This is a genomic window from Halomonas fontilapidosi (genome assembly GCF_014192285.1).
In the GTDB taxonomy this organism is placed as follows: Bacteria; Pseudomonadota; Gammaproteobacteria; order Pseudomonadales; family Halomonadaceae; genus Halomonas; species Halomonas fontilapidosi.
On record NZ_JACHXQ010000002.1, the window covers coordinates 34968 to 90913 of the forward strand.

A 55946-nucleotide genomic window follows, 5' to 3' on the forward strand; every position below is an offset into this window, starting at 1 on the left:
CACCAGGCTGATCGGGTAGTCGCCCTGGGCCGTGGCCAGACTGGTCGTGCCATCGCCGCTCAGTTCGAGACCATAGACGGTATCGTTGCTGGCCGCCGCGCCGTCGGCACCGAAGTCGGTGTCGAGGACAAGAACGGCACCCTCACTGGTGGAGGTGATCGGGAAGCCGTCCAGTGCTTCGGCCGTGGTCTCATCAACGCTGACGGCGGCTTCACCGAGACTTGCAGTCACAACCGGCCCATCATCGCTGAAGCCAATGCTGCCCCCCAGATCGATGGAAGCGCTGTCGCTGGCCGAGTCGCCGTCGCTGTCGGTGATGGTCGCGGTGCCGTTGAGCACGATCAGCCCGCCACCGATGTTTTGAATGTCGCTGGAGAAGTCGCTGCTGTCGGCCTGATCGTGATCGATGGCCTGGAACTGCACCAGGGTGATCGTACCATCCTCGGAAACACCGACCTGGAAAACGGTATTGTCCCCGCCCACGGCAGCGGTATCACTCTCGGTCGAGCCGGTGATCACGCCGCCGATATCATGCAGGAAGACCGCGTCACTGCTACTGGTCAGGCCGGAGTTGACCCCGTTGGTCACGCCCTCGGCCAGCGCCAGCCCGTATTCCCAGACGATCTCGCCAGGGCCATCCTCGCCGAAGCTGGTGCCTGCCGGGTCGATAGCGAACACCACGGTGAAGGACGTGGTGCTGCTGCTCGTCCCGTCATCTTCTCCCTCCGCGATCGTCTCGGCATCACTGGTCAACAGCGTGATCGCGCCACTGTCGGCGCTGATCGAAATGGTCGGAACGTCGTTCTCGTCTTCCGCAATGAGTTCGGGCTCGGCCTCGTCGAATTCGACGGTGTCAAGCGACGCGGTGGAGAACTCGTAGGCCAGCGGGTCAACGTCTTCATTGATGCGCGCCAGGCGCACGAAATCGTGCCCGCCGCCGTCACCGCCGGCGCCGCCAGCACCGGCTGCGGTGGCAGCGAGGTCTTCCAGCAGGTCGTCCTCCCCTTCATCGATGGCAGTCAGCAGGGCTTGGAGATCTTCATCCTGGGCGCTCGATTCCTCGCTCGCCACCGGCTGCTCGGCATCAAGGTCAGGGGTCATGACAATCGATTGCCCACCTTCGATCATGGTGGGGTCAAGACCATCATCGAAGTCGAGCTGCACGCGCGCATTGTCCGAGGTGATAAGCGTCTCACCCTCCTGCAGGGTATCCCCCACCCGCAGTTCACGAAGATTGCCGGCCTCGTCACGTGCCCAGGCCTGACCGCTGCTGATGGAGATGATGGTTGCGATGGTCATGAGATGACTCCCTGCCTACAAAGCGATTGCGATGCCGCCCACGGAAGAACGGTGCATACCATGAAACTAGGCCATGTCCCGAAGAAGCAGTATTGTACTGATGGGCAGGGATGGCCCTGCCCTTGACCTGAGTCAACTCAGCGCTTGATCAGCCGCGACGGCCCGTCAAACGACTTCACGCTGAGCGAGACGCAGGATCAGCTGCAGACGGTCGCGCACGCCGAGCTTGCGAAAAATGGCACCAAGATGCGCCTTGACGGTCCGCTCGGTGATCTCAAGACGGCGCGCTACCTCCTTGTTGCTCTGTCCTTCGGCTACGGCCAGTGCCACCGCCCTTTCGCGATCCGTCAATCCCGAGAGGGCCTCATCCTGTTGCTGAGCCCCGCCCCCCAGCGCCCGATAGGCCCCGCCCATCACCTGAGCCATCAGCTCGGTCGGCACCCAGATGCCTTGGTGGTGAGTCACGAGGTCTACCTGGGTCAGCAACTCGGCGGGTGACAGCGCATGGGCGTAGCCCCTAGCGCCGGCATTCAACGCTTGCAGAGCCTGCAGTGAGGTGGGCGCGTAGCTTAATACGTTGACGATGGCCCCACGGCCAGCGAGCAACGTGACCAGTCCCTGCCACTCCTCGATGTTACTCATGACCCACACGCTATCGCCGTGACCGGCCTGGGCCCGCGCCTGCTGGGGCGTCACCAGGCGCGCCTCAGCGAAGGCGGCACGCCAGCGCGGGATCTCGTCGCGTCCCTGACAGACGAAGAGCTGTGTCATCATCGTTCTCCCATGGAATTGTCCCAGGCCCGCAGAACAGGCTTGAGCAGGTACTGCATCACGGTGCGCTTGCCGGTCATGATGTCGACCTGGGCGGTCATGCCCGGAATCACGTCCATTTCCTTGTGTTTCTGTGCGTCTTCGACCGTGCGCACCCGCACCAGATAGAAGGTATTGCCCTCGTCATCGGTGATGGTGTCGGCGCTGATATGGTCGAGCTCGGCCTCGAGCCCGCCGTAGATGGCGAAATCGTAGGCGGTGAGCTTGATGGTGGCGGGCTGGCCGGGGCGCAGGAAGGCGATGTCCTGCGGGGCGATGCGCGCCTCCACCAGCAGCGCATCATCGGTGGGCACGATGTCGACCACCTCCTGGCCCGGCTGGACCACCCCGCCGAGGGTGGTGACGTTGAGGCGCTGAATCACGCCATCCACCGGTGAGCGGATCTCCGACATCCGCACGCGGTCCTGCAAGCCGGCGCTGGATTCGTCAAGCGCGGCCAGTTCGCCCAGGGTCTGCGAGAGCTCGGTACGCCACTCGTTGCGCGCTTCCAACTCGACCTCGCGCAGCTGGGCCTGGGCCTCCTCGATCGCCGACTGCAGACGCTCGACCTGGGCCGCCGCCTGGGCACGGTCACCGCTGGCCCGCGAAACCTCTCGACGGAGCCGCAGCACCTCGACTTCGGACACGGCCCCGGACTGTAGCAACGGCCGCGTGAGGTTGAGCTCCTGGCTGGCCATGTTGAGCTCCCTGGCGGCGGTATCGCGACGTGACTGAGCCTCCTCGAGCTCGGCGCGGCGCTGGGAGAGCCGTTCCTGCAGAATGCTCTTCTCCTCGGCCAGCTTCTCGAGCGCGTTCTGATAGAGTTCACGCTCCTGGTCGACGATCTCCGGAGCCTTGTCGACCAGTTCGTCCGACGGGGTAAAGGAAGAGCCGGTGGCCAGCGCCCGCAGTCGCTCGGCACGCGCCTGGAGGGACTGCGCCGTGGCGCGGTTCTCGCGAAAGTTGGCCAGGAAGCGGGTGGGGTCGATACGCATCAGCAGCTCGCCGGCCTCGACCCGTTCCCCCTCCTCTACCAGGATCTCCTGGACCACCCCGCCATCGAAGGACTGCACCCGCTGCAGCTGGCTGGAGGGAATCACCCGGCCCGTGCCGCGAGTCACCTCGTCGATGGGCGCAACGGTGGCCCATACCAGCAGGGCGATAACGGCCAGCACCACCACGTAAAGAAAGCCGCGGGCGCGAATCGGGTCCTGCTGCAGGCGGGCCCAGTCGGCGTCGCTGGCCCAGTCGCGACTCAGGTGTGCCGCACTGACCCGGCGCGCAAAGAGCCGGTCGATGAAGGGCCGGAAGGGCTTGCCACCCGTCTCCGAGAAACGCCCGATCGCCTCGAAGCCCTGCTGTTCGGCGGTCTTGTCCGCGCTTGCCATCAGTTGGCCCTCCCGATCTGGCCCTTGCGCAGGGCTTCCACCACCTTGTCGCGGGGACCGTCGGCGACCACCTTGCCGGCATCGATGACCAGGATGCGATCGACCAGCGAGAGCAACGACGTGCGGTGGGTGACGACGATCAGCGTCTTGCCCTGGCCATAGGCCTTGAGATTGGCCTTGAAGGCCTCTTCGCTGGCATGGTCCATGGAACTGGTGGGCTCGTCGAGCAGCAAAATTTGCGGGTCATGGACCAGCGCCCGGGCGATGGCCACGGCCTGGCGCTGGCCCCCGGAAAGCATCTGGCCGCGCTCGCCCACCGGCAGGTCGACGCCCTGGGGATGCGAGTTGACCAGGCTGTCCAGGCCGCTCAGCTTGATGGCACGCAACAGCGCCTCATCATCGACCCCGTCGCTGCCGCCCCCGGCCAGAATGTTCTCGCGCAGCGAGCCGAAGAACAGGCTGACGTCCTGGGGTACATAGCCGATATGACGACGCAGTTGCATGGGGTCGAACTGGCGGATGTCCACCTTGTCGACCATCACCGCGCCTGCCGTGGGCTGGTAGAGCCCCAGCACCAGCTTGTTGAGGGTGGTCTTGCCGCAGCCCACACGGCCCAGCAGCGCCACCCGCTCCCCGGGCTCGATCGTCACCGAGATGTCCTGCAGGGCGTCGCGCTCCGCCTCGGGATAGCGAAAGGAGAGCTTGTCGAAGCGTATCTCACCACGCACCACCGGGCGGTCGATGAAGGTCTTGCCGTCGGGGCGCTCCACCGGCCGCTCCATCACCTCATTAAGCGACTGCAGCGCGGTGGAGGACTGGTGGTACTGCGCCAGCAGTGCCGCGGCCTGGCTGATCGGCGCCATGGCCCGCGACGACAGCAGGTAGGCGGCGATCAGCCCGCCCTGGGTCAGGTTGCCTTCGATGATCTGGTAAACGCCGATGATGATCACGCACACGGCGACGCTGTGCTGTGCCCAGAGCGCGACACTCGAGACCGAGGAGCTAACCAGCCGCAGCTGGGCGGAGGTGCGCGAGAGAAAGGCTGACGCCTTCTCCCAGGTGGCCTGAATGCGGCTCTCGGCGCGCAGCGTCTTGACCGTCTCCAGGCTGGCGACCGATTCCACCAGGGTGGCGTTGCGCTGGGCCCCCACCCGCCAGGTAGTCTCGGAGAGCTCGTGGAGTTTGCCCTGGGCGGCCATGGCATAGAGCAGCACGAAGACGATGCCTACCAGCACCGGAATCACCAGCGGCGGGCCGATCAGCGCGATGATGCCCGCGAACATCAGCACGAAGGGCAGGTCGACGAGCGCCACCACCGTCGCCGAGCCGATGAAGGCACGCACCGACTCGAAGGACTGCAGCGTCGCCGAAAAGGATCCCGTCGAGGCCGGCCGTGCCTCCATGCGCAATCCCAGCACCCGCGCCATGATCGATGACGACAGCTTGACGTCGGCACGACTGGCCGCCAGATCGACGAAGGCGTTGCGCATCAGGCGCAGCACCAGGTCGAAGCACAGCACGATAAAGATGCCGGCCGACAGCACCCACAGCGTCTCGGTGGCGTGGTTGGGGACCACCCGATCGTAGACGTTGAGCACGAACAATGGCATCGCCACCGCAAAGAGGTTGATCACTACCGACCCGGCGATGACGTCGCGATAGAGCTTGCGATTCTCGCGGATCACGCCCCAGAACCAGTGACGGGAGCGTTGCTTGTTGACCTCGGGCCCGCGCTCATCGAAATGAAAGCGCGGGCGCACGTAAATGGCTTGGCCGCTGTAGCTCTCCTGCAGGCCATCCAGGCCCACCTCGGCTTCGGCATCGCCCAGTTCGGGAAAGATCACCCGAGCGCGACGCGCCTTGATATCTAGGGCCACCAGCACGCAAGCACGGCCCGGCTCAAGCAGCAACACGCAGGGAAAGAGCGCGGGGTTGAGCTGCACCAGGCGACTCTTGACGATTCGGGCCGTGAGACCGGCGCGAGACGCGGCGCGGCCGAAGACGCCGGGTGTCAGGCGCCCCTCTTCCAGGGGCAGCCCGGACGTCAGCGACTCGGCCGTGACGTCATGCCCATGCATCTGGGCGATGCTCTGCAGGCACTCGAGTAATTCATCATGGACCGCTGACCGGGAAGGGCCAGGGTCCAGCGCTTCTTTCTGCGACACAACCACCTCGAATATCAAGACGCCCCATCGCGGTCACGACGGGGCGAAGCATACCGGCAAAAAGCTAACTTGCCGGTGGCTGGCACTCGGTTCATCCGTTGACGATATAGCTGCCGCCGTACCCCATAGTCTCGAGCCGCTGGCGAAGGGTCTTGATCAGCGCCGGATCGTCGATGGGACCAAGCTGGACACGATGCAGCGTCCCGGCGGAGTGGAGGCGGGCCGGAATATCGAGCTCACTTCCCAGGCGCTTACCCAGGCCGCGGGCTCGCTGCTGGCTCTCCAGCGCCGCCACTTGCATGAAGCTGCCCTCCTGACGCGCCAGCGCTTCCGGTTCGGCGATGCGGATGTCCAACTCGCCATAGAAACCGGCGGGTGCTGCGGACCAGTCCGATGCCGCGTCACCTACGTTGTTCGCCAAGGTTGCGTCTTCTCCGTCGAAAGCGTGACCGCTCAAGTCCAGGTTTTCGCCAACACGCTCCAGGGTCACCTCGACACGACGGTTCTGGCGGCGCCCCTCCACCGTGGCATTGCTGGCCACCGGCTGACGCGAACCATAGCCGCGCGTCTCGATCAGTCCCGGTTCAACTCCCTGGCTCACCAGGTAACTGGCCACGCTATCGGCGCGTGCCTGAGAGAGCGGATCGTTGATGGCATCGGTGCCGGTGATATCGGCGTGACCGGCGATGAACACCCGAGCAAGGTTGTCCATGTCACGAATCGCGACCGCCAGACCATCGAGTTCGGCACGCGCCTCGGCGTTCAATACGGCGCTATTGATCTCGAACAGGGCATCGGCCGAGAGGGTCACGTCCGGCGCTCGTGTCGGCGCCTCGATGCCGCCGATAAAGTCGTTGAGTGTAAAGCCCTGTGGGCCTTGAGCCGGACAGATGGCATCTGGATCGATCTGGACCCCGTCGCTGCCCAGCTCGGCCAGGGTCGGCAGATCATCACGCCGTACCTCGAGGGTCTGCATCAGTTGCCCCATGGCAGCCAGGGTACGGGCATCCGCCAGCGCCACGTCATAGCGGGCATTGGCATAGGCACGGCTGGCCTCGAAATACTCGTTCTCGCTGTCCAGCAAGTCGAGTAGGGTGCGTTGTCCGATTTCAAACTGCTGCTCGTAAGCGCCGCGCACCCGGTCGATGGACTGGCGATGCTCATTCAGGTATTCCAACTGCTCGCGCAGCCGCTGGGTATCGTTATAGGCAATCTGGGTGGTCTGGCGAACGTCGACACAGGCCTTCTCGCGCAGGCTGACGGCCTGCTCGACGCGGTCGCTGGCGGCGCGGAAGGACGCCAGGTCACTGCCGCCACTGTAGAGGTTCATGCTGGCGACCAACTCGATGCTGTGGCGATCGCGGCGCTCGCCATCGGCGATCACATCGTAGCTGCCGTCACTGTTCTCGTAGGTGCCGGTGCGACCGCGCAAATCGAGTCGCGGCTGGAAGGCCGAGCGGGTACCACGCTGCTCGGCACGCGAGGCCTCGATGTTCTCGATGGCGGCATGGAAGTCGGGATTCCCCTGGAATGCCAGATCGAGCGCCCGGTTGACGTCTGCCGGCAGGCGTTCGTCCATCTCCGGCGCCGGCGCCAGGTTCTCCGCCGGGAGGTCGCCGACGATGCGCTGGTAGCGCGCCGTCACATCGTGCAGATTGGACGCTTCAGTCATCAGGTTCGACTCGGCCAGCGCCAGGCGACCGCTGATCTGCTCCAGATCGACGCGGCGACCTGCCCCGGAGATCACGCGCTCCTCGATCTGGTTAAAGACCCTCAGGTGCTCACGGTAGTTGTCCTGGGCCAGGCGCACCAACTCACGGTAGCGTTGCACGTCCAGGTAGGCGCGCGTTGCCTCCAGGGCCGTCTCCTCGCTGGCCCCCATCAACTCATAATAGCTCACCAGTTCGGCTCGGCTCAGGCGCTCGACCTCGCTGGCCGTGGCGAGACCGTCCCAGAGCATCTGGGTGATCGTCAGTTCCGCGTAGCGGGTATCGTAACTACCGCGGCTGTCGAGCTCTCTATCCTCAACGCCGATCCCGGCCGAGACGTCGACGCTCGGCAAATAGTTGCCTCGGGCCACTCCGATATCATTACCGGAAGCGCGGAAGCTGCTCCATGCGGCCTGTACCTCGGGGTTTGTCGAGATCGCCTGCTGAACCACCTGGCGCAGATCGGCGCTCCCCGGCGACGCCAGTCCCGCCGGCAACGACTGTGCCACGGCCGAAGCGAGTGGCAGAAGTGCCAAGGAGGACCCCAGAGCCAGAGTGCCGGCAAGGCGACGTACAAGGGGGCTGTTAGATGCGTCAGTCGTGCGTTTCATGGGTGTTCCCTTTCATGATGGCTATGGCCCGGTCTTCTAGATACCAGGCCTGACAGGAAATGAAATGACCGGTTTATTATTTTGTTGCGGGCCCATGGGTCGAGGTGTCATGCCATGGCGCTTCCTTTCCCGACTTCCTGTGACGACTCCCCTGAGGTCTCCATCAGGCTGGCTCAGGCCAAGCCGAACGTCTGATATGCCCCATGCGATTTCATGATGTGAGGCTTTGTAATCCAGCGTAACCGAACAGAAGAATTTGTCCACTCCTGAGGGACTAGGGCCAGGCAGGAGTTAGCAGATGCTTGATGCAGGACAAGGCCCACGCTACACCCCATATACCGTGCAATGCCCTGTGCAAGGACAGGCATGGCAGCCAACCACGCCCGCCGACAAACGTGGTATCGTCTGCTTGTCTCGAAATGGCATGGATCCAAGGAGAACGTCATGGCCTCATCGGAAATCCAAAAGACCCGCGTGATCAACGAACTGCGGGGCTTCATCAAGAAACTACTGCAGGATCCGAAGATCCTCGAGCAGGCGCTGGAGGTCACCCGCCGTCAACTCAACGAACCCGGTGAGGGTGACGTGATGGCGCGTATTGCCAACGAGATCTCCGACACCACCAGCGTGCATATTCCCGAGGACCCTGAGGAACACTCCGAGGCGGATCGACTCTTTCTCGAGTTGCTCAAGGAAGTGGTCAAGGAAGAGCAGGCGCTCTACTAACCACCAGGGCTTCCCTCTGGCTCTCCTCTACTCCCGGCGCAACGCCGGGAGATTACCTTTCAAAAGAAGCTGGGCGCTCCACCTTGCCTGTAACGCACCCCTGGCGCGTGCCTCACGGTACGGCAGCCATAGCCGGGCGTGCCTCCCAGCTTGCGCCTGGGGCCGCGGAGACCGTGTATTCACTTGGATGGATCTGGCGCGTCACCGGGGCAGCAAGCTATGGCTGAGATGCTACCAGCACGCCGCCTGAACCGGGCAAGACGAGCGGACGCGGAGATGCAGCCATGTGCGAAGATGGCTACAATCGTGGCCTGATTTTCAACGGGATACTCTGTGACGCCATGTCGAACACCGCCCGCGCCCCGCGCAAGATTCTGGTCACCAGCGCCCTGCCCTACGCCAACGGGGCCATCCACCTGGGCCACCTGCTGGAATACATCCAGACCGATATCTGGGTGCGCTTCCAGAAGAGCCGCGGGCATGAATGCCACTACGTGTGTGCCGACGACGCCCATGGAACGGCCATCATGCTGCGGGCAGAGCAGGAGGGCATCACGCCCGAGGCGCTGATTGAACGGGTCTCCCGCGACCACCAGACCGACTTCTCCCGCTTCGGGGTGGCGTTCGACAACTATCACTCGACCCACTCCCCGGAGAATCGCCACTTCAGCGAGCTGATCTATACCCGGCTGCGGGACAAGGGACATATCGCCAGCCGCGACATCGAACAGATGTTCGACCCGGTGAAGGGCCTGTTCCTGGCCGACCGCTTCATCAAGGGCACCTGCCCGAAATGCAAGGCCGAGGACCAGTACGGCGACAACTGCGAGGCCTGCGGCGCCACCTACACGCCGGCAGAGCTGATTGATCCGGTGTCGGCGATCTCCGGTGCCGCCCCCGAGGTGAGAAGTTCTACCCACTACTTCTTCAAGCTGCCGGACTTCGCCGACTTCCTGAAGGCATGGATCGACGATGACCATGTCCAGCCGCAGATCCGCAACAAGCTGATGGAGTGGTTCGAGTCGGGCTTCAACGAGTGGGACATCTCCCGCGACGCCCCCTACTTCGGCTTCGAGATTCCCGACGCGCCAGGCAAGTACTTCTATGTCTGGCTCGACGCGCCAATCGGCTACCTCGCCAGCTTCCAGAACCTCTGCGACCGCCAGGGCATCGACTTCGATGCCTACTGGGCACCCGACTCCGACGCCGAGGTCTACCACTTCATCGGCAAAGACATCGTCTATTTTCACGCCCTGTTCTGGCCGGCGATGCTGCACGGTGCCGATTTCCGGACGCCCACCGCCGTCAACTGCCACGGTTTCGTCACGGTCAACGGCGCCAAGATGTCCAAGTCGCGCGGCACCTTCATCAAGGCCGCGACCTATGCCGACCACCTCAACCCGGAGTACCTGCGCTACTACTTCGCCGCCAAGCTGACCTCGCGGGTCGACGACCTGGATCTCAACCTCGAGGACTTCGCGGCACGGGTCAACAGCGACCTGGTGGGCAAGGTGGTCAACATCGCCAGCCGCTGCGCCGGCTTCGTCAAGAAGCTCGGCAACGGCCGCCTGTCCGCCCACTGCAGCCAGCCGGAGATGGTGGCACGCTTTATCGCTGCCGGTGACGAGATCGCCGCGGACTTCGAGGTTCGCGAGTTCGGCCGGGCCATGCGCCGCGTGATGGAACTGGCCGATGAGGCCAACACCTACATCGCCGAGGCCGAGCCCTGGGTGCTGGCCAAGCAGCCGGGGCGCGAGCAGGAGGTGCTGGAGATCTGCTCGGTGGGGATCAACCTGTTCCGCCAGCTGATGGTCTACCTGGCGCCGGTGGTGCCGGCCATGGCCGAGCAGGCCCGTGTGTTCCTCGGGCTCGAGACCCTTGATTGGCACAGCCGCCACACGCTGCTGGTGGACCACGAGATCGCCAAGTTCAAGCCGCTGATGACCCGCGTGGAACGCGACAAGATTGATGCCATGATGGCGGCATCGAAGGAGGACCTGGTGGAAGAACAGAAACTCAAGGAGACGGCGAAGGGGCCGCTGGCCGAGGATCCCATCGGGGACGAGATCAGCTTCGAGGACTTTGCCAAGGTCGACCTGCGTATCGCCCGCATCGCCCGGGCAGAATATGTCGAGAAGGCCGACAAGCTGCTCAAGCTGACCCTTGACCTGGGCGGCGAGACTCGCACCGTGTTTGCCGGCATTCGCGCCGCCTATGCCCCGGAAGCTCTCGAGAATCGACTGACCGTGATGGCGGCCAACCTGGCACCGCGAAAGATGCGCTTCGGCGTGTCCGAGGGCATGGTGCTGGCCGCCGGCAACGACGACGGCATCTATCTCCTCAGCCCCGATTCCGGCGCCGAGCCGGGCCAGCGGGTGCGCTGAGGCGCCGCCGTGACGGAGATCGATGCCCGCTCTCGGGCCGCGCTGATCGAGGCCATCGATGCCGAGCTGCCCCAGACCCAGTGTGGCAAGTGCGGCCAGCCCGGCTGTCGCCCCTATGCCGAGGCCATCGTCGACGGCGAGGCCATCAATCGCTGCCCGCCCGGCGGCGACGCCACCGTGACTCGGCTAGCGGCGCTGACCCGGCGGGACGTGATTGCGCTCGAACAGCCCGCCCAATCCCCGCTGGTGGCCTGGATCCGCGAGGCCGAATGCATCGGCTGCACCAAGTGCATCCAGGCATGCCCGGTGGACGCCATCCTCGGCGCGTCCAAGCGCATGCATACGGTCATCGTGGATGAGTGCACCGGCTGCGAGCTGTGCGTGGCGCCCTGCCCCGTGGACTGCATCGACCTCTTGCCTCACCCCGCCTGGGAAGCCGCCGAGACCGATGAGGCACGCGACGCCTACCTGGCACGCCGCGCCGAACAGGGGCGCCGTCGTCATCGCGACCGCCAGCAGCGCCTGGCCAGGGAGTCGCGTGAAAAGCGCATGGAGCGCCAGAAGCGGCTGATTCGACAGCGCCAGCGGTCCGCGCCGGGCAGCACCGCAGGCCCCGCGCCGCAACGCCAGCGACAGATGGCCGTAAAGGCCGCCGAACAGGCCCTGCGCCGCGCCAGACAGCAGTTGGCCCACGCCGAGCGCCAGGGCGATGCCAATGCAATCGCGGCGGCCCAAGGGCAGGTCGATAGCGCCAGCCGGCTGCTCGATGACGCCCGGGCCGCGCTCCATCACGTCTCCTCTTCATGAGCCGAGCATGAACGCCCAGAAACGCCTCGAGATCTTCGCGCGGCTGCGCGCCCACAACCCCGAGCCGACCACCGAACTGAACTGGACGACGCCCTTCGAGCTGCTCACCGCGGTGCTGCTCTCGGCCCAGGCCACCGACGTGGGGGTAAACAAGGCCACCGAACGGCTGTTCAAGGTGGCCAACACGCCCCAGTCGATCCTCGATCTGGGGATCGACGGCGTGAAGGAGCACATCCGGACCATCGGCCTCTACAACACCAAGGCCGAGAATCTGATGAAGACCTGCCGAATTCTGGTCGAACAGCACGATGGCGAGGTGCCACGCACCCGCAAGGCCCTCGAGGCGCTGCCGGGCGTCGGCCGCAAGACCGCCAACGTGATCCTCAACACGGCCTTCGGTGAGCCCACTATCGCCGTGGATACCCATATCTTTCGCGTGGCCAATCGTACCGGGATCGCCAAGGGGAAAGACGTGGTGGAGGTAGAAAGAAAACTGCTGCGGCATGTGCCCCGAGAATTTCGCCAGGATGCCCATCACTGGCTGATTCTCCATGGGCGCTACACCTGCCTGGCCCGCAAGCCGCGCTGCGGCAGCTGCGTCATCGAGGACCTCTGCGAGTACCCGGAAAAGACCGAGCCATAACGGGCATCGAGCCCGGGATGTCGAAGCGTCAGGCACCTCGCGACCGACGATCTCTCCAGGTCACCGGCTGGCACAAGAGGCCGCCGACTGGTTCACTGGCAGGATGACCGCCAACGAGTCTCGCCCATGGAAGCGCTGAAATATCTCCTGCTGCCCCCCGTGATCAATGTGCTATTGATCCTCCTGGGCCTCATGCTTGGCGTGCGCGGCATGGCCGGTGGCCTGCTGGTGACTCTCGGGGTCGCCAGCCTGCTGGCCCTTTCCACGCCTCTGGCGAGCCATGCCCTGCGCCAGGGGCTCGAGCCTCCCCCCCTGGCTGGCCCCGCTCAACTGCGTGACGCCGAGGCCATCGTGATCCTTGGTGGCGGACGCGACACCGCTTCCCCGGAATTCGGCTGGGGCGATGCCCCTGCCAATGCCAGCTGGCGCCGGCTGGCCTATGGCACCCACCTGCATCGCGGGACTCAACTGCCGATCCTGGTCAGCGGCGGCCGCGTGCACGACGAGCACAGCGCCGAAGCAAGCCTGATGGCCGCGGCACTGCGCGAGGTATTTGACGTGCCGGTGCGCTGGCTGGAAGGTCGCAGCAGCAGCACCGCCGAGAATGCCCGCTACACCGCCGAGATGCTGGGAGGCGATGGCATCGACCATGTCGCGCTGGTCTCTCAGGCCTGGCACCTGCCAAGGGCCGTCGCGGAATTCGAACGCGCCGGCCTGTCCGTCACGCCAGCGCCAACCGAATTCGCCAGTGCTCCACCGCCTGGCCTTCCCTCAATGATCCCGCGTGCCTACCACCTCCACCAGAGCACCCGTGCCCTGCACGAGTGGCTGGGACGGGCCGAGCTGGCACTCCGCAACATACTGCTGCGCCGCGGTGAGTGAGCCAGCGTCGACGCGCCCTACGGCCAGGCGGCAACCAGGCTGGCGGCGTTATCTCATCCTCTTGACTCAAGGCTCGACATGTTGGACCTGCTGATACCCCTCGTCCTGACCACCGTTTTCGGTGCCCTGGTGGGCACGCTCTGCCGGCTGATGCGCTGGCCAGGCCGAGAGCGCCCGCTGCTCTTCCCGCTGGTGGGCCTGGTCGCCGGAATTACCGCCTTCTTCATCCATTGGCTTCTTAACAAGGTGACCGGCGCGCCCGCCTGGTGGTTGCCGCTGCTGGTGATCGCTCAGATCTGGCTATGGCTGGGGCCGCTTGGCCCCATGCACAAGCTCAAACGGCAGCAGAAATAAGAATCATCGCAATTCGGCTGAACACCATGGGAATATCGCGTAGGCCGGCTAAGCGGAAGGCGCATACAGCGCGGTGGAAGCCTCATTACACGCCCGGTGCGCTGGCGCTTAGCGGGCCTACTAGGTCGGGAGGCCAGCCAAACCAAAAAGTACCTCGCGTGTTTCAGCCAACGTCGCCTACGTCACCCCAACGAGAACTCACCGCCCTTCTCTACGGCGCGACGGTACGCCGGGCGCTCCCGGCAGGCGGACAGGAAGGCCTCCAGCCGGGGGTAGCCGGACAGCCCACCACCGTTTTCCAGGGCAAGCACCGGGAAGCTCATCTGAATATCGGCCGCGCTGAAGGCGTCGCCGGCAAACCAGCTAGCATGGCCGAGCTCGGCTTCCCAGTAGTCGCTCAACTGGCGGATCTGCGGCCCCAGAAACTGCTGCTCCACCCCCCGGGCGAAAAGCTTGCCGAGGGGGCGCACCGGTGCCGGCACCGGTGGCTTGCCAAGCGCGGAGAACACCAGCCGCATCACCAGCGGCGGCATGGCGGAGCCTTCGGCATGGTGTAGCCAGAAGCGGTAGCGCTCCCGTGCATCGCTGCCCGCCGCCGGCACCAGATGGCCGGGGGTATCGAAGCGTTCGACCAGATATTCGAGAATCGCCGCCGACTCGGCGACCACCCGGCCATCACGTGACGCATCGCTGATCACCGGTGACTTGCCCAGCGGGTGAACCTCGCGAAGCGAGTCGGGCGCCAGCATGGTGCGGGGGTCACGCCGATAGGTGATGATCTCGTAGTCGACACCGAGCTCCTCCAGCAGCCACAGGACCCGCTGGGAGCGGGAGTTCTCCAGGTGATGGACCTTGATCATGCCGTCCTCCTTCATGAGCCCCCGGGAATCAGAGGCAGTCCCGGCACCCTAGCACGCCAATGCCTCTGACCTCCTGCCAAGGTCGTCTTTGCCACCGCTCGACCGGCCACTAGACTGATCGGTAACCGTGCATAAAACGACAACACACTCATAGGAGGGCACCATGGCCAAGGTGCTGGTGGTGGATGACGAAGCCAACATCGTCCTGTCCCTGGAATTTCTGATGCAGCACGCCGGCTTCGAGGTCGACACCGCCGAGGATGGCGAGAGTGCCTTGTCAAGGATCGCCGAGTCTCCCCCGGACCTCATCCTGCTGGATATCAGCCTGCCCGGCATCAGCGGCTTTGATGTTCTCGAGCGGCTGCGGGCCGATCCCACCCATGCGCGGCTGCCGATCATCATGCTGACCGCCCACGGGCGCGAGGTAGAGCGTGAGAAGGGCATGGCGCTGGGTGCCGACGACTACATCACCAAGCCCTTCTCGACCCAGGCGCTGGTCGAGAAGGTCAAGACGCTGCTTGCCGAGGTGTCCTGATGGCCAAGCGTGGTTCTCGTCTGCCTCGCCGCCAGCGGCTGATCGGCCTGTGGCTATTGCTCAGCGGCGTCAGCATCTTCGGCGGCGCGCTGTTCGCCATGTGGCTGGACAGCCTCGTCGGGCTCGAGGGCATGGCGCGGCTGCTACTGTGGCTGGGCTGTTTCTCCGGAGGCGGCACCATCTTTCTGGTCGGCCTGCTGCTCGAACGTCAGCTGTTCACGCCGCTACGTCATCTCCAGGTTCAGCTGGCGCGGCTGGTGGCCAACCCGGATGCCCGCCAGGACTATCCACCGGAAGGCTGGCTGCGCGGGCTCGGCCCCGACCTGATGCGCGTCCGCGAAGCCTGGCGAGCCGACCGCGAGCGCCTGGCTACCGCCCACGCCGAAGGCGCGCGCAGTGCCGCCCGCATCCGACAGGAGCTCGAGACCCTGCTCCAGGTGCTCGACACCCCGCTGCTGCTCTGTGATCACCACCGCCGGGTGCTGCTCTTCAACCAGGCAGCCGAGACGCTGTTCGAGGGTCACCCCGGGCTGGGGCTCGGCAAGCGCCTCGATGCCCTGCTGCCGATCCGCAGTCTCGAGGACGCCCTGGGTCAGTTACCCGATGATGGGGCGCCGCGGGAAATCCTGGTGCCCTGCGACGAGCGCTGGCTGCATGTGGTGATGCGCCGCGTTCCCGAGAGCAACCACGAGGCCCTGCTGACCCTGACCGACACCACGGCGGCCTGGACCAGCGAGATGGGGGCACGGGCCGACATCGCCGAGATGCTGCCGGTACTGCGACGCCACAGCGCCAGCCTGACCAGTGCCGCCGATGCCCTGGTCGGGGTGCGCGACGACAGCGCGGCGGGCGAACTCGGTCAGCGTCTGGAGGCCGTCATCGACGAGGAGAGCCGAGCCCTGGCCGCCCAGCTAGAGCGCATGGGCCAGCTGATGGAGGACATGCACCGCGAGGGCGAGCGCCTGGTCCCGCTGTGGTCCAATGATCTCTGGTCGGCCCTCGAGGAACGTCAGGCCAGCCACTCGCTGCGCATCACGCCGATCGGCATGCCCGCCTGGTTGAAGGGCGACGCGCCGGCGTTGCTGGTGCTGCTCGACTCGCTGCTGGCAAGGCTGGCGGCGCATTCCGGCCAGCACGAACTGGAAGGCGAGGTCTGCTTGGGCAACCGTCGGGTCTACCTGGACCTCATCTGGCGCGGCTCCCCGCTGGGCGAGAAGGTGCTGGACGAATGGCGCGCCGAGCGCCTGGATGCCCTGCCGTTGGGCCCGCGTGTCGGCGATGTGCTGCGCCAGCACACCAGCGATGCCTGGAGCCTTGCCGACGAGGACGGCGAACATGCCCGGCTGCGCCTGCCACTGCCGGCCACCGACCGGGTCGGGGCACCGCATCCGCGTACGCCGCCGCGCCCCGAGTTCCATGACTTCGGCATCGCCGATATGCCCCCGCCGGATGCCGAGTTGGCGGCTCGGCCCTTGAAGACCCTGGAGGTGGTGGCCTTCGACACCGAGACCACCGGACTGGAACTGCGTCGCGGCGACACCGTGGTCAGTATCGGGGCCTGCCGCATTGTCAATACGCGACTGCTGGCCAGCGACATCTTCGACCTGAAGGTCGACCCGGAGCGGCCCATCCCGCCAGCCAGTACCGCCATCCACGGCATCACCGATGACGACGTGGCGGGCGCCCCGCCGCTCAATGTGGCCCTGCCACGCTTTCGCGACTACATCGGCGAGGCGGTAATCCTGGCCCACAATGCCGACTTCGACCTGCTGGCCATCCACCCCCCCGGCAGTGGCACCGCGTTCGACATGCCGGTGCTCGACACGCTGCTGCTCTCCCGGGCGCTCGACGACAGCCTCGATGGCCATGACCTGGACAGCCTGGCCGACCGCTACGACCTCAGCTTCCCGCCCGGCACCCGCCATACGGCCCTGGGCGATGCCCGCGTCACCGCCGAGCTGTGGCTGTCGTTGCTGCCCCGGCTGGAGGCGCGCGGTATCGAGACACTCGAGCAGGCGCTGGCACTGCAGGCCAGCGCCCACGACAAGGAGGATGCCTTCGCCTCGTGAACACGCCGCGCCTCAAGGAACGGCTGGTCGTGCTGATCATACTGGCGGCCCTGCTGATATCCCCGCCCCTGCTGCTGATCGCCGAGCGCTCCCTGACGTGGCCGGGCTCGCTGATCGTCTACCTGTTCGTAGCCTGGGGTGGGGTTATCGGCCTGATGGCCTGGCTAATGGAACACCGCCCCAGGGAGTGACCCCGGATGCAGGCTGATACGCCATGAAAAGCAGTCTGGTGGTCCTGACGGTGGCATTCGGCTACCTGGCGCTGCTCTTCGTCATCGCCGCCTGGGGGGACCGTCGCGCCGAGCAGGGACGCTCGCTGATCGGCTCACCCACCGTCTATGCGCTCTCCATTGCCGTCTACTGCACCGCCTGGACCTTCTACGGCAGCGTCGGCCGCGCCGCCCAGTACGGCCCCAGCTTTCTGCTGATCTATCTGGGTCCGACCCTGGCGATGCTCATGGCACCCTTCGTGATCCGCAAGATGGTACGCATCGCCAGCGCCCAGCGGATCACCTCCATCGCCGATTTCATCAGCGCCCGCTACGGTAAGAGCTCGAGCCTGGGGGCCCTGGTGGCTCTGATCGCGCTAATCGGCATCACCCCCTATATCGCCCTGCAGCTGAAGGCGATTACCGTCAGCCACGCGGTGCTGGTCAACTACCCCCAGGCCGCCGAGCTGCGCCTGGCCGACGAGAGCTTCTGGGCCGACAAGTCGTTCTGGGTGGCCCTGGTCCTGGCGGTGTTCATCATTCTCTTCGGCACCCGCCACCTGGACGCCAGCGAACGCCACGAGGGCATGGTGGCGGCCATCGCCTTCGAGTCGCTGGTCAAGCTGGTGGCCTTCCTGTCGGTGGGCGTGTTCACTGTCTTCGTGCTCTTCAACGGCCCGGCGGAACTCTTCGCCCGGGTCGTGGCCATGCCAGAGCTGACCCGACTGATGAGCCTCGAAGCAGTGCCCGGCGGAACCCTGGGGTGGGTAGGCATGCTGGTGCTGGCGTTCCTGGCCTTTCTCACCTTGCCACGGCAGTTTCAGGTGCTGGTGGTCGAGAACGTCGACGAGCGACACCTCAAGCGCGCCAGCTGGCTCTTCCCGCTCTACCTGCTGGTGATCAACCTCTTCGTGATCCCCATCGCCATGGCCGGGTTGCTGCTGAGCGACGTCAGCAGCGACCCCGACAGCTTCGTGCTGACCCTGCCGCTCTCGGCCGGCCTCGAGGGATTGCCGCTGCTGGTGTTCATCGGCGGACTCTCGGCCGCTACCGGCATGATGATCGTCGAGACCATCGCCCTGTCGACCATGGTCAGCAATCAGCTGGTGATGCCGCTGCTGCTGCGCTCGCGGCACCTCCAGATGAGCATTCGCGGCGAGCTCGCCGGCTGGCTGCTGCGCATCCGCCGCGTGGCCATCCTGCTGATCCTGCTGCTCGGCTATCTCTACCATGCGCTGATCGGCGACGCCTACAGCCTGGTGACGATCGGCCTGGTCTCCTTTGCCGCCGCCTCCCAGTTCGCCCCGGCGCTGCTGATCGGCATGTACTGGCGTGGCGCCAACCGCCTGGGGGCCGGCCTTGGCATGAGCGCAGGCTTCGTAGTCTGGGCCTGGACCCTGCTGATTCCGGGCTTCGCCCAGTCCGGATGGCTGGAGGCCGGCTTCCTCGACCAGGGCCCCTGGGGGCTCGACTGGCTGAGACCCTATGCGCTGTTCGGCCTCGAGGGCTGGGACATCTATACCCACTCGCTGCTATGGAGCCTGACCGCCAACATCGGGCTGCTGGTGGGTATCTCGCTGTTCACCCGCCAGTCGCCGCTGGAGCAGACCCAGGCCGCCCTGTTTACCGAGGCCATGCACCCCGGCCTGATGGAGACCTCGCTGTGGCAGGGCCAGACCACGCGAGGTGAACTACGTGCCCTGCTCGACCGCTATCTGGGGGGCGCTGCGACGGCTCGCGTCTTCGCCAGCCAAGACGATACGGCCGGCGATGATGCCCAGACTGCGCCGCCGGCGCTGATCGCCCGCGCCGAACAGGCCCTGGCCGGCTCCCTGGGCAGCGCCTCGGCAAGGGTGTTGATCGATTCGGTGGTGCGCGGCGAAGCCCTGAGCCTCGAATCGATTCTCAGCATCCTCGACACCACATCCGAAACCCTGGAGGTCAACCGCCAACTGGAGCAGAAGTCCAATGAGCTGGCGCAAACCAGCGAGGAGCTGCGTGCGGCCAACGAACGCTTGCGCGAACTCGACCGTCTCAAGGACGAGTTCGTCGCCATGGTCAGCCACGAGTTGCGCACACCGCTCACCTCGATACGTGCCTTTGCCGAGATACTACGCGACAGCGATGACCTGCCCGAGGAGAAACGCCGCCACTTCCTCGACGTGGTGGTGCGCGAGAGCCAGCGGCTCTCTCGGCTGATCGAGGAGATACTCGACCTGGCCAGGCTCGAGAGCGGACGCCTGACCCTGGAACCCCAGCGCCTGGACCTGGTGGCACTGGCACGACACAGCGTGGATGCAGTGCACCGGCTGCAGGAAAATCGCGGGATTGCCCTGGAGGTCGAGATCATACCGGAGACGGCAACGGTCATCGGCGACCCGGACCGCCTCGAACAAGTGATCATCAACCTGCTCGACAACGCCGGCAAGTTCGCCGCCGACGACGATCCGAAGGTGCTGCTGCGCCTCGAGCGCTACAAGGACCATTACCGTCTCGCCGTCGAGGACAACGGCTCCGGCATCGCCGAAGACGAGCGCGAACGGGTCTTCGAGAAATTCCACCAGATCCAGCAGCAGGACGGTGGCGAGGCACGTGGCCGGCCACGGGGCAGCGGCCTGGGCTTGCCGATCAGCCGCGGCATCGTCGCCCATCTGGGCGGGCGACTGTGGGTCGAGGAGGCGCCACGGCTCGGCGGTGCCTGCCTGGTGATGGAGCTGCCCGAGGCGCCTGCGGAATAGGTCCACCGGGCTTAAAGACGGCGCGCCCTTCTCAGCAGCACGCGGATCTGCAGCAGATCGTGGCGTAAAAGAAGCCGCTGATCCTCTCCCAGCCGGGCGATATTCACCCAGACATCGGGCGTGCGCCCCTCGGTCAGGGCCAGTCGCTGCTCATCGAGCATCAAAGCCTGCAAGCGCTCGTGTGCCGCCGTCAGGGCCCGGGCGTGCTCGGGTTCCAGCACCTCCCGCATCACCAGTGCCGCCAACCGTGAGCGAGTATCCGGCGGGCGCACAGCGTTTCGAACGGCGAGCAGGCGCACGGCATTGACCAGCGGCAGCATGCCCTGGCGCTTGAGGTTGATGGCTCGCTCATGGGGAGCACCCTCGCCGTCGCCACCGAGCCGGCCGAGCCGATCCAGGGCCAGCGGCAATTCATCGAGCAGGCTGGCCATCTCGTCAAGGAACAACGACGACGCCGGCATCACGCCTGCCACCGTATCGGCCAGCGCCTCGGCCAGTGACGTCTCGCCATGGACCGGAAAGAAATCAAACAGGATATTAGCCTGCTGGACGCGCTTGATCCGGCGCTCGGCGGTCCAGATATTGAGCTGTGCCCGCCACTCCGAGAGCCGCTTGCGCCACATCGGCCAGCGCCCCATGACATGCCCCTGACAGAGCGGGATTCCGGCCTCATCAAGGCGTGCGGTGAAGCGCTCGCCCAGCGACTGAAAATAGCCGTCGATCTCGGTATGCCGCTCGTCGGGATAGTCGGCGATGATCATGGCGTTATCCTGATCCGGCGCCAGCAGGCTCTCGTGGCGCGCCCCAGAGCCCAGGGTCAGCACACAGAAACCTGTCGGCGGCTCCCCCCAGCCCTGGCCGCGCATCTCCTCGAGAGAAAGTCCAATGGCGCGCCGATAGAGCCAATCATTGTGGTCGCTGATCAGCTGGCTGATGCGCCAAGCGGGCAGGTCGAGCCTGTCCAGGGCGTCCACCAGCTGCCATTGCCAGGCGTGGGCCTCGGCCAGGGCGGGGGTAAGTCCCAGGTTCAACAGGGCCTGGCGCAGCGGGTCGAGCAGCACCGGCCAGTCGCTGGGATCGGGCAGCGCGTCGGTGGCGAACAGTCCCCGCCAGGGCGAGGCGCGGTGCAGCAGGCGCATGAGGACTCCGGATCAAGGGATTGATCGGCATGTCCTGAAGTATAAGGCGAGTCTCAGCGCGGTGAGAACATCTCGTCGCCAACCTCATCGATGAAGCGCTGCGCCTTGCTGACCATCAAGGCGTCGCAGGCGTCGCGACCCGGCAGCATGTCAGAACGCTCGAAGCGGTGCTCGAGCATGCTGCCCTCCTCGCCCTCGGCCGCCGGCAGGGGCTTGCGGATCCAGCCGCTGACCCGAAACTGGCCGCCCTGGTCGGCGGGTTCGGAGACGATCAGGTAGCCCTTGTACTCTACCGGCTCGGCGGAGGCGGCATTGCCGGGTGTGCTGTTGTCACCCCCCAGCAGGCCGGATAACAGTTTCTTGAACATGGTGCTCTCCTCGCATGGGATCTGCCTTGACACGACGACGCCGGCATCAAGCCGGCGTCGAGGAAGGCATGACGGTCAGGTTCAGTCCTGCCTGCGACCCTTGCCGGCGGCGATGCGCAGGCGCAGGGCGTTGAGCTTGATGAAACCCTCGGCGTCCTTCTGGTCGTAGGCGCCCGCATCGTCCTCGAAGGTGGCGATGGACTCGTCGAAGAGCGAAGCCTCCGACTTGCGGCCCGCCACGGTGGCACTGCCCTTGTAGAGCTTCATGCGCACCACGCCGGAAACGTTCTTCTGGGTCTCGTCGATGGCAGCCTGCAACATGCGGCGTTCCGGGCTCCACCAGTAGCCGTTGTAGATCACCTCGGCATACTTGGGCATCAGCTCGTCCTTGAGGTGGGCCTCCTCGCGGTCGAGGGTCAGCGACTCGATGGCGCGATGGGCACGCAGCATGATCGTGCCCCCCGGCGTCTCGTAGCAGCCGCGGGACTTCATGCCCACGTAGCGGTTCTCGACGATGTCGAGGCGACCGATGCCGTTGTCGCCACCCAGCTTGTTGAGTTTCTCGAGAACCTCGTGGGGCTTCATCGGCACGCCGTCGATGGCCACGATATCGCCTTTATCGTAGGTCAGCTCGATGTAGGTGGGCGACTCCGGCGCGGCCTCCGGCGACACGCTCCAGCGCCACATCTCCTCCTCGGCCTCGGCCCAGGGATCCTCGAGGATGCCGCCTTCATAGGAGATATGCAGCAGGTTGGCATCCATCGAGTAGGGCGACTTCTTCTTGGAGGAGAAATCCACCGGGATGTCGTGCTGCTGGCAGTAGGCCATCAGTTTCTCGCGGGAGTTGAGGTCCCACTCGCGCCAGGGCGCGATGACCTTGACGCCCGGCTTCAACGCATAGGCGCCCAGCTCGAAGCGCACCTGGTCGTTGCCCTTGCCGGTAGCGCCGTGGGAGATGGCATCGGCGCCGGTCTGGTCGGCGATCTCGATCAGGCGACGGGCGATCAGCGGCCGGGCGATGGAGGTGCCGAGCAGGTACTCACCCTCGTAGATCGTGTTGGCGCGAAACATCGGGTAGACATAGTCACGCACGAACTCTTCACGAAGATCCTCGATATGGATCTCCTTGACCCCCAGCGCCTGGGCCTTGGCACGGGCCGGCTCGACCTCCTCGCCCTGGCCGATGTCCGCGGTGAAGGTCACGACCTCGCAGTCATAGGTTTCCTGCAACCACTTGACGATGACGGACGTGTCCAGGCCGCCGGAATAGGCGAGCACGACCTTCTTGACATCGGACATGCTGAGGCTCCTCTAGGTAACGTTCTTGAAAGGGGCGATTATAGCGCGCCGAGCTTGCAGCGAATACCGGCGACGCGACTCGCCGCAGGCAAGCTGCTAGACTTTCGCGGTTTCGAGAGACGATGGCCCAGACAAGGAGAGGCGCATGAGCGAGGCGATCGCCCGCGAACTGATGGCGCAGCGATTCCGCAGCTTCCTGCCCGTGGTGGTGGATCTGGAAACCGGCGGTTTCAATTCCGAGCGCGATGCGATTCTCGAGATTGCCGCGGTCACCCTGACCATGGACCCGGACGGCAACCTGATCCCCGACGCCACCTATGCCTACCATGTCACCCCTTTCCCGGGGGCCAACGTGGAGCAGTCGGCGCTGGACTTCACCGGTATCCGCCTCGATGATCCGCTACGCCAACAGGTGGCCGTCAGTGAGGCCGAGGCACTGGGCGAGATATTTCGCCCGGTGCGCAAGTCCATCAAGGCTCACGGCTGCACCCGCGCCGTACTGGTCGGTCACAATGCCGCCTTCGATCACGGCTTTCTCAATGCCGCGGTCAACCGCTGCGGCATCAAGCGCAACCCCTTTCATCCCTTCTCGAGCTTCGACACGGCCTCGCTCGGCGGCCTGATCTATGGCCAGACCGTGCTGGCCCGAGCCTGTCGCGCCGCAGGCATCGAGTTCGACAACAGCGCCGCCCACTCGGCGCGCTACGATACCGAACGCACCGCCGAGCTGTTCTGCGCCATGGTCAATCGCTACAAGGACCTGGGCGGCTGGGCCCTGGTGCAAAAGGAACAGGGGCTGGACGAGGAGCCGTAAGCTGGAAGCTGGAAAGCTTGCTGTGTTCCATAGCAAACATCCCCCGCAGCCATGCTGCGGGGGATGTTTTCTTCCAGCTTCCAAGGCGCGAAGCGCCGCTCTTCGAGCTTCAGGCCTCCGGCTGATCGTCCTTGTGATTGGCAGCGGCGTCCTTGACCAGCTTTTCCAGTTCGCCGGTCTGGTGCATCTCGACCACGATGTCACAGCCGCCGACCAGCTCGCCCTCGACCCACAGCTGCGGGAAAGTCGGCCAGTTGGCCACCTTGGGCAGCTCGGCACGAATGTCCGGATTGTCCAGAACGTTGACGAAGGCGAAGCGCTCACCGCAGGCCATCAGGGCCTGGACGGTCTGGGCGGAGAAGCCGCATTGCGGCAGCTGGGGGGTGCCCTTCATGTAGATCAGGATGGGGTTCTCGCCGATCTGGCGCTGGATGTTCTCGACGGTGGTGCTCATGACATCTCCCTTTTCGTTGGGCCGGCTCGCGACGGATCGGACCTCGATAGATCTTGGCCGGCCGGCATTCGGGCAATACCCGAGTGCGCTGGTCGGCCTTGTGAATGGTGCCATTCTACTGATGACGGGCGCGTTGCGCATCCCCCCCGGGCTGGCTAGGATGGGCGTTTTTTCCCGTGGAGCGACACCATGGCTACCCGCCATTTCCTCACCCTGCTTGACCTCAGTCCGGACGAGCTGCGCTACCTGATCCAGCGCGCCATCTCGATCAAGAACGGCCTGAAGACCCACGGGCCAACCTATACGCCCTTCGCCAACCGTACCCTGGCGATGATCTTCGAGAAATCCTCGACGCGCACCCGAGTCTCCTTCGAGACCGCCATGGCCCAGTTTGGCGGTCACGCGCTGTTTCTCTCCCCCCGCGACACCCAGCTGGGGCGCGGTGAACCCATCGCCGATACCGCGCGCGTGCTCGCGGAAATGGTCGATGCGGTGATGATCCGCACCTTTTCCCACCAAGGCCTGGAGGCGTATGCCGCCGCCAGCACGGTGCCGGTGATCAACGCCCTCAGCGACGACTACCACCCCTGTCAGCTGCTCGCCGATGTGATGACCTGGACCGAGCTGCGCGGCAGCGTCAAGGGCCGCACCGCGGTGTGGATCGGCGACGGCAACAACATGTGTCACTCCTGGATCAATGCCGCCCGTCAATTCGACTTCCAGTTGCGCATCTGCTGCCCCGAGGGCTATGAGCCGCGCCAGGATATCCTCGCCGCCGCCGGCGACCGGGTGACCCTCCTGCGCGACCCCCAGCAGGCCGTGGCCGAGGCAGACCTGGTCACCACCGACGTCTGGGCCTCCATGGGCCAGGAGGAGGAGCAGGCCAGACGCGAGGCCGATTTCACCGGCTTCCAGGTGAACGAGGCGATGCTCGACCGGGCAAAGGACGACGTGCTCTTCCTGCACTGCCTGCCCGCCCACCGCGGCGAAGAGATCAGCACGACCCTGCTCGATGATCCGCGTGCGGTGGTCTGGCAAGAGGCGGGGAACCGCCTGCATGCCCAGAAGGCGCTGATCGAGTTCCTGCTCCTGGGCCGCGTGGAAGGCTGAAGGCGCGCCGCCCGGCCCGGCCGAGTGGCACGCCGGGCGGAGCACGTTAGACCTTGGTATGACATCGACCTTCGTCGCATGTATAATGCGCCGCAGCAGAATCCTCAAGGAGATGCGGCAGCATGACAGCACACGACACTCCCAGCACCAACGGCATGCAGCGCAGCCTGCGTCAGTGCCTCTCCAACATGGCCGCCCTGCTCTTTCGTCAGGGGCACGTACTCGAGACGGTCACCGTCCCGCACCGTGGGCTCAACCGCAGCGAGCTTAAATCGCTGGGTGAGGCCGACCGTGACTGGGCGCCCTGTCAGCACATCCTCGAGACCAGCCAGGCGGCGACCTGGAACGACCAGCAACGATTCGTGCTGACCGGCCTGGGTCGCGAGTTGCTGTTCGACATGTTCGGCGAGGGGGCCGCCGACTGCGCCTGAGCAGCACAAGACGCCATCGCTGCCAATGCCCGGACACGCGACGCGTTTGCGTGCTCCGGCATCTTTGGTTAAGTTGACAAGACTTGTCGGGGAGCCCCGGTACACGCAACGCGCTGTACACGGGGGCTGAGATCGGTACGGCCGAACCCGTTGAACCTGATCAGGTTGATGCCTGCGGAGGGAACAAGCGCATTTTTTCCTGCCTGCCTCCCGACGCCATCCCGCTTGATCAGCCATGTCTCCTGCTGGATGGCCGCTATCTTGACACCTGGTACCCATCACATTGCCATCGCCGGCGCCGGCCTGCTGGGGCGCCTGGTCGCCTGGCAGCTTCTGCGCGACGGTCACGCCGTCACCCTCTATGACGCCGGGCCACTGGACGCCCCGCCCGCGGCGGCCTGGACCGCCGCCGGCATGGTCGCACCGCTCTGCGAAACGTCGATCTCCGAGCGCTGTGTCCACGATATGGGCCGCTTCGCGCTGACTCAGTGGCCGACGTGGCTCGAGGCGCTCGAGGCCCCCTCGCTGTGGCAACAGAACGGCAGCCTGATGGTGGCGCATCCCCAGGACCTGGGCGAGCTCACCCAGTTCCGCCGCGACCTCGACCATGCGCTGGGCGGCGACTCCCCCTGCCAGACGCTCAGCGGTAGCGACATTCAGCGCCTGGAACCTGACCTGGCCGGGGGCTTCCACCAGGGACTCTACCTGCCGGACGAGGCTCACCTGGACAACCGCACCCTGCTCTCCCGGTTACTGGAGGCGATCCGCGCCCTGGGCGGAGAGTGCCATGGCCACTGCCCGGTGGAGACTTTCCCCGGCGAGGTCGCCACCGCCGAGGGCCGACGACACTTCGACCTGGTCGTCGACTGCCGAGGCACCGGCGCCCGGCCCCACCACCCTAGCCTGCGCGGCGTGCGCGGTGAAACGCTGCACGTTCAGACCGCCGAGATCCGGCTATCGCGACCGGTTCGGCTGATGCACCCCCGATACCAGCTCTACGTGGTCCCCAAGCCGGAGCATCGCTTCGTGATCGGGGCCACTCAGATCGAGAGCGAGGACCGCTCGCCGGTGTCGCTGCAATCTTCGCTGGAGCTCGGCAGCGCCCTATACACGCTATCTCCGGCCTTCGCCGAAGCACGTATCCTGGAACAGGGCGTCAACCTGCGCCCCGCCTTCCTTGACAACCTGCCGCATGTCACCCATCAGCAGGGACTGATCAGTGCCAATGGCCTGTTCCGTCATGGCTACCTGCTCGCGCCGGCTGTGGTCTGCCACCTGCTGGCCGAAATTCGCGGCCACGGTGACCAGCCCTTCGCCGACATTCTGGCGGCACGCCCGCCGCAGGAGACTACTGCATGAACCAGATCACCCTGCACCTCAATGACCAAACGACCCGTCTTTACGCCGGCACTCCCCTGGCAGAGGCCCTGCAGGCCTGGCACTACGCCGACCGCCGGGTTGCGGTGGCGGTCAATGGCGAGTTCGTGCCCCGCTCCGCCTACGCCGAGCGGATCCTGCACGACAACGACCGCATCGATATCGTGGCGCCGGTAGGAGGTGGCTGATGAACGCACGCGACGACGACACCCTGACGCTCTACGACGAGACCTTCGGCAGTCGTTTTCTGCTCGGCACCGCCCTGTATTCCTCGCCGACCGTCATGCAAGAGGCCATTCGAGCATCAGGCTGCGAGATGGTCACCCTGGGGCTGCGCCGCCAGAATCCTGCCTCGGGCGACGGCGACGCCTTCTGGCAGATCCTGCGCGACAGCGGCTGCCGGCTGCTGCCCAACACGGCCGGCTGCCGCTCGGCCCGCGAGGCCATCACCCTGGCCCAGATGTCACGAGAACTGTTTGAAACGCCCTGGATCAAGCTCGAGGTGATCGGCGACGACTACAACCTGCAGCCAGACCCGTTCGGACTGCTGGAGGCAGCCCGCGAACTGATCGATCAGGGCTTCAAGGTGCTGCCCTACTGCACCGACGACCTGGTGCTCTGCCAGCGATTGCGCGACGCCGGCTGCCAGGCGCTGATGCCCTGGGGCTCGCCCATCGGCACCGGCCTTGGCCTAATGAATCGCTATGCCCTCCAGACCTTGCGCCAGCGCCTTGATGTGCCGCTGATCATCGATGCCGGCCTGGGAGCCCCCTCCCAGGCCACCGAGGCCATGGAGATGGGCTTCGACGGCGTACTGCTCAACACCGCGGTGGCCAAGGCCCATCGCCCCGTGCAGATGGCCGAGGCCTTCGCCGAGGCGATTGTCGCCGGTCGCAAGGCCTACCGGGCCGGGCTGATGCAACAGCGCCAGACCGCCAGCCCCAGCACACCGACAGTCGGACAGCCCTTCTGGCACCGCGCAGGCAGCTGAACGGCCCCACCATGGCGGTGAAGGGGATGACGTGGCCTCGGCAAAGTCTGCTATCGTCTAGGCCAGTCGATAGCAGACGAAAGGAGGCACTCAGTGAGCCGCGAGACAACACCCGACACCATGGCCGCCATGCTGCTGACCGGGCATGGTGACCTCGACAGACTGGTCTATCGCGAGGATGTGCCCACCCCGCAGCCGGGAGCCGGCGAGGTACTGGTCAAGGTCACGGCCACCGCCAAGAACAACACCGACCGCAAGGCCCGCGAGGGGCTCTATCCGGTCAAGAAAGGCGAGGTGACCTCGTTTGCCATGGGCGGCACGCCGACCCTGACCTTTCCGCGCATTCAGGGCGCCGACATTGCCGGGCGCGTGGTGGCGGTGGGCGAAGATGTTGATGCCGCACGGATCGGCGAGCGCGGCCTGCTCGACTTCAACCTCTACCCGAACGCCCGGCGTGATATCAACCTGACCCCGGACTACTACGGCCACGGCGCCGACGGCGGCTTCGCCGAATACGTCGCCGTGCCGTCGGATCAGTTCCACCACGTGCCCAACCCCGAGCTTGCCGATGCCGAGCTGGCCGCCATGGGCATGTGTTCCTACCAGACCGCCTACCACATGATGACCTCGGCTGGCGTTAAGGCCGGCGAGCGAGTACTGGTCAGCGGGGCCAGCGGTGGGGTCGGCACCGCGCTGATCCAGCTGTGCCGTATCGTGGGTGCCGTGCCCTACGCGGTGAGCCAGCAGGAGAAGGCCCCGGCGCTGAAGGCGCTGGGCGCCGAGGCGGTGATCGATCGCGGCGACCTGGCAGGCTTTGCCGAGCGAGTGCTCGAGGCCACCGGCGGCGCACCCATCGACGCGGTGATGGACCTGGTCGGCGGCGAAATGACCGACCGCTTCATCGACACCATGATCCAGGACATGAAGGCGCGCACCACCTACCCGCGGCTCTCCATCGCTGGAGCCAGCGGCGGCAATATCAGCGAGATCCTGTGGACCCGGTTCTACCTCTACCAGGTACAGATTTTCGGCGTCTCCCACGGCACCCGTGAGGAGGCCGAACAGCTGATCGCCTGGATCCGCGCCGGCGAGCTCAAGCCGGTGCTGCACGCCGCCTTCCGGCTTTCCGACCTGCACCAGGCCGAACGCTACTTCGTCAGCCGCGACAGCAATTTCCTGGGCAAGATCGTGATCGTCCCCGACAGCCAGTGGGACGAGCACGGTGCGCCCTTCGCCCTCGAGGGACACTCATGAGCCAGGAACTGACTCTTCAACTGATCGACACGCACGCCGGCGGCGATGTCAGCCGCATCGTGGTCGGCGGTATCGAGCCTTTGCCCGGCGCTTCGGTGCGAGACCAGATGCACTACCTGCGCGACGATGCCGATGGCCTGCGCAAGCTGCTGCTGGACGAGCCCTACGGCATTCCCGAGATGTCGGTGGACCTGCTCGTCCCCGCCAGTGACCCGGCCGCAGAAGTGGGCTACATCATCATGGAAGTGATGGGCTACCCCATCTACTCCGGCTCCAACACCATCTGCACCGCCACGGCGGTGCTAGAAAGCGGCCTGGTGGCCAAGCAGGAAGGGCGCCAGCGCTTCAAGCTGGAGTCGCCGGCGGGCCTGGTGCAGATCGAGGCGCTGGTCGAGAACGGCGTGGTGGAGGCGATCACCTGCGGGGGCCTGCCCAGCTATATCGACACCTACCGCGCCTCGATCCATGTGCCCGGTCTGGGCGACGTGACATATAGTGTTGCCTACAGCGGCGGCTTCTATGCCCTGGTGGACGCGACCGAGCTGGGCTTCCACCTCAATCGCGACGAGGAGCGGGAGCTCGCCGACTGCGCCCACCGCATCGTCGAGGCGATCCAGGCCGAGCGCGGCTTTTCCCACTACACCCTGGGCGACGTGGGCCCGCTACCCTTCCTCCACTTCATGGGCCCCCTCGAACAGGTCGGCGACCACTTCTACCGCTCCCGTTCGACGACCTATGTGCATCCCGGCGTGATCTGCCGCAGCACCACCGGCACCGGCACCTCGGCCCGACTGGCGCTGATGCACCATGAGGGGCGCATCCAGCCGGGCGACAAGCTGGAAACCGTCTCGCTGCGCGAGACAGGCTTCATCGGCGAGTTCACCGGCACACGACAGGAAGGGACTCACACCGTGGTGGAGAACACCATCACCGGCAAGAGCTACGTATTGGCCCGTTCCGATATTGTCGTCAACTGCGACGATCCCCTGGTGGAGTGCGCCGGCCTGCACCATATCCTGAGCACCGGCAAGGCCTCGTCGGACTGAACGCCGCCGGCGAGTCGACTCGCCGACAGAAACCGTCAACCCCGGACCCGAGGCCAGCCAAGCACGAGCGGCTGGCCTCGCATCAGCGCCAACGCCAATCCAGCTCGAATGGCGTGACGTCGCGAAACGTGCCGGCTCGGGTCATCTCGCGTCGCAGGGGGAAAGCCGTCAGCGCGTCGGCCGGGTCGAGGCGTGCCAATCGATTGAAGTCGACGGCCTCCCATGCCTCGCGGGTAACTTTGACACTGAAAAGGTAGCGGCGTCGGCACTCACCGCTGGCCGGATCCTCGACTCGGCAATGGCCGGAGACCAACGCACGCTCGATGCCCGGCAGCCGGGCAAACACCGTGCCCAGCACACGAAACGCCACCCCGTGCACATGACACCGATAGAGCTCACGCTGTCGCATGGTGCCGAGTTTGCGCGCCGAGAGCTTGAGACGCTTGGCGGGCATGGTCCAGTAACGGTCGGGCAGCTCATTCTCGTCCGGCAGGTCAATGTCCAGGGCAATGGTGTGAGCATCGTCGCTCAGCTCGAAGTCGACCCTCGTCTCACGGGGCCAGTCGAGCTCGTTCAGCCGCTCGGACAGCGTCTGCTGCATGGCCTCGGGGTGGTTCCAGGCCGCCACCTCCTCACGCTGCTGGCGCTCGAACTCGTGGGCATCGAACTCTGCCTTCTCCCACTCCCAGGCACGATAGGCCTCGGCATGCGCTGCTTCGCGGCGCGCATTCTCCTGGTCGAGGCGCGTCCGGGCCGCCGGCCAGAGGAGATGTCGCCAGTCGGGCTGCTCGCGGTGCATCGGTGCGGGTGGAGGCACAGGATAGCTGCGCGGCTGATAGCCGGTGACCTGCGGTGGCGGCGTCTGCTCGTGCAGGCATTCGAGAGCGTCGAGATCGGCATTGAGCGTATTGCAGTGCGACGCAAGTGCAGCACGTATCGTCGCCTCGCAGTGACGCCGCACGGCACGAGCCTCGGCCTCGGGAAGGCGGCGCCCGTCGGGATGCCGATAGCGGATTTCCCCGTTGGCGGCGATATCGAGGCACACCGGCACTGCCTCGCCTTCCTCGCCCGTGGCCAACTGAAGGCAGAGGCCGGGCGGCCCCACCGATAGCCCAGGGCGCAGCTTGCAGGTGAACAGTCGCGCACCGCAGGCGAGCAGAATGCGACGTTGGAAGCGAAAGCCCACGATGGTCTCCCGGATGACCGAACCAAAACCACAGGGTACTGCACTGTCAGGCGTTCGTAACGCGGGATATTGGCCCGGCATGCCGCTGGCGGAAGCTCGCCCGTTGTGACAATCTGCCCGATAGGAGCATTCATGGACGGGCACCAACGAAAACGCCGCCTGTAGCAGAGCTTCAGGCGGCGTTTTCATGTAAGCGGTTGGTGGAGCCTAGCGGGATCGAACCGCTGACCTCAACACTGCCAGTGTTGCGCTCTCCCAGCTGAGCTAAGGCCCCACATCGTTCCCGCCATGCGAGAACGAGACGCATACTACTTAGCCCGCTGCGATGGGTCAAGCCCCAGCGGGCAGTTTCACTCTGCTGCCTTGTGCCAATTCCCCTTAGGGACGGGATATGCCACCCTAAGAGCATGATGTGAGTCGGCCGTTGTGTTGGCGCCTTACGGTTCAAGCAGGCTCCGTCATGAAACGACACTCACCCACCACATCTTCAGGAGCGTCCTCGTTGATCAGGGTTCTCGTCGCCGATGACCACCACCTGGTTAGGACCAGCATCGCTCACCTGCTGAATGCCGAGCGAGGGATCCGCGTGGTCGGCGAAGCCGCCGATGGCGAAGAGGCCATCACCCAGGCACGCAAGCTCGAGCCGGATATCGTGCTGATGGATATTCGCATGCCGGGGATCGGCGGCCTGGAGGCGACCCGCAAGATCAACCGCTTTGCCAGCGACATCCGTATCCTGGTGCTGACGGCCTTCATCGAGGAAACCTTCGCCCAGCGTCTGCTCGAGGCCGGGGCGCATGGTTTCATCAGCAAGGGCTGCCAGCATGACGAGATGGTCGAGGCGATTCACTGCGTGTTCGGGGGTCAGCGCTATGTCAGCCCCGAGATCGCCCAGCGGCTGGTCCTGTCGCGCATCGATGCACCGGACAACCCCTTCGATCAGCTCTCGCAGCGCGAGCTGCAGGTCGCGATGATGGTCGTCAATTGCCAGCGCGTCGCCGACATCGCCGACCGCATGTTTCTGAGCCCGAAGACCGTCAACACTTACCGCTACCGGATCTTCGAGAAGCTTGGCGTAACCTCGGACGTCGAGCTGACGCATCTCGGCCTGCGTCACGGCCTGGTCGACGGCTTTACAGACACGGATTGAGCGCCTTCCCGAGAGCCCTCTCTGATAGAATACCGGCTCCGCTTCCCGTCCCCGGCACGCCTTCTCCATGAGTTTCGATTCTCGCGATTTCCTCGGCAGCGTCAGCGAATCCCCCGGCGTCTACCGCATGCTCGACGAGCATGGCGAGACCCTCTATGTCGGCAAGGCGCGTCGTCTCAAGGCGCGCCTGGCGAGTTACTTTCGCGGCGCGCTCAACACCAAGACCCAGGCCCTGGTGGGCCGCATCGCCGACATCCAGGTGACGGTGACCAACAGCGAGACCGAGGCCCTGCTGCTCGAGCAGACGCTGATCAAGGAGCTGCGCCCGCCCTACAACATCCTGCTGCGCGACGACAAGTCCTATCCCTTCGTCTTCGTCAGCGACCGCCACCCTTTCCCCGCCCTGGAATACAAGCGGGCCCGGGTGCGCCACAACGATGGCCGCTACCTCGGCCCCTATCCCAGCAGCGGCGCCGTGCGCGAGAGCCTGTCGCTGATGCAGAAGATCTTCCGCATCCGCAACTGCGAGGACAGCGTCTTCGCCCACCGCACCCGCCCCTGCCTGCAATACCAGATCCAGCGCTGCAGCGCCCCCTGCGTGGGCTATATCAGCGAGGCGGACTACCGACGCGACCTCGAGCACGCCGTGATGTGCCTCGAGGGCAAAAGCGAGGCGGTGACCCGCGAGCTGAGCGAGGCCATGGAGGCCGCCAGCGGCCGGCTCGACTTCGAGGAGGCCGCCCGGCTTCGCGACCAGGTCCAGCACCTGCGCCAGATGCAGCAGCGCCAGTTCGTCGACACCGGCGGTGGCGATGCCGATGTCTTCGCCCTGGCCAGCCGTCCGGGAGCACTGTGCATCTCGGTGCTCACGGTCCGCCAGGGCCGCCTGCTGGGGGCCCGCCACCATGCCCCGGCCAACGGGCTCGACCTGGGCCCCGAGGCGCTGCTCGGCGACTTCATCAGCCAATTCTATCTGGGCCAGGCCAGGGAGATCCCGGCGGAGGTGATCGCCAGCCACCCGGTGCCGGACGCCGAGCTGATCGCCCGCGCGCTCGCTGAGCGCGCCGGCAAGCGCATTCGCCTGACCGACCAGGTCCGCGGCCATCGCGCCCAGTGGCGCGAACTGGCGCGCACCAACGCCGAACAGCAATTGGCCAGCCAACTGGCCAGCCAGACCCAGTTGGCGAAGCGCTTCACGGCCCTGCGTGACGTTCTGGGACTCGAGGAGACACCTTGCCGTCTGGAGTGCTTCGATATCAGTCATAGCCACGGCGAGGCCACGGTAGCCTCTTGCGTGGTCTTCGACGAGAACGGGCCACGCAAGTCCGATTACCGGCGCTTCAACATCGAGGGGGTTGCCGCCGGCGACGACTATGCTGCCATGCGCCAGGCCCTGACCCGCCGCTTCAAGCGCCTTGCCGAAGGCGAAGGCGAAACCCCGGACATCCTGATCGTCGATGGCGGCAAGGGACAGCTGAACATGGCGCGCGAGGTCTTTGCCGAGCTGAACGTCAGCGGCATCATCTTGCTGGGTGTCGCGAAGGGCACCACCCGCAAGGCGGGGCTCGAAACGCTGTTCGTCGAGACGGTCGACCACAGCCTGGACCTCGACGGCGCCTCCCCGGCCCTGCACCTGATCCAGCACATCCGTGACGAGTCCCACCGCTTCGCCATCGCCGGCCACCGGGCACGTCGCGACAAGACGCGCCGTACCTCCACCCTGCAGGACATCCCGGGCGTGGGGCCGCGTCGCCGACGCGAGCTGCTGCGTTTCTTCGGTGGCCTGCAAGGGGTCAAGCAGGCCAGTCGCGAGGAGCTGGCCCGGGTCCCCGGCATCAGTGCTACGCTGGCCGAAACGATTCATCGTGCCCTGCATGGATGAGTCAGCCCCCGGCGGATAGAATGAGAGGGTTTCCGGTATCCCCCAAGGCAAGGACCGCACCTACCGATGAACATACCCAACCTGCTCACCCTGGCCAGAATCGTCTTCATCCCGCTGCTGGTGGTGCTGTTCTACCTGCCCTTCACCTGGAGCATGCCGCTGGCCGCCGCGCTGTTCGCGCTGGCCGCGGTGACCGACTGGCTCGACGGCTACCTGGCCAGGCGCTGGGACCAGTCCACGCCCTTCGGCGCCTTCCTCGACCCGGTGGCCGACAAGCTGATGGTGGCCGTGGCCCTGGCCTTGCTGATCGAGCGCTACGAGGCCATCTGGCTGACCCTGCCAGCGCTGGTGATCATCGGCCGGGAGATCGTCATCTCGGCCCTGCGCGAATGGATGGCCGAGATGGGCAAGCGCGGCCAGGTAGCGGTCTCGTGGATCGGCAAGGTCAAGACCACGCTGCAGATGGTCGCGCTGCTGGTGCTGCTGGCCTTCGCCCCCGGCACCCCCGTAGCCCTGCTGGGCGTAGCGACCCTCTACGTGGCGGCCCTGCTGACCCTGTGGTCGATGTTTCTCTACCTCAAGGCCGCCTGGCCGCACCTGAGCAGCTCGATGCGCTGAGAGGCTTGCACCGAAGAGCTTGAAAAGTGTTTGACAGTCACCGACTTATCCGTATAATTCGCTCTCGAGTCAGGCGGGAATAGCTCAGTGGTAGAGCATCGCCTTGCCAAGGCGAGGGTCGCGAGTTCGAATCTCGTTTCCCGCTCCAGACTCAAGGCAAGACAAAGAGTCAATGCGTGCGACAGCCAAATCGCGAGCCGGTGCGCCGGTCAGATCGAAGCTCGTTTCCCGCTCCATTCCCCACGAATGGCAAGACTCATGAGGCTGGATGGCAGAGTGGTTATGCAGCGGACTGCAACTCCGTGTACGCCGGTTCGATTCCGACTCCAGCCTCCATCATTCCCCTAGCTGCCCGCTCGGAACCGTGCCGCCCGGATGGCGAAATTGGTAGACGCAAGGGACTTAAAATCCCTCGGTGGCAACACCGTGCCGGTTCGAGCCCGGCTCCGGGCACCAGCTTTCCTGCACCCTTCCGGCAAGCGTCGGGCGAGACCCTCCAACGGGACGCCGTGACATGATCCTGCCGCGCCTGCGCGACCCCTACTTCAACTATCAGCATCGGCGCAAGCTGCATGTGCTGCGCATTGTGCTGGCCCTGTGCATTACTTTCGCCATCATCGAGTTCTTTGCTATCCAGCACAGCGGCTGGGCGCTGGTCAGCACCATCATGGTGATGGGCAATCTGCCGCATATCGGCGGCGTGCTGGACAAGGGTCGCCAGCGCCTGCTGGGTACCCTGCTGGGTGCCGGCTGGGGCCTGCTGCTGATCCTGCTGCCGCTGACCTGGCCGCCACTCATCCCCCTTGCTACGCTCGCCGGCATTGCCGTCGCCACCTGGCTGACCTTCAGCAACCGGCACGGCTACAGCGGCCTGATGTTCGCCATCAGCCTGCTGCTGGTGGTCGGAGGCGGCACCCAGGAGCTCGATATCGCCCTGTGGCGCGCCTTCGACGTACTGCTCGGCACCCTGGTGGGCATCAGCGTCACGGTGCTGGTGCTGCCGCAGAAGGCCACCGACATGATGCGCTTCATGCTGGCCGACAACCTGGACCGCATGGGGCGGCTCTATCATGCCCACACCTCGGCCACGGCGGCTCCCGACATCGATACCCGCGAGATGCTCAAGGCCGCCAGCAGCCTGCTGGTCAAGCAGCGCGGCCTGGTGGATGCCATCCATCGCGAGCGACGGTTGAGCCGCCACGAGTCTGACGAGCTGATCTCGCTGCAGCGGCGCATGCTCTCCACCATCGAGCTGCTGCTCGAGACCCACTGGAGCAGTCGCGACGGACATGAGCGGATCGACGCCATGGACGGACTCCGCGAAGAGCAGCACACCCTGGCTCGCGGCATCGGCACCCTGGCCTTCCAGGTACGCACCGGCCAGCAGGTCGACGTGACTATCACTTCCTTCGAACTGCAGCGCCACGCCGAGCTGGCCGGCAATGCCCGCTCCGCCGATGGCCGCATGCTCTTCAGCCCCAGCGGCTATCTGTGGCTCAATCGGGAGCTGGCACGCCTGACGGCCAACCTCACCCAGTGCCTGGGTGGGCTCGAGCGCCTACCCAGCCGGCGGCTGCGCCGCCGGGCGCCCCACCACGGGCTGACCGCGGACACCTCGGCAATCGCGCGAGCCAACACAAAAGAAGGAAAGGCAGATGACAGACGGCAAGCATGAGGTGCTGGTCATCGGCGGCGGCGTCGCCGGGCTGGTACTGGCACTGGAAGTGGCCGACCATCGCCGGGTCACGCTGCTGCGCCCGACCAGCGACGATCAGGGCGCCAGCCGCTGGGCCCAAGGAGGCATCGCCGCCGTGCTCTCCCCCCAGGACGATATCGAGGCCCACGTGGCCGACACCCTGGTGGCGGGCGACGGCCTGTGCGACGAACCCGCCGTGCGCTTCACCGTGGAGCAGGGGCCGTCGGCCATCGAGTGGCTGCTGTCACTGGGCGTTCCCTTCACGCCGGACGCGAGTGCCGATGCCGGCTACCCCTACCACCTCACCCGCGAGGGCGGCCATGGTGCGCGCCGCATCATCCATGCCGACGATGCCACCGGGCGTGCCGTGGTCGATACCCTCAAGCAGCACGTGGAGTCCCACCCGAACATCCAGCTGTGCGGCGAGCTTACCGCTATCGGCCTGATCGCCGACGGCGAGGGACTCTGTCGCGGGGCACGTTGCCTGGATGCCGGCGGCCGGCTGCAGGAACTGCTGGCCGAGGACACCGTGCTCGCCACCGGCGGGGCCAGCGGCCTCTACCGCCATACCACCAGTCCACAGCCGGCCAGTGGCGAGGGCATGATGATGGCCGCCGAGCTCGGGGCCGAGCTGATGAACCTGGAGTTCCAACAGTTCCACCCCACCTGCCTTTTTGATCCTGAGGGTCCCGCCTTTCTGATCAGCGAGGCCGTTCGTGGCGAGGGCGGGCTACTGCTCAACGCTGCGGGCGAACGCTTCATGCCAGCGGTGGACCCCCGGGCCGAGCTGGCGCCCCGGGATATCGTGGCCCGGGCCATCGACGCACAGATGCAGCGCACCGCCAGCGACCATGTCTACCTGGATATCCGCCACCTCGGCGAAGCCGCCATTCGCCACCACTTCCCGACCATCCATGCCCACTGTGCCCGTCGCGGACTCGACATTGTGCGCCAGCCGATCCCGGTGGTACCGGCCGCGCACTACAGCTGCGGCGGCATCACCACCGATCTCGGGGGCGCCACCACGGTCCCGCGGCTCTACGCCATCGGCGAGGTAGCCTGCACCGGCCTGCATGGGGCCAACCGCATGGCCAGCAATTCGCTGCTGGAATGTCTGGTTTATGCCCGCAGCTGTGCGCAACGCTTGCGCGCTGCAAAATCCCCGTCGACTGCCGAGCCGATCCCGGCGCCGTGGGGCCGGAAGCCGGTACCGATGGGCGAGATCGAGCAGATCCGCGAGGCGATGCGCCAGCTGATGAGTGCCCGCGTCGCCATCGTGCGCACCGATCATGGACTGGACGAGGCGGCGAAAGGCCTCGACCAGCTTCATCAGCGTCTCGCGCCCATGATGAGCGACGCCATGGCGTCGGTGCCCCTGGCAAATCTCTGGCATGCGCTACGTCTGGCGCGCCTCACCGTGACCTGCGCTCGCGCGCGACGGGAGTCCCGCGGCCTGCACTTCAACCCCGACTGCCCGGTCCACGGCGACGCGACCCCGCATCCATCCCGAATCCGCCTGCAGGCCCTTGAGACCATTTAAGCCAAGCTCTACACAGCGCAAGATCAGGCCTTCAGGGCAACGGCAGCAGCTCACGACGCAGGCGACGCAGCGACTCGGCGTCGCTGCTGTCGGGCCACAGCCACAGGCGCCGCCCCTCGACCCTCAGTCCGATCAGCCAGGGGCCGAGGTAGTCGCAGCGCAGGTTCACCGGACGCCAGGCCTCATCGACGCTGTCACGCCAGGCCCAGGCCACAGCCCCGGCTGCCGTCGGCGTGCCACGCAGCGCACCCTGCAGGCGCTGCCGGACCAACGTGGCCAGCACCCCGCCCAGCACCAGCGCCACGATCACGACGGCCCAGGGAGGCGCTGTCACCACCAGCAGCCCGGCAACCGAGGCGGCGCAGAAACCATGGGCGGCCAACGCAAGCCTAGAGGTTACGATAGCGATCGTTGTCGGTGGTCTCGGCATGTTCGACGATCATCTTGACGATACGCCGACGCGCCGGGTCCGCGGGCCACTCGCGGCGCATCAGCCAGGCGAACAGATCCTGATCCTCTTCCTCGATCAGCGACCGGAAGGCCGCCTGATCGGCTTCGTCCAGATCACCATAGCGCTGCTCTAGGAAGGGAATCAGCAGCAGGTCCAGTTCCCACATGCCGCGGCGCGAGTGCCAGTAAAGGCGCTTGCGAAGGGTAGCTTCCGGAGACGAATCGTCGTTCAAGGTCGGCCTCGTCGGGTCGGATGAGTGTAGCGTCAGTATACCCGAGCCCCGCCACGTCGGCAGCCCGCACTACCGGGCGCATACCTGCCTCGAGAAAAGGTCGTAGTGCGTTGTTTTTTCGAGACTTGCGCAGTATGCTTTTAAAAAACAACAACGCCGGGATCGCATTGACCCAGGCAGGGCTGCACGGAGTAGAACAGATGACCAAGTCTGAACTGATCGAACAGATCGCCATGCGACAGCCAGAGCTGTCGGTCAAGGAGGTCGAGGCAGCGGTCCGCCTGATCCTCGATGACATCACCGACACCCTGGCCGAGGGAGGACGCGTGGAGATCCGCGGCTTCGGCAGCTTCTCCCTCCATTATCGGGAGCCGCGCGTGGGTCGCAACCCCAAGACAGGGGAACCAGTCGCACTCGACGGCAAGTTCGTGCCACACTTCAAGCCCGGCAAGGAGCTGCGCGAACAGGTAGATGCCAGCCGCGCGCTCGGCTACTGAACGGCGCCCCGCGATCGCCGTCTCTCCTTCAACCGACATGGGAACAAGCACATGCGTTGGCTAAAAGGCCTGATCCTGGCCATCATCCTGCTGGTGGTGTTACTGATCGGCATCCTCTTTGCCGTCAACAACCAGCAGGCCCTGCCCCTCAACCTGATCTGGATCGAGCTGCCTGCAGCCTCGCTCTCCGTCTGGCTTCTGGCATCGCTGGCCGTAGGCGTGCTGCTGGGAATGCTCGCCATGACTGGCATCTACCTGCGCCTGCGCACACTGCTGACCCGTGCCCAGCGGCATAACCAGCAGCAGCGCAAGGAACTCGACCGCCTGCGCGTCCAGGAGATGAAGGAACTCCCCTAGAATGCCCGATGTTTTCCTGCTGGCCCTGCTGGTAGTAGCCGTCGCCATCGGCTGGTGGCTAGGCCGCCGGGAGTGCCAGGGCAGCGGCAGGAAATCACCGTCGCCGGCACTGTCGCGGGACTACTTCGTCGGCCTCAACTACCTGCTCAACGATCAGCAAGATCGGGCCATCGAGACCTTCATCGGCGCGCTCGAAGTCAACAGCGACACCATCGAGACACACCTGGCACTGGGCAACCTCTTCCGCACCCGTGGCGAGCCAGATCGCGCCCTGAAGATCCACCAGAACCTGCTCGCCCGCCCGACCCTGACCCCCGAGCAGAGCGACCGGGTGCAGCTCGAGCTGTCCCGCGACTTCCTCGCCCTGGGACTGCTCGACCGTGCCGAACGATTGCTGCAGGGCCTAGTGCGCGACAGTCTGGATGACGAACTGCGTGACGCGTCGCGGCGCTTGCTGGTCGACCTGCTGGAGCGCGAGGGCGAGTGGCAGGCTGCACTGGATGTCGCCCTGCCTCGACTGGTACGACAGTACGACGACATCCGCAGAGCCGCCGCGCACTGGCTGTGTGAGCTTGCCGATCAGGAACGGCATTCGGCCAGCCCTGCACTGGCCAGGCGCCACCTACGCCAGGCACTGAACACCGATCCGCACTGCGTGCGTGCCAACCTGCTGCTGGCGGACATGGAGCACGATACCGGCCAGTACAAGGCGGCCATCCGGCTGCTCAGGCGAGTTCCCGATCAGGACCCTGCTTTCACCCCCGCCATTCTCGAGCCTTTGACCCGCGCCTACCGCTTGCTGGATGACGAAGCGGGCCTGATCCGCTGCCTGCAGGAGCTTCTCGAGCAGACGCCCTGCACCAGCGTGATCACACGGCTGGCCGAGGCGCTGCGCCACCATCAGGGTAACGACCGGGATGCCCTGGCGCTGGTCACCGAGCGGCTCGACCATGCCCCGAGCCTGGGCGCGATGCACTACCTGCTGAACCTCTACCGATACAATGCCAATGGCGAGGAGGACGAGCGCCTCGCACTGCTGCAGCACCACACTCACAGCCTGGTTCAGGCGCTGCCCCGCCACCGCTGCCGGCGCTGCGGCTTCTCCGGCGAACGCCTGCACTGGCAGTGCCCCCGCTGTCGCAGTTGGGGCACCACCAAGCCAATCACCGGCATCGAGTGTCAGTAGCCGGGCTCAGCCCCCGGAAGCTCGCGCTCGATAGCGGCCAGGGCTGCCATCGGCTCTTCCGCCTGGGTCACCGGGCGCCCCACCACCAGGTGGGTACTGCCAGCCGCCATGGCATCGGCCGGGGTCATGACGCGACGCTGATCCCCCGCCACGGCAAAACTCGGGCGAATGCCAGGCGTGACCTTGAGAAAATCTTCGCCACAGTGCGCACGCAGTCGCGACGCTTCCTGCGCCGAACAAACCACGCCGTCCATGCCACTATCACGAGCCAATGCGGCCAGGCGCTCGACCTGGTCGGCAGCCGACGCCTCGACACCCACCTCAGCCAGGTCGGCGGTCTCCATGCTGGTCAGCACCGTCACCGCAATCAGGTGAGTTGCCAGCCCCTGATTGTCCAAGCGCTCCCGCGCCGCCGTCATCATGCGGCGGCCACCGCTGGCATGGACATTGACCATCCACACGCCCTGCTCAGCCGCGGCCTGGACCGCCCCGGCCACGGTATTGGGAATATCATGAAACTTGAGATCGAGGAATATCTCGAAGCCACGGCCATGCAGGGCATCGATCACGTCAGGACCACTGCGGGTAAAGAGTTCCTTGCCTACCTTGAGCCGGCACCGCGACGGATCGAGCCGGTCGGCCATGCACAGCGCGGCATCCAGGGAAGCATAGTCGAGAGCGATGATCAGGGGTGAAGCGGTGGGCACGAGCAGGCTCCTGGCGGACAGATGACCCGGCAAGTATATCAGTCATGGCTGACAGCGCATGTCCGCAATGTCGTCGCTTTCCTTTCGGCAATCACTTACATGATGTGGCGGAAATCGCTGACATGAGCAATAGCGGGAGCCCACTAGCTTGAAAGGGGCAGGTCGGCGCGTCGTGTGTCGACCACGACCATCCAGGAACAAGGAGAGGGATCATGAAGAGCGTCATTAGGCAACGCCTGCCCGGACTGCTGCTGGTCATGCTGCTGGGCCTTTCCCCCTTCATCGCCGGCCAGGTCCTGGCCCAGGAGATGGAGCCGATCAACATCAACAGTGCCGACGCCGAGTTGCTTGCCGAACTCCCGGGCATCGGAGAGACGCGTGCGGCAGCGATCATCGAGGACAGAGAGGCAAATGGTCCCTATGCGAGCGCCGAGGATCTGACACGCGTGAGTGGCATCGGCGAGGCCACCGTGGAAGGCCTGGCCGACCAGGTGACCTTCTGAGGGCATCAATCCATGACGCCGGTCGTCACTCTGACCGGCGTTACTCGTCGAGCCGACAATGCCCGGTCAGAGGCGCAGTCCCCCATCGCATTCGATCACCCGGCCAGTGAAATAGTCGTTGGTCATGACGAACGCCACGCTCTCGGCAATGTCCTGGGGGTCGCCAAGCCGACCCAGGGGCACCCCTGCCGTCAACTTGTCGAGCATATCCTGACGCATCGAAGCGGTCATCTCCGTCTCGATGAAGCCCGGTGCTACCGCCCCCACGCGAATGCCGTAACGTGCCAATTCCGATGCCCAGGTGGTGGTGAGCGCCACGACACCCGCCTTGGCCGCGGCATAGTTGCTCTGCCCCATATTGCCGGCCCGTGAGATGCTCGAGATATTGACGATGACGCCCCGGTGGCCCGCCTCGATCATCTGCACCGATGCCTCGCGCCCGCAGAGGAAGACCCCCGTCAGGTTGACGTCGATCACCTGCTGCCATTTATCGAGCGGCAGGGTCTTCTCTACCTTGCCGTCCTTGGCCTTGACCAGCAGGCCGTCTTTCACGATACCGGCGTTGTTGACCAGGCCATGGATTGGAGCCAGCGACGTGGCAATATCGCCAAATGCCTGCTTCACCGACGCCTCGTCGGCCACGTTCACCATGAAGCCTCGAGCCTCGATTCCGTCGGCATGAAGGTCGGAGACAGCATCATCGAGGGAATCGCCGTCCATGTCCAAGAGGGCCAGCCTCGCTCCCTGGCTACCCAGCCGCTTGGCCATGGCAAGGCCGAGGCCGCGGGCACCACCGGTGATAGCAATAACGGTATTGTCGAGTTTCATCAGAATTTGCGCGGGATACCCGGTACTTTCAGTGCCGGGAGGGATAGCGCGTCGCCCACAGGGCGACCTGTTACACTACCGCCTGCCCCGCTCCTCCCTTTGGTTGAATGGATGAGGTGAGGTGGTAGCCGTAGCCATCACCGCGTTGGATCAGCAAGCAGTGCTTGTGCGAAATGCCCTGCACGACCCCCTGCTCGGTTTGGATGTTGAAGCTTCCTGTTTTACGCACAGCGACTCGTCCGGTGTGGGTTCCGGCTTTCTTGCCGGTGGTGATAATCGCCCGCACCATGTCGCCCGTCTGAAAACCGCGAACCTGCTTTTGCCGCATTAGATAGCCATGCGGGAAGCCGTGCCGGGTCAATCGGGTTCGCTGATAGCTGCCGCGCCCGGTGCCCTTGATGACCTGCGTGGGGCAGTTCTCGCCATGCAGCCGGCCGAATGGACCGACGCAGGCGGCATCGAGGGCGTGGGTCTTGGGAATGCCGAGGCGCTGGCGGTTGTACCTGGTGCGCCCACCACTACCTGCTGTCACCGGCAGACCGGTGGCCTTGAGGGCGTTGAACAGTGCCCAGCGTGTCGCGTTGACGGCGCTGGCATCCCGCAGCGGGCGCTTGAGCTCACGTTGCACGCGCGCCAGCCGAGCATCCGCCGACAGACTGTTGGCCTTGAGTCGCTTCTTGAGCCCCTTGTCGGTGGTGAAGAAGGCGTCCAGCGTGCCGTTGCCTTTGCCCTGGTTGCAGGCGTGGCAGGCCAGCGTCAGGTTGCTGACGCGGTGCGAGCCACCGTGAGCGCGAGGTACCACATGCTCGACCTCCAGTGGGGTGTCCTGGTCGCCACAGTAGGCGCACTCGCGTCCCCACTTTTCCAGCAGGTATTCGCGCACCTCGTAGCCGAGCAGCGAACCCTGCTGGTGCTCGACACCACTGATCTCCGGGTTTTCCAGCTTCTGCGTATCAAAGCGCACCAACTCCTGACTGATGGCAGTGATCGGCGCCAGTCGCGTTAGCCGGTTCACCCAGGCCGTGACGGTATCGACACGGTGCTTCAGGCTGGGGGCCAGCCAACCGTTGGGTCGGGTGCGGTTGTCGAAGCGCGGCGCCCGATACCGAAGGTTAGCTGAGCGACGGCGACGCCGAAATGAAGCTCGCTGCACCAGTGCCTTTTTGATCTGGAAGCCACGATGGACAAGATCAAACAGGCACAGGATATGACGATCCTCGGCATCCTCGCGCACCAGCGCCAGCCCAGAGGTCTTGCTGCCGGGGTCGATGCCGAGTCGCAGCGGCTGGGTGTCGCCAGCCACCCGTTCCTTGAGCCGGATCGTGAACGGATAGCGCTTATGCACCACCGCCCGACCCCGCGCCAGCAGCAGCCGGGCGCGTTTCTCGCTGCACGGCATCAAGGGCCGCTTCTGTTTATCCAATACGAAAACCGCCATGCGATTTTCTCCCTATCAATGCCCTTACGGGCCTGGTGTCGCGGGCCTGTCGGCCCGTCTCCCCTCGGGAATGTCGATAACCGGCTCCTGCGTTGCCGCAGCGATCAGAACCTTCGGCGTTTTACCTTGCGCCCGGGCGGCGTACCGCAGCATGATCCTGACCTTCCAGAGCCCGCCGCTGAGGAAGCACGGCGGGGTGGGTCTTGACGACCTGTTACCAACGTAGCGGGTTGGCTACCGCTTTCCCTGGTCAGCCGGGCTTGCTTTCACAAGCCTCTCCCTTCAGGGAGAGGTAGCTGACGGGCACTTCTCCGGGAATGGGAAATTGCACTGACAGCGCGCTTATCGAGCGGCTGCCGACAACGGCAACCGGTATCAGCACTGCATGGCTATGATGCACTGCATCATTACCATAGCGAATCATGGAAAGAGATTCCATGACCCTGGCGTGACACCCTGTCGGCTTGAATTTGCCTGCGACGCCCCCATCACCAGCCGAACTGTCATACGCGGAGTCATCATGCCTTTTCTCGTCGCCTTCACGCTGTTCGCGCTACTCGACTTCGTCATCCTCTTCTCGGTTGGCAGCGAAATCGGGTTACTGAGCACCCTGCTGCTGGTGCTGGCCACCGGATTCATCGGCCTGCACCTGATTCGCCGTGAGGGCGTAGCGACCTTTGCCCGTGCCCAGGAGCGCATGGCCCAGGGCGAAGTTCCCTCAGGCGAATTACTGACCGGCGCGGCCCTGATCTTCGGTGGCGCCCTGCTGATGGCGCCGGGTTTTGTCTCCGACACGCTGGGCTTCATGTGTCTGATCCCGAATGCTCGACGCCTGCTGGGTAGGCTGCTTGGCTGGGTGGGCATTCGAATGAAGGGCCTGCACCTGCACGCCGAGACGTATCGGCCCCGCCGGGGCACCGATGCCGACTGGCAGCAGGCCGGTCCGAAGCGTCGCCACGATGGCTCGCAAGACGCTGGTGGGCCGAACCAGCAGGCCCACGGGGAACACCAGGAGGAGCCCCTGGAGGGCGAGTTCATCTCGCGTGACGACTCACGCTGAGCGCGACGTAAAAAATTTTCGCGCAGGGCCTTGAAAGCCCAATGCTGAGCCCCACTTATCCGACAGCATCAGGATTCGGCACGGGGACACCCCCGGGCCAACGACAAGGAAGGCGATTTCCGCCTCCACCCCGCAGCAGGACTGCGGGTTGATGATGAAAACCGCCCGGGCCCTGCCCTGGCACTGCAAACCATCAGGAGAACGTGAGCAATGAACATCCGTCCCTTGCACGATCGCGTCGTGATCCGTCGCGTTGAAGAAGAACAGAAGACCGCTGGCGGCATCGTGCTTCCGGGAAACGCCCAGGAAAAGCCTACGCGCGGTGAAGTCCTGGCCGTCGGTAACGGCCGGATTCTCGACAGCGGCGACGTCCGTCCCCTCGACGTCAAGGTCGGCGACACCGTGATCTTTAAAGAGGGCTTCGGCGTCGAGAAGCAAAAGATCGACGGCGAGGAAGTGCTGATCATGAGCGAGTCCGACATCCTGGCCGTCGTCGAAGGCTGATTCCGGATACACGACCCGCAACTGCTCGATACTGACGTTCACGAACTCACAGGAAGCAAACGAAAATGGCAGCAAAACAAGTCAAGTTCTCCGATGATTCCCGCAAGCGTATGGCGCGCGGCGTCGATGTCCTGGCCAATGCCGTAAAGGTCACCCTGGGGCCGAAAGGCCGCAACGTGGTGCTGGAAAAGTCCTTCGGTGCCCCCACCGTGACCAAGGACGGCGTCTCCGTGGCCAAGGAGATCGAGCTCAAGGACAAGTTTGAGAACATGGGCGCCCAGATGGTCAAGGAAGTCGCTTCCAAAACCTCTGACGTTGCCGGTGACGGCACCACCACCGCGACCGTGCTGGCCCAGACCATCGTCACCGAAGGCATGAAGGCCGTGACGGCGGGCATGAACCCGATGGACCTCAAGCGCGGCATCGACCAGGCGGTGACCGCCGCCGTCGAGGGCGTCCAGGAACTGTCCGTGCCATGCACTGACTCCAAGGCGATCGCCCAGGTCGGCACTATCTCCGCCAACGGCGACAAGCGCATCGGTGAGATCATCGCCGACGCCATGGAGAAGGTCGGCAAGGAAGGCGTGATCACCGTCGACGAGGGTCGCGGCTTCGAGGACGAGCTGGATGTCGTGGAAGGCATGCAGTTCGACCGTGGCTACCTGTCGCCCTACTTCGTCACCAACCAGGACACCATGGCGGTCGAGCTCGAAGACCCCTACATCCTGCTGGTCGACAAGAAGATCTCCAACATCCGCGAGCTGCTGCCGACGCTGGAAGCTGTCGCCAAGGCCGGCAAGCCGCTGGTGATCATCGCCGAGGACATCGAAGGCGAGGCCCTGGCGACGCTGGTGGTCAACACCATGCGTGGCATCGTCAAGGTCGCGGCTGCCAAGGCACCGGGCTTCGGTGACCGCCGCAAGGCCATGCTGCAGGACATCGCCATCCTCACCGGTGGCACCGTGATCTCCGAGGAAGTCGGCCTGACCCTCGAGCAGGCGACCCTGGACCACCTGGGCACCGCCAAGCGCGTGACCATGTCCAAGGAGAACACCACCATCATCGACGGCGCCGGCCAGGACGGCGACATCGAGGCACGCGTCGGTCAGATCCGCGCCCAGATCGAGGAGACGTCCTCCGACTACGATCGCGAGAAGCTCCAGGAGCGCGTTGCCAAGCTCGCCGGCGGCGTGGCCGTCATCCGTGTCGGTGCCGCCACCGAGATCGAGATGAAGGAGAAGAAGGCGCGCGTCGAGGATGCCTTGCACTCCACCCGCGCCGCCGTCGAGGAAGGCGTGGTGCCCGGGGGCGGTACTGCCCTGGTGCGCGTGCTGACCAAGCTGACGGGCCTCAAGGGTGAAAACGAGGACCAGAGCCACGGCATCGCCCTGGCGCTGCGCGCCATGGAAGCCCCGCTGCGTCAGATCGTCACCAACGCCGGTCAGGAAGCCTCGGTCATCCTCAACAAGGTGAAGGAAGGCGAAGGCAACTACGGCTACAACGCCCAGACCGGCGAGTTCGGCGACATGTTCGAGATGGGCGTGCTGGACCCGGCCAAGGTGACCCGTTCAGCCCTGCAGTCCGCTGGCTCCGTCGCCGGCCTCATGATCACCACCGAGTGCATGATCGCCGACGACCCGGACGAGAAGGAAGCCGCGCCGGACATGAGCGGTATGGGTGGCATGGGTGGTATGGGCGGCATGATGTAATCAGCCCCCTGCCCCAGGCCCTGCCCTTCCAGGCAAGGCCCGAGACGAACCCCGCCGGGAGACCGGCGGGGTTTTTTACGTCACGGGCGAGGGGCGAGGGGCGAGGGGCGCGGTTCAAGTAGCAAGCAAAAAGTAGAAAGTCGCAAGGAAGCATCGCCGCTTGGCGGCTTGGCGGCTTGGCGGCTTGGCGGCTTGGCGGCTTGGCGATGTAAGATACCCACCCTCCGCTCATTACCTGACACCAGTCGCCCGCCCATGCTATCTAACATCCGCATCGTCCTCGTACAGACCTACCACCCCGGCAATATCGGCGCCTCGGCGCGGGCCATGAAGACCATGGGCCTGACCGACCTGGTGCTGGTCAACCCCCGGCAGTTCCCCGACTCCGAGGCCTCGCGACTGGCTGCGGGCGCCGAAGATCTGGTGGAAAATGCCCGGATAGTCGGCTCACTCGAGGAAGCCGTATCGGACTGCGTCCAGGTGGTAGGGGCCAGCGCCCGGCTGCGCAGCCTGCCACTGCCCCACTTCGACGAGCCGGACGAGATGGCTCGGGAACTGATGGAGCAGGCCAGCCACGACCCGGTCGCGCTGGTGTTCGGCCGCGAGCGCTTCGGCCTGACCAACGATGAGATCCGCTGCTGCAGCCACCAGGTGAGCATCCCCGCCAATCCCGACTACGGCATTCTCAACCTCTCCCAGGCGGTGCAGGTGCTCGCTCATGAGCTCTTCACCGCCTGGCGGCGCCGCCCCGACAGCGGCTACCTGCCCCCTCGGCCGTCGCAGGAGCGCCAGCCGACGCGCGAGCAGCTCGGGCACTTCCACGACCACCTGCGCCGAGTGATGCGTCACAGCGGGTTCATCACCCAGCCTCATGCCCGCACCGAGGACCAACTCGAGGCCCTGTTCGCCCGGGCCCAGCCTTCCCGACGCGAGCTCTCGCTGCTGCGCGGCCTGCTGGCCTCCCTGGAAAACCACCTGCCCGACGCGTGACGGACAGAAACGACGACGGCGGCCTTGGGCCGCCGTCGTCGTTTTCGCAGAAGACACAATCGCAGAAAGCCCGATCAGAGGGTCATCGCCGCCAGCCAGCCGAACGCGATCAGCGGGATATTGTAGTGCAGGAAGGTCGGCACCACGCTGTCCCAGATATGGTCGTGCTGACGGTCGACATTGAGCCCTGAGGTCGGCCCCAGGGTAGAGTCCGAGGCCGGCGAGCCGGCATCGCCCAGCGCCGCGGCGGTGCCCACCAGGGCTACCGTCGCCAGCGGCGAGAAGCCGAACTGCACCGCCAGAGGCACGAAGATCGCCGCGATGATCGGAATGGTGGAGAACGACGAGCCAATACCCAGCGTGATGAACAGACCCACCAGCAGCATCAGCAGCGCAGCAAGGCCGCGGTTGTCGCCGATCACCTCGACGCTGGAGGCCACCAGGGTCTCGATCTGTCCGGTGGCATTCATCACCGCGGCAAAACCCGAGGCGGAGATCATGATGAAGCCGATCAGCGCCATCATGCGCATACCGCTGGTGAAGAGGTCGTCAGCTTCCCGCCACTTGAAGATGCCGCCCAGGGAGAGCAGTGCAAAGCCCACCAGACCGCCCAATACCATGGAGCCGGTATACAGCTGAATGCCCAGCGCCGCGATGATCGCCGCCAGCGACATCGTCAGCCCCAGCGCATGCGGCGCCTGGCTTTCCGGCTGATGATGGGGAACGTTGCTGGTGGCCACGTCCAGTGCCTCGTAGTCACGCGGCGCGCGATAGCTGAGGAAGAGCGCCACCACCAGGCCCAGCGCCATGCCGGCCACCGGCACGCCCATGGCCAGGGGCACCATGCCGCGACTGATCTCAAGGCCCAGCGCCTCGCCGGCCTGATTGATGTTGGCCAGCAGAATGTCATTGAGAAATATCGCCCCGAACCCCACCGGCAACAGCATGTAGGGGGCGGTCAAGCCGAAGGTCAGGGCGCAGGCCACGGCCCGGCGATCCAGGCGCAGCTGGTTCATTACCTTGAGCAGCGGCGGAATGAGGATCGGGATGAAGGCGATATGCACCGGTATCAGGTTCTGGGAAGACACCGCCACCAGCAGCACCGCGCCGAGCAGCAGATATTTCACGGTGGCCTGACGACTCGGCGGCGCCTCCTGGCCGAGCAGCCGAATCAGCCGGTGCGCCAGCAGGTCCGGTAGCCCGGCGCGCGAGATCGCCACGGCAAACGCCCCCAGGGTCGCGTAGGCCAGCGCCACCTTGGCACCCCCGCCCACGCCGTCGTTGAAGGCCGCCAGGGTCGCCTCGATGGATAGCCCGCCGACCAGCCCCCCGACCAGCGCACCGACCACCAGCGCAAAGACCACCGAGACCCGTGCCAGCGACAGGCCCACCATCACCAGCACCGCAATGATTACTGCATTCATGACAGCTTCCCGAAAAAGGAGTTGGATTGAGACGAAACGGCGCAGGATTCTACCAGAAGGCAACCCCGCCTGCCGGCGCGCGTCGTCTCGGCAGTCATTCAGCGGTCATCCGGCCTTCACGCCGCTGTCACGAGAAGCAGTGAAAGTAGAGAAGACAGGCAAGGGACACTGCCGTGAACGTCGCCAGGGAAGCGAGGGGGCGGGACGCCCCCTAGGGAGACAGGCATCGGGATGATGTCCAGGGAGGAGCAAGATACCGCCACGACGCCCGCGTCGTGGCGTTTTTGTCAGCTATCGGGCACCGACTCGAGGGTGACCGTGACGCTATCACCACGCCGCAGCACCTCGCCGGGCGACGGAACCTGCGTCAACACCTTTCCCGCGGGGGCGCCAGACGGATCCACCTCCATCTCGAGACGGAACTCGGCGAGCAGCTCCTGCGCGGTATCACGTTGCATGGAGATCAGCCGAGGGACCGCCACGATCGGCAACTCTTCGACCTCCGGGGGAGGCGGCACCGGGACAATACGGAAGCGCAGCGTTGCCCCGACGGTGGCCTGGTAACCGAAGCGATTCTGATACCCCGCATCCACGGGGGCCGCATAGAGGGCGATGCGCGACGCGCCCGCCCGCCCCAGGGAGGAACCAGCCGGCCGGGTCGCCTGCCCTTTCCCGGAGACCGAACCGGAGAGCGAGAGCGCCACCTTCACTTCCCCCTCGGTCTCGGGGAGGGTATAGAAGGTCGGCTGCCAGCCGCTTCGGCGCAGCAGTGCCATCGCCTCATCGCTGTCCCGATACAGCGCTTCCAGCTGAGCCAGCGCCTGCTCGTCCAGGGCGCGTTGCGCCTGTGCCACCCCCTGCCCCACCGAGGCGATGATCTGGCCGAGTGGCGCGGCCGTCGTGTCGTTGATCAAGCGCTTGATATCACTCATGGCCTGCCTCCTCCGTCTCGGATCCCACGGCGACCACGACCCCGACTCGCCCGTTGGCCTGTGACAGCGCTGCACCGGGTGCAGGTCGCTGCTCGACGATGGCACCGGAGGGATGACGCCGGCTATGCCGCTCGATCACGTCCAACCGAAGCCCCGCGGCCAGGGCCTGACGTCGGGCCGACTCGAGGGTCTGGCCGATCAGGTCGGGCACCTCGGCAGACGCTGGCGCGCCGCTCTGGCGTGGTGGATTGAGCCGCAGCACCAGCTCGGAGACGTTGTCCGACAGCACCTCCCTGGCCTCCGCACTGTCGAGTGGGTGGAAATTCTTGCCCCCTTCCATGACCAGACCGCGAATGCGCAACTCGGCAGACGCCAGTTCCATCCCCGGCTCGGCTCGTGCCAAGTCCAGGGCACCGGAAATGGTCGAGGTCAGCCGCTCCATGGGCGGAGATGTCGAGACCGTCTTGCGCAGCTGGTCGAGCTGACGACTCAGGCGCGCACCTTGCGCCTCACTCTTATGCAACGCCTGGTCGAGCTCCTGGATGCGCGCTTGTCGCAGGTCGACCTGGACCTGCAGCTGCTCGCGCTTGGCGGTCTCGGCGCTGAGCATCTCCATGACCACCGCGGTCTTGCGCGTCTCCAGCATGCCCGGGGTCATGCCGCCGACTTCCGGCCTGGTCGACTCGATCGTCGTGCCGACACCCGGCCGAGGGCTGTCGGGCGACAGGGAAGGGACCTGTGTGTCCAGCATCAGGTCCGCCATATTGAGGTTCATTCCGGCGAGCCGTTCAGGACGACGGCGCGAGACGGATGGCGCCGATACGCCGGCGCCCGGCAACATCATCACCTCCCCGAACGAAACGTTCAGTATGCTACGCGCCATGTGGTAGCTGCCCTGCTGTGACAGGACTTCCGCCGGGTCGGTGTCCGCCTTGACCAGTCGCAGCACCGGAGCGAGCTTGCTCTCCCCCTGCAGCCCGGTTCCGATGGCAAGGCGACCCTCGTCGTTGGTCGTGGACCTGTTCAGCCCCTGCCATCCCCTTCCGAGCTCATACACCTGGAGTTCCACCACCTGATGGGCGGCGGGCTTTCGGGCGGCGTCCAGCAGGCTGGCGGTCACGCGAAGCTTGATGGTCATGAAAGATCTCCCGGCAGCAGCACCCGACCGATCGCCCCTCGCGACTCCACCTGCACGACCACCTGCTTGCCTCGCAGCGAGGCGAGATCGATGACCAGATGGGCGCTGCCGTCCTCACGAGTGGTCAGCCGCTGCGATGACAGCAGCGACAGGCGCTGCTGGGCCGAGGGCCGATAGCCGAGCAGCTGCTCGGTCATCTCGACATCCACCTGCAGGGAGACGGGGACGCCTCCCTGTTGCTCGCCGGCCATGCTGGATACCTGGATATCCAGCCGCTCACGCTTGGCGCGCCCCTCCACGGCGGACACGTCCAGATCCAGCAGCGTCTCCGGGCGCCCACCATGGCTCGGCACCGTGGCCAGCCGACCGGAGATCGACGAGCTGATGCGCGTTTCCCGGCCAGTCTCCTGGTGGTCTCGGCGGGCCTTAGGGAGCAGTCTCAGCCTGGTCGGCTGATTCGCCTCGGCCTCCTCGTGAAACTCCACCTCGAAGGCGAAATCGAGATAGGGAATCTCGTAACCATGCCCGGCATCACCAGTGCGCGCCGCCTCCGACAGCGTGCCCTGGGCATCCTGCAGGGCATCTGCAAGCCCCACTAACATGTCGCGGACCGCATCGGCCGCAATCTGGCCTCCCTGGCTCATGACTCGTCCTCCTGCGCTTGTCGTTGCTGGCGCGCCCGGGTGAGGCGACGATCATCGGCTTGCTGTTCGCGCCGCTGCCATCGCTTGCGCGAAAGCGCCACTTCCCGGGCACGTTCGGCCCGCTCATCCAGGTCGCCGCAGCCCCCCTCCACCACCGAGAGCAGCCGTTCACGCCGCGTCTCATAGGCGCGCGTGGGGGTGGTCATGCTCGGCAACGGCGACTCGAGGGCCTCCCGACCGCGACGCTCCCACGACTCGAGAGGCCCCGTGATGCGACGCGCGCCGGCATCGAGCGCGTCCGTGTCGATCCACGATCGGCTCTGCTCGCGCAACCCGGTTCGTGACGGAGGATCGCCCAACAATCGCTGGCCAGTTCGCAGCGGCAGCGACGGGGCGTCGTCGGCGGGCTCGAACGATCTCGCCGGGGCCTGCGTGAGCTCGCGCAGCGGCGAGCGATCGCTCAGGGCATCACGCCGCGACGCCCAATCGGCATCGGCCCGGCGACGCTGTGAGAGAGGGGTGACGGGAAAGCGGGCATCGGCGTTCCCGTTGGGCTCGGTCCCGCCGGAGGCGAGCCGCTGCATCCTGGCCTCGAGCTCGGCGCGCTCCCGCTGAAGGGCCACCAGTGAAGCCGGCAAGGGTGTTGATGCGGCCTCCGACGCCAGGTCGTCCGAGGTCGGATCTGATGCCGCCTCGTCCTGAAGGGAAGCCCAGCTGTTTCGCGGCATGGGGCTACTCCGGTTCCGACTCGGTGGACAGCATGGCGCGGATGCGCTCCTCGAGGATGGCCGGCGCGGGCACAGTCACCAGTTTGGTGCGCATGAGCGAGCTCCCTTCGGCAGAATACTGATACTTGCTCGAGAAGCTGGCCGAGACGGTGGAGACCTTCATCTTGGCGCTCGCCGACAGAAAGCCTACTTTCCCGCTCACCGAGGCGTTGACCGTGGTGCTGCTGCGCTTGCTCTCGCTCACGGTGGCCATGGAGATCGACATCTTGACCTCGATGAGCGTATCCACGAACTGGTAGAAGGTCGGCGTGAAACCCAGCTCCAGCAGCGAGTAGCCGTCCGGGCTGTCATCGCCGATCTTGACCAGGTTGGGACGCGCGCTGGAGGCCGTGCCTTCCTCCTCGTCCTCAGGCGCGTAGCCAGCCATCAGTCGAGCGATCTTCAACGAGGTGAGGTCGAGCTCGTACTGCGCCTCGGCGATCCCCACCCCCATCGACTTGACCATCTCCGGGAAGGGGACGTTGAGCAGATCCTGTCCTACGGCCATCACGGACCTCCTTCGCCGTCATCAGCGTCAGGGTAGAGGGCTTCCATGCGCCGCCGCCGGGCCTCTTCCTCGACTTCCATGTAGCCACGGATACGCTCGGTGAGCACGGCGGGCGGGGGCACGGGCACCATCTTGGTCCGCAGCAGGCTCGCGCCCTCGGCGCTGTAGCTGTATTTCTGGGAATAGGTAGCATCCACCTGGGTGGTCTGCACGGAAGTATTGCTGCGATAGGACTTCGATCGCTTAACCCCCGGCGGCCAGGTCAACCCGACCCGGGTGCTGCGGCCGGAACTGCGCTGTCGGTCGCTGGTGGCGTTCGAGGTAGTGCGCTCGTAGGCCCGCTCACGGGTCATGCGGATGGCGATCTTGACCTCGATGATGGTGTCGACGAACTGATAGAAAGTGGGCGTGAAGCCGAGCTCCATCATCGACAGGCGCGTCGGTACCCGTATCACCTTTTCGGCCAGCCTCTCCCCTCCTACCTGGGTGTCCAGCGCGTTGGAGATATCGGCGTTCGCTGAGGTATCGCGGCTGAAGTTTCTGAGCGGTTGCACGGCGCTTGCGCTGCTGCCCTCGGCCTTGGCCATCTCCTCGATGATCTCGAGGACGACCTCCTTGAGCCGAATCGAGTCCTCGTCCAGCGCCCCGGTGAGGGAATCGTCGAAGATGGCGTAGTAGAGCGCCTGCTCGACGGTCATGTACTCATAACCAAAGAAGACGCGACTGTCGTCGAAGGTCTGGTTGCCTCGGCTATCGATCACCGACTGCAGACCGCCCATCATCTCGGCGGTGCGCATCGAGCTCTGATCGAGCTGATACTGGCTATCCGCGATGGCGAAGGCCATGTCGCGGATCATATCCCCCATGGGAACGTCGAGAAGGTCCTGTCCAATGCTCATGGTCGTTCTCCTTTATTGTTGACCGGTGCGGCCAGCTCACTCGCTGTCGGCGTCGGCATTGCGCTGCTGGCGCAGGAGCGCCATGAACTGCTCGGGCGGGGGCAGCGACACCAGCCGGGCCGCGATGGATGACATGCCGGAGGCCTCCATGGCGTACTTCCTGGCGTAGCTGACCGAGACGGTGGCGGCCGCCATGTAGACCCCGGTGTTGACGCCGCCGGTCACAGAGGCACCGATCGAGGTATCGGTCGACTCGCTCACGGTGAAGCTGAGCCGCGCCTCGACAGTCGCCTCGGTGTAGGCGTAGAAGCTCGGCGTGAAGCCCAGCGCCAGCAGGTTGTAGGTCTCTCCGCCGACCTCGACTTCCGTCTCCCCCATCACCTTGGCCATCTCCACGGCATTGCGATCAAGGGCGAACTGCCCCTCGGCGATGGCCATGCCGAGACGTTCGACGATCTGCGGAAGCGGCGCCGTGACCAGGGCACGGGTCGTCTGGGTCCCGGCACTCATGAGCGACGCTCCCGCTGCAGGGCGTGAATCGCCTCGACGAAAAGTTCAGGCGCCGGCACGGAGGCCAACCGGGCGGAGATCTGGCTGTTGCCGGTCACCGCCATGTTGAACTGCCGAG

56 protein-coding genes, 4 tRNA genes and 1 riboswitch (1 of these 61 only partly in view) are annotated in these 55946 nt (G+C 65.4%); of the genes, 34 read left to right on the forward strand and 26 right to left on the reverse strand.

The features are described from left to right. The 5 genes from FHR95_RS03735 to FHR95_RS03755 form a co-directional block, all read right to left on the reverse strand. Window positions 1-1299 (reverse strand): retention module-containing protein (locus FHR95_RS03735; RefSeq protein WP_183313425.1); only part of this gene is annotated, 1299 nt, incomplete at its 3' end. Window positions 1300-1464: 165 nt separating this feature from the next. Further along, complete coding sequence (locus FHR95_RS03740; protein ID WP_183313426.1) at window positions 1465-2070, reverse strand: response regulator transcription factor; 606 nt, start codon at window positions 2068-2070, stop codon at window positions 1465-1467. Further along, window positions 2070-3497 carry an HlyD family type I secretion periplasmic adaptor subunit gene (locus FHR95_RS03745; RefSeq protein WP_183313427.1) on the reverse strand — a complete coding sequence of 476 codons (1428 nt, stop codon included), beginning with the start codon at window positions 3495-3497 and terminating at the stop codon, window positions 2070-2072. Before FHR95_RS03745 ends, FHR95_RS03740 begins: the two co-directional genes overlap by 1 nt. Beyond that, complete coding sequence (locus FHR95_RS03750) at window positions 3497-5662, reverse strand: type I secretion system permease/ATPase (protein ID WP_343065170.1); 2166 nt, start codon at window positions 5660-5662, stop codon at window positions 3497-3499. The genes FHR95_RS03745 and FHR95_RS03750 overlap by 1 nt, the downstream gene beginning before the upstream one ends. Window positions 5663-5753: 91 nt before the next feature. Then, window positions 5754-7907, reverse strand: coding sequence for a TolC family outer membrane protein (locus tag FHR95_RS03755; protein WP_343065171.1), 2154 nt, complete (start codon window positions 7905-7907; stop codon window positions 5754-5756). Between the two features lie 519 nt (window positions 7908-8426). On the opposite strand from FHR95_RS03755, the gene FHR95_RS03760 reads away from it, so the two are divergent. The 6 genes from FHR95_RS03760 to FHR95_RS03785 all read left to right on the forward strand — a co-directional run bounded on the left by FHR95_RS03760 (window position 8427) and on the right by FHR95_RS03785 (window position 13778). Beyond that, window positions 8427-8708, forward strand: coding sequence for a hypothetical protein (locus tag FHR95_RS03760; protein ID WP_040187151.1), 282 nt, complete (start codon window positions 8427-8429; stop codon window positions 8706-8708). A gap of 341 nt (window positions 8709-9049) precedes the next feature. Beyond that, window positions 9050-11092 (forward strand): methionine--tRNA ligase, encoded by a 2043-nt coding sequence (metG, locus tag FHR95_RS03765; RefSeq protein WP_183313726.1) that lies wholly within the window; start codon window positions 9050-9052, stop codon window positions 11090-11092. Between the two features lie 9 nt (window positions 11093-11101). Further along, window positions 11102-11899, forward strand: a complete 798-nt coding sequence (locus tag FHR95_RS03770; RefSeq protein ID WP_343065172.1) for an RnfABCDGE type electron transport complex subunit B — start codon at window positions 11102-11104, stop codon at window positions 11897-11899. 7 nt (window positions 11900-11906) lie between these two features. Further along, complete coding sequence (nth, locus tag FHR95_RS03775) at window positions 11907-12542, forward strand: endonuclease III (protein WP_183313429.1); 636 nt, start codon at window positions 11907-11909, stop codon at window positions 12540-12542. A 126-nt stretch (window positions 12543-12668) separates the two neighbouring features. Next, the gene (locus tag FHR95_RS03780; protein ID WP_183313430.1) at window positions 12669-13424 is read left to right on the forward strand and encodes a YdcF family protein; all 756 of its coding nucleotides are present in this window, start codon (window positions 12669-12671) and stop codon (window positions 13422-13424) included. A gap of 78 nt (window positions 13425-13502) precedes the next feature. Then, window positions 13503-13778, forward strand: coding sequence for a hypothetical protein (locus FHR95_RS03785; protein WP_183313431.1), 276 nt, complete (start codon window positions 13503-13505; stop codon window positions 13776-13778). Window positions 13779-13960: 182 nt separating this feature from the next. Here FHR95_RS03785 and FHR95_RS03790 read toward each other — a convergent pair whose 3' ends face one another. After that, on the reverse strand, window positions 13961-14638 hold the full coding sequence (locus FHR95_RS03790) for a glutathione S-transferase family protein (RefSeq protein ID WP_183313432.1): 678 nt from the start codon (window positions 14636-14638) through the stop codon (window positions 13961-13963). 163 nt (window positions 14639-14801) lie between these two features. Here FHR95_RS03790 and FHR95_RS03795 point away from each other — a divergent pair, with 163 nt between their 5' ends. From FHR95_RS03795 to FHR95_RS03810, 4 genes are read left to right on the forward strand one after another with little or no spacing between them, the layout of a single operon-like run. After that, window positions 14802-15173, forward strand: coding sequence for a response regulator transcription factor (locus FHR95_RS03795; RefSeq protein ID WP_040187157.1), 372 nt, complete (start codon window positions 14802-14804; stop codon window positions 15171-15173). After that, window positions 15173-17242 carry a 3'-5' exonuclease gene (locus tag FHR95_RS03800; RefSeq protein ID WP_183313433.1) on the forward strand — a complete coding sequence of 690 codons (2070 nt, stop codon included), beginning with the start codon at window positions 15173-15175 and terminating at the stop codon, window positions 17240-17242. Before FHR95_RS03795 ends, FHR95_RS03800 begins: the two co-directional genes overlap by 1 nt. Beyond that, a complete protein-coding gene (locus tag FHR95_RS03805; protein WP_040187164.1) occupies window positions 17239-17433 on the forward strand; it encodes a hypothetical protein in 195 nt (64 codons plus the stop codon). Before FHR95_RS03800 ends, FHR95_RS03805 begins: the two co-directional genes overlap by 4 nt. A 23-nt stretch (window positions 17434-17456) precedes the next feature. Further along, entirely contained in the window at window positions 17457-20189 is a 2733-nt protein-coding gene (locus FHR95_RS03810; RefSeq protein WP_183313434.1) for an ATP-binding protein, read from the forward strand. Window positions 20190-20200: 11 nt separating this feature from the next. On the opposite strand, the gene FHR95_RS03815 is transcribed toward FHR95_RS03810, so the two are convergent. From FHR95_RS03815 to FHR95_RS03825, 3 genes are all read right to left on the reverse strand, one after another. Then, entirely contained in the window at window positions 20201-21328 is a 1128-nt protein-coding gene (locus FHR95_RS03815) for a DUF294 nucleotidyltransferase-like domain-containing protein (protein WP_183313435.1), read from the reverse strand. Window positions 21329-21381: 53 nt separating this feature from the next. Further along, window positions 21382-21696: an HlyU family transcriptional regulator gene (locus tag FHR95_RS03820; protein WP_040187167.1), complete on the reverse strand. Its 315-nt coding sequence runs from the start codon at window positions 21694-21696 to the stop codon at window positions 21382-21384. 81 nt (window positions 21697-21777) lie between these two features. Further along, entirely contained in the window at window positions 21778-22995 is a 1218-nt protein-coding gene (locus tag FHR95_RS03825) for an argininosuccinate synthase (protein ID WP_183313436.1), read from the reverse strand. A gap of 145 nt (window positions 22996-23140) precedes the next feature. Between FHR95_RS03825 and rnt the strand changes: the two genes are divergently transcribed. Next, the gene (gene rnt / locus FHR95_RS03830; RefSeq protein WP_040187169.1) at window positions 23141-23809 is read left to right on the forward strand and encodes a ribonuclease T; all 669 of its coding nucleotides are present in this window, start codon (window positions 23141-23143) and stop codon (window positions 23807-23809) included. Between the two features lie 109 nt (window positions 23810-23918). On the opposite strand, the gene FHR95_RS03835 is transcribed toward rnt, so the two are convergent. Next, window positions 23919-24263, reverse strand: coding sequence for a Grx4 family monothiol glutaredoxin (locus FHR95_RS03835; protein ID WP_183313437.1), 345 nt, complete (start codon window positions 24261-24263; stop codon window positions 23919-23921). A gap of 189 nt (window positions 24264-24452) precedes the next feature. On the opposite strand from FHR95_RS03835, the gene argF reads away from it, so the two are divergent. The 7 genes from argF to FHR95_RS03870 all read left to right on the forward strand — a co-directional run bounded on the left by argF (window position 24453) and on the right by FHR95_RS03870 (window position 30472). Next, the gene (gene argF, locus FHR95_RS03840; RefSeq protein ID WP_183313438.1) at window positions 24453-25373 is read left to right on the forward strand and encodes an ornithine carbamoyltransferase; all 921 of its coding nucleotides are present in this window, start codon (window positions 24453-24455) and stop codon (window positions 25371-25373) included. Between the two features lie 122 nt (window positions 25374-25495). Continuing rightward, window positions 25496-25804 (forward strand): hypothetical protein, encoded by a 309-nt coding sequence (locus FHR95_RS03845; RefSeq protein ID WP_040187172.1) that lies wholly within the window; start codon window positions 25496-25498, stop codon window positions 25802-25804. Between the two features lie 77 nt (window positions 25805-25881). Continuing rightward, a riboswitch (TPP riboswitch) is annotated at window positions 25882-26004 on the forward strand. A 61-nt stretch (window positions 26005-26065) separates the two neighbouring features. Continuing rightward, entirely contained in the window at window positions 26066-27163 is a 1098-nt protein-coding gene (gene thiO, locus FHR95_RS03850) for a glycine oxidase ThiO (protein ID WP_246378369.1), read from the forward strand. Beyond that, window positions 27160-27369, forward strand: coding sequence for a sulfur carrier protein ThiS (thiS, locus tag FHR95_RS03855; protein ID WP_183313440.1), 210 nt, complete (start codon window positions 27160-27162; stop codon window positions 27367-27369). The genes thiO and thiS overlap by 4 nt, the downstream gene beginning before the upstream one ends. Next, the gene (locus FHR95_RS03860; protein ID WP_183313441.1) at window positions 27369-28172 is read left to right on the forward strand and encodes a thiazole synthase; all 804 of its coding nucleotides are present in this window, start codon (window positions 27369-27371) and stop codon (window positions 28170-28172) included. The genes thiS and FHR95_RS03860 overlap by 1 nt, the downstream gene beginning before the upstream one ends. 120 nt (window positions 28173-28292) lie before the next feature. Beyond that, window positions 28293-29426, forward strand: coding sequence for an alcohol dehydrogenase catalytic domain-containing protein (locus FHR95_RS03865; RefSeq protein ID WP_183313728.1), 1134 nt, complete (start codon window positions 28293-28295; stop codon window positions 29424-29426). Further along, a complete protein-coding gene (locus FHR95_RS03870) occupies window positions 29423-30472 on the forward strand; it encodes a proline racemase family protein (RefSeq protein WP_040187175.1) in 1050 nt (349 codons plus the stop codon). Before FHR95_RS03865 ends, FHR95_RS03870 begins: the two co-directional genes overlap by 4 nt. A gap of 82 nt (window positions 30473-30554) precedes the next feature. Here the strand turns inward: FHR95_RS03870 and FHR95_RS03875 are convergent, their stop codons facing one another. Beyond that, complete coding sequence (locus FHR95_RS03875; protein WP_183313442.1) at window positions 30555-31658, reverse strand: DUF4236 domain-containing protein; 1104 nt, start codon at window positions 31656-31658, stop codon at window positions 30555-30557. Window positions 31659-31856: 198 nt separating this feature from the next. Then, window positions 31857-31932: transfer RNA gene (locus FHR95_RS03880), tRNA-Ala, on the reverse strand. Between the two features lie 228 nt (window positions 31933-32160). On the opposite strand from FHR95_RS03880, the gene uvrY reads away from it, so the two are divergent. From uvrY to nadB, 8 genes are all read left to right on the forward strand, one after another. Beyond that, window positions 32161-32808: a UvrY/SirA/GacA family response regulator transcription factor gene (gene uvrY / locus FHR95_RS03885; RefSeq protein WP_040187181.1), complete on the forward strand. Its 648-nt coding sequence runs from the start codon at window positions 32161-32163 to the stop codon at window positions 32806-32808. A 67-nt stretch (window positions 32809-32875) separates the two neighbouring features. Further along, window positions 32876-34690, forward strand: coding sequence for an excinuclease ABC subunit UvrC (gene uvrC / locus FHR95_RS03890; protein ID WP_183313443.1), 1815 nt, complete (start codon window positions 32876-32878; stop codon window positions 34688-34690). A 66-nt stretch (window positions 34691-34756) separates the two neighbouring features. Next, a complete protein-coding gene (gene pgsA / locus FHR95_RS03895; protein ID WP_040187184.1) occupies window positions 34757-35308 on the forward strand; it encodes a CDP-diacylglycerol--glycerol-3-phosphate 3-phosphatidyltransferase in 552 nt (183 codons plus the stop codon). Between the two features lie 73 nt (window positions 35309-35381). Further along, window positions 35382-35456: transfer RNA gene (locus FHR95_RS03900), tRNA-Gly, on the forward strand. A gap of 114 nt (window positions 35457-35570) precedes the next feature. After that, window positions 35571-35644: transfer RNA gene (locus FHR95_RS03905), tRNA-Cys, on the forward strand. A 33-nt stretch (window positions 35645-35677) separates the two neighbouring features. Next, window positions 35678-35764: transfer RNA gene (locus tag FHR95_RS03910), tRNA-Leu, on the forward strand. A 58-nt stretch (window positions 35765-35822) separates the two neighbouring features. After that, window positions 35823-36983: an FUSC family protein gene (locus FHR95_RS03915; protein WP_183313444.1), complete on the forward strand. Its 1161-nt coding sequence runs from the start codon at window positions 35823-35825 to the stop codon at window positions 36981-36983. Continuing rightward, window positions 36964-38544 carry an L-aspartate oxidase gene (nadB, locus tag FHR95_RS03920; RefSeq protein ID WP_183313445.1) on the forward strand — a complete coding sequence of 527 codons (1581 nt, stop codon included), beginning with the start codon at window positions 36964-36966 and terminating at the stop codon, window positions 38542-38544. The genes FHR95_RS03915 and nadB overlap by 20 nt, the downstream gene beginning before the upstream one ends. Window positions 38545-38575: 31 nt before the next feature. On the opposite strand, the gene FHR95_RS03925 is transcribed toward nadB, so the two are convergent. Together FHR95_RS03925 and FHR95_RS03930 are read right to left on the reverse strand one after the other, a co-directional pair. Beyond that, window positions 38576-38926, reverse strand: coding sequence for a hypothetical protein (locus FHR95_RS03925; protein ID WP_183313446.1), 351 nt, complete (start codon window positions 38924-38926; stop codon window positions 38576-38578). Window positions 38927-38933: 7 nt separating this feature from the next. Then, complete coding sequence (locus FHR95_RS03930; protein WP_183313447.1) at window positions 38934-39227, reverse strand: FAD assembly factor SdhE; 294 nt, start codon at window positions 39225-39227, stop codon at window positions 38934-38936. A gap of 200 nt (window positions 39228-39427) precedes the next feature. Here FHR95_RS03930 and FHR95_RS03935 point away from each other — a divergent pair, with 200 nt between their 5' ends. From FHR95_RS03935 to lapB, 3 genes are read left to right on the forward strand one after another with little or no spacing between them, the layout of a single operon-like run. Further along, window positions 39428-39724, forward strand: coding sequence for an integration host factor subunit beta (locus tag FHR95_RS03935; protein ID WP_040187190.1), 297 nt, complete (start codon window positions 39428-39430; stop codon window positions 39722-39724). Window positions 39725-39775: 51 nt separating this feature from the next. Further along, window positions 39776-40081, forward strand: coding sequence for a lipopolysaccharide assembly protein LapA domain-containing protein (locus tag FHR95_RS03940; RefSeq protein WP_040187192.1), 306 nt, complete (start codon window positions 39776-39778; stop codon window positions 40079-40081). Window position 40082: 1 nt separating this feature from the next. Beyond that, window positions 40083-41267 (forward strand): lipopolysaccharide assembly protein LapB, encoded by a 1185-nt coding sequence (gene lapB, locus FHR95_RS03945; protein ID WP_183313448.1) that lies wholly within the window; start codon window positions 40083-40085, stop codon window positions 41265-41267. Here lapB and pyrF read toward each other — a convergent pair. After that, entirely contained in the window at window positions 41261-41974 is a 714-nt protein-coding gene (pyrF, locus tag FHR95_RS03950) for an orotidine-5'-phosphate decarboxylase (RefSeq protein WP_183313449.1), read from the reverse strand. The genes lapB and pyrF overlap by 7 nt on opposite strands. Window positions 41975-42186: 212 nt before the next feature. Between pyrF and FHR95_RS03955 the strand changes: the two genes are divergently transcribed. Then, complete coding sequence (locus tag FHR95_RS03955; protein ID WP_425485260.1) at window positions 42187-42477, forward strand: ComEA family DNA-binding protein; 291 nt, start codon at window positions 42187-42189, stop codon at window positions 42475-42477. 66 nt (window positions 42478-42543) lie between these two features. Here FHR95_RS03955 and FHR95_RS03960 read toward each other — a convergent pair whose 3' ends face one another. Next, window positions 42544-43305, reverse strand: coding sequence for an SDR family oxidoreductase (locus tag FHR95_RS03960; protein ID WP_183313450.1), 762 nt, complete (start codon window positions 43303-43305; stop codon window positions 42544-42546). A 70-nt stretch (window positions 43306-43375) separates the two neighbouring features. Beyond that, window positions 43376-44743 (reverse strand): RNA-guided endonuclease IscB, encoded by a 1368-nt coding sequence (gene iscB / locus FHR95_RS03965; protein WP_183313451.1) that lies wholly within the window; start codon window positions 44741-44743, stop codon window positions 43376-43378. Between the two features lie 520 nt (window positions 44744-45263). Between iscB and FHR95_RS03970 the strand changes: the two genes are divergently transcribed. The 4 genes from FHR95_RS03970 to FHR95_RS03985 all read left to right on the forward strand — a co-directional run bounded on the left by FHR95_RS03970 (window position 45264) and on the right by FHR95_RS03985 (window position 49006). After that, on the forward strand, window positions 45264-45803 hold the full coding sequence (locus tag FHR95_RS03970; RefSeq protein ID WP_183313452.1) for an FxsA family protein: 540 nt from the start codon (window positions 45264-45266) through the stop codon (window positions 45801-45803). A 210-nt stretch (window positions 45804-46013) separates the two neighbouring features. After that, entirely contained in the window at window positions 46014-46307 is a 294-nt protein-coding gene (locus FHR95_RS03975) for a co-chaperone GroES (protein ID WP_040187202.1), read from the forward strand. Between the two features lie 65 nt (window positions 46308-46372). Next, window positions 46373-48016: a chaperonin GroEL gene (gene groL, locus FHR95_RS03980; protein ID WP_040187203.1), complete on the forward strand. Its 1644-nt coding sequence runs from the start codon at window positions 46373-46375 to the stop codon at window positions 48014-48016. A 255-nt stretch (window positions 48017-48271) separates the two neighbouring features. Continuing rightward, window positions 48272-49006 carry an RNA methyltransferase gene (locus FHR95_RS03985; RefSeq protein WP_183313453.1) on the forward strand — a complete coding sequence of 245 codons (735 nt, stop codon included), beginning with the start codon at window positions 48272-48274 and terminating at the stop codon, window positions 49004-49006. A 74-nt stretch (window positions 49007-49080) separates the two neighbouring features. On the opposite strand, the gene FHR95_RS03990 is transcribed toward FHR95_RS03985, so the two are convergent. The 9 genes from FHR95_RS03990 to FHR95_RS04030 all read right to left on the reverse strand — a co-directional run. Then, window positions 49081-50430, reverse strand: coding sequence for a Na+/H+ antiporter family protein (locus FHR95_RS03990; protein ID WP_183313454.1), 1350 nt, complete (start codon window positions 50428-50430; stop codon window positions 49081-49083). Between the two features lie 287 nt (window positions 50431-50717). Next, window positions 50718-51362, reverse strand: a complete 645-nt coding sequence (locus FHR95_RS03995; RefSeq protein WP_183313455.1) for a PASTA domain-containing protein — start codon at window positions 51360-51362, stop codon at window positions 50718-50720. Beyond that, on the reverse strand, window positions 51355-52500 hold the full coding sequence (locus tag FHR95_RS04000; protein WP_183313456.1) for a PASTA domain-containing protein: 1146 nt from the start codon (window positions 52498-52500) through the stop codon (window positions 51355-51357). The genes FHR95_RS03995 and FHR95_RS04000 overlap by 8 nt, the downstream gene beginning before the upstream one ends. Continuing rightward, entirely contained in the window at window positions 52497-53144 is a 648-nt protein-coding gene (locus tag FHR95_RS04005) for a hypothetical protein (protein ID WP_183313457.1), read from the reverse strand. Before FHR95_RS04005 ends, FHR95_RS04000 begins: the two co-directional genes overlap by 4 nt. Beyond that, window positions 53141-53872 (reverse strand): hypothetical protein, encoded by a 732-nt coding sequence (locus tag FHR95_RS04010; protein WP_183313458.1) that lies wholly within the window; start codon window positions 53870-53872, stop codon window positions 53141-53143. Before FHR95_RS04010 ends, FHR95_RS04005 begins: the two co-directional genes overlap by 4 nt. A gap of 4 nt (window positions 53873-53876) precedes the next feature. After that, window positions 53877-54419: a hypothetical protein gene (locus tag FHR95_RS04015; protein ID WP_183313459.1), complete on the reverse strand. Its 543-nt coding sequence runs from the start codon at window positions 54417-54419 to the stop codon at window positions 53877-53879. Beyond that, window positions 54419-55318, reverse strand: a complete 900-nt coding sequence (locus FHR95_RS04020; RefSeq protein WP_183313460.1) for a hypothetical protein — start codon at window positions 55316-55318, stop codon at window positions 54419-54421. Before FHR95_RS04020 ends, FHR95_RS04015 begins: the two co-directional genes overlap by 1 nt. 36 nt (window positions 55319-55354) lie before the next feature. Further along, entirely contained in the window at window positions 55355-55828 is a 474-nt protein-coding gene (locus tag FHR95_RS04025; RefSeq protein ID WP_183313461.1) for a hypothetical protein, read from the reverse strand. Then, on the reverse strand, window positions 55825-55946 hold the final stretch of the coding sequence (locus FHR95_RS04030; protein WP_183313462.1) for an OmpA family protein. Its footprint extends 1615 nt past the window's final position; 122 of the gene's 1737 nt are visible here — the last part of the coding sequence; its start codon lies beyond the right edge, outside the window; the stop codon is at window positions 55825-55827. The genes FHR95_RS04025 and FHR95_RS04030 overlap by 4 nt, the downstream gene beginning before the upstream one ends.

Bases quoted from the DNA above. Each gene is read 5' to 3' on its own strand.
- FHR95_RS03740 (WP_183313426.1), bottom strand. From the start codon at position 2,070: ATGACACAGCTCTTCGTCTGTCAGGGACGCGACGAGATCCCGCGCTGG.
- FHR95_RS03745 (WP_183313427.1), bottom strand. From the start codon at position 3,497: ATGGCAAGCGCGGACAAGACCGCCGAACAGCAGGGCTTCGAGGCGATC.
- FHR95_RS03760 (WP_040187151.1), top strand. From the start codon at position 8,427: ATGGCCTCATCGGAAATCCAAAAGACCCGCGTGATCAACGAACTGCGG.
- metG (WP_183313726.1), top strand. From the start codon at position 9,050: ATGTCGAACACCGCCCGCGCCCCGCGCAAGATTCTGGTCACCAGCGCC.
- nth (WP_183313429.1), top strand. From the start codon at position 11,907: ATGAACGCCCAGAAACGCCTCGAGATCTTCGCGCGGCTGCGCGCCCAC.
- FHR95_RS03780 (WP_183313430.1), top strand. From the start codon at position 12,669: ATGGAAGCGCTGAAATATCTCCTGCTGCCCCCCGTGATCAATGTGCTA.
- FHR95_RS03785 (WP_183313431.1), top strand. From the start codon at position 13,503: ATGTTGGACCTGCTGATACCCCTCGTCCTGACCACCGTTTTCGGTGCC.
- FHR95_RS03790 (WP_183313432.1), bottom strand. From the start codon at position 14,638: ATGATCAAGGTCCATCACCTGGAGAACTCCCGCTCCCAGCGGGTCCTG.
- FHR95_RS03795 (WP_040187157.1), top strand. From the start codon at position 14,802: ATGGCCAAGGTGCTGGTGGTGGATGACGAAGCCAACATCGTCCTGTCC.
- FHR95_RS03800 (WP_183313433.1), top strand. From the start codon at position 15,173: ATGGCCAAGCGTGGTTCTCGTCTGCCTCGCCGCCAGCGGCTGATCGGC.
- FHR95_RS03810 (WP_183313434.1), top strand. From the start codon at position 17,457: ATGAAAAGCAGTCTGGTGGTCCTGACGGTGGCATTCGGCTACCTGGCG.
- FHR95_RS03815 (WP_183313435.1), bottom strand. From the start codon at position 21,328: ATGCGCCTGCTGCACCGCGCCTCGCCCTGGCGGGGACTGTTCGCCACC.
- FHR95_RS03820 (WP_040187167.1), bottom strand. From the start codon at position 21,696: ATGTTCAAGAAACTGTTATCCGGCCTGCTGGGGGGTGACAACAGCACA.
- FHR95_RS03825 (WP_183313436.1), bottom strand. From the start codon at position 22,995: ATGTCCGATGTCAAGAAGGTCGTGCTCGCCTATTCCGGCGGCCTGGAC.
- rnt (WP_040187169.1), top strand. From the start codon at position 23,141: ATGAGCGAGGCGATCGCCCGCGAACTGATGGCGCAGCGATTCCGCAGC.
- FHR95_RS03835 (WP_183313437.1), bottom strand. From the start codon at position 24,263: ATGAGCACCACCGTCGAGAACATCCAGCGCCAGATCGGCGAGAACCCC.
- argF (WP_183313438.1), top strand. From the start codon at position 24,453: ATGGCTACCCGCCATTTCCTCACCCTGCTTGACCTCAGTCCGGACGAG.
- FHR95_RS03845 (WP_040187172.1), top strand. From the start codon at position 25,496: ATGACAGCACACGACACTCCCAGCACCAACGGCATGCAGCGCAGCCTG.
- thiS (WP_183313440.1), top strand. From the start codon at position 27,160: ATGAACCAGATCACCCTGCACCTCAATGACCAAACGACCCGTCTTTAC.
- FHR95_RS03860 (WP_183313441.1), top strand. From the start codon at position 27,369: ATGAACGCACGCGACGACGACACCCTGACGCTCTACGACGAGACCTTC.
- FHR95_RS03865 (WP_183313728.1), top strand. From the start codon at position 28,293: ATGGCCGCCATGCTGCTGACCGGGCATGGTGACCTCGACAGACTGGTC.
- FHR95_RS03870 (WP_040187175.1), top strand. From the start codon at position 29,423: ATGAGCCAGGAACTGACTCTTCAACTGATCGACACGCACGCCGGCGGC.
- uvrC (WP_183313443.1), top strand. From the start codon at position 32,876: ATGAGTTTCGATTCTCGCGATTTCCTCGGCAGCGTCAGCGAATCCCCC.
- pgsA (WP_040187184.1), top strand. From the start codon at position 34,757: ATGAACATACCCAACCTGCTCACCCTGGCCAGAATCGTCTTCATCCCG.
- FHR95_RS03915 (WP_183313444.1), top strand. From the start codon at position 35,823: ATGATCCTGCCGCGCCTGCGCGACCCCTACTTCAACTATCAGCATCGG.
- nadB (WP_183313445.1), top strand. From the start codon at position 36,964: ATGACAGACGGCAAGCATGAGGTGCTGGTCATCGGCGGCGGCGTCGCC.
- FHR95_RS03935 (WP_040187190.1), top strand. From the start codon at position 39,428: ATGACCAAGTCTGAACTGATCGAACAGATCGCCATGCGACAGCCAGAG.
- FHR95_RS03940 (WP_040187192.1), top strand. From the start codon at position 39,776: ATGCGTTGGCTAAAAGGCCTGATCCTGGCCATCATCCTGCTGGTGGTG.
- lapB (WP_183313448.1), top strand. From the start codon at position 40,083: ATGCCCGATGTTTTCCTGCTGGCCCTGCTGGTAGTAGCCGTCGCCATC.
- FHR95_RS03955 (WP_425485260.1), top strand. From the start codon at position 42,187: ATGAAGAGCGTCATTAGGCAACGCCTGCCCGGACTGCTGCTGGTCATG.
- FHR95_RS03960 (WP_183313450.1), bottom strand. From the start codon at position 43,305: ATGAAACTCGACAATACCGTTATTGCTATCACCGGTGGTGCCCGCGGC.
- iscB (WP_183313451.1), bottom strand. From the start codon at position 44,743: ATGGCGGTTTTCGTATTGGATAAACAGAAGCGGCCCTTGATGCCGTGC.
- FHR95_RS03970 (WP_183313452.1), top strand. From the start codon at position 45,264: ATGCCTTTTCTCGTCGCCTTCACGCTGTTCGCGCTACTCGACTTCGTC.
- FHR95_RS03975 (WP_040187202.1), top strand. From the start codon at position 46,014: ATGAACATCCGTCCCTTGCACGATCGCGTCGTGATCCGTCGCGTTGAA.
- groL (WP_040187203.1), top strand. From the start codon at position 46,373: ATGGCAGCAAAACAAGTCAAGTTCTCCGATGATTCCCGCAAGCGTATG.
- FHR95_RS03985 (WP_183313453.1), top strand. From the start codon at position 48,272: ATGCTATCTAACATCCGCATCGTCCTCGTACAGACCTACCACCCCGGC.
- FHR95_RS03990 (WP_183313454.1), bottom strand. From the start codon at position 50,430: ATGAATGCAGTAATCATTGCGGTGCTGGTGATGGTGGGCCTGTCGCTG.
- FHR95_RS03995 (WP_183313455.1), bottom strand. From the start codon at position 51,362: ATGAGTGATATCAAGCGCTTGATCAACGACACGACGGCCGCGCCACTC.
- FHR95_RS04000 (WP_183313456.1), bottom strand. From the start codon at position 52,500: ATGACCATCAAGCTTCGCGTGACCGCCAGCCTGCTGGACGCCGCCCGA.
- FHR95_RS04005 (WP_183313457.1), bottom strand. From the start codon at position 53,144: ATGAGCCAGGGAGGCCAGATTGCGGCCGATGCGGTCCGCGACATGTTA.
- FHR95_RS04010 (WP_183313458.1), bottom strand. From the start codon at position 53,872: ATGCCGCGAAACAGCTGGGCTTCCCTTCAGGACGAGGCGGCATCAGAT.
- FHR95_RS04015 (WP_183313459.1), bottom strand. From the start codon at position 54,419: ATGGCCGTAGGACAGGATCTGCTCAACGTCCCCTTCCCGGAGATGGTC.
- FHR95_RS04020 (WP_183313460.1), bottom strand. From the start codon at position 55,318: ATGAGCATTGGACAGGACCTTCTCGACGTTCCCATGGGGGATATGATC.
- FHR95_RS04025 (WP_183313461.1), bottom strand. From the start codon at position 55,828: ATGAGTGCCGGGACCCAGACGACCCGTGCCCTGGTCACGGCGCCGCTT.